This window comes from Desulfobulbus elongatus DSM 2908, assembly GCF_000621145.1.
In the GTDB taxonomy this organism is placed as follows: domain Bacteria; phylum Desulfobacterota; class Desulfobulbia; order Desulfobulbales; family Desulfobulbaceae; genus Desulfobulbus; species Desulfobulbus elongatus.
The window spans coordinates 1-57396 of record NZ_JHZB01000005.1; the positions used below are offsets into that span (position 1 = coordinate 1).

The 57396-nt window shown below is 62.2% G+C and carries 52 protein-coding genes, 1 tRNA gene and 1 pseudogene (1 of these 54 only partly in view); 36 read left to right on the forward strand and 18 right to left on the reverse strand.

What is annotated here, in order from left to right:
- Positions 1-232 (reverse strand): annotated as a pseudogene (locus tag Q362_RS24185) (ISL3 family transposase); the annotation flags it as partial.
- A 1076-nt stretch (positions 233-1308) separates the two neighbouring features.
- Between Q362_RS24185 and typA the strand changes: the two are divergent.
- Complete coding sequence (typA, locus tag Q362_RS0103785) at positions 1309-3108, forward strand: translational GTPase TypA (protein WP_028317599.1); 1800 nt, start codon at positions 1309-1311, stop codon at positions 3106-3108.
- 199 nt (positions 3109-3307) lie between these two features.
- Positions 3308-4375, forward strand: a complete 1068-nt coding sequence (locus Q362_RS0103795) for an AfsR/SARP family transcriptional regulator (protein WP_028317600.1) — start codon at positions 3308-3310, stop codon at positions 4373-4375.
- 26 nt (positions 4376-4401) lie between these two features.
- On the opposite strand, the gene Q362_RS0103800 is transcribed toward Q362_RS0103795, so the two are convergent.
- From Q362_RS0103800 to Q362_RS0103820, 5 genes are all read right to left on the reverse strand, one after another.
- On the reverse strand, positions 4402-4845 hold the full coding sequence (locus Q362_RS0103800; protein WP_028317601.1) for an NUDIX domain-containing protein: 444 nt from the start codon (positions 4843-4845) through the stop codon (positions 4402-4404).
- Between the two features lie 19 nt (positions 4846-4864).
- Positions 4865-5443: a 5' nucleotidase, NT5C type gene (locus tag Q362_RS0103805; protein WP_028317602.1), complete on the reverse strand. Its 579-nt coding sequence runs from the start codon at positions 5441-5443 to the stop codon at positions 4865-4867.
- Positions 5444-5456: 13 nt separating this feature from the next.
- Positions 5457-6314 (reverse strand): hypothetical protein, encoded by an 858-nt coding sequence (locus tag Q362_RS0103810; protein WP_028317603.1) that lies wholly within the window; start codon positions 6312-6314, stop codon positions 5457-5459.
- A gap of 118 nt (positions 6315-6432) precedes the next feature.
- Positions 6433-6972, reverse strand: coding sequence for a GDSL-type esterase/lipase family protein (locus Q362_RS0103815; RefSeq protein ID WP_028317604.1), 540 nt, complete (start codon positions 6970-6972; stop codon positions 6433-6435).
- Between the two features lie 4 nt (positions 6973-6976).
- A complete protein-coding gene (locus Q362_RS0103820; protein WP_028317605.1) occupies positions 6977-9070 on the reverse strand; it encodes a glycogen debranching protein in 2094 nt (697 codons plus the stop codon).
- A gap of 103 nt (positions 9071-9173) precedes the next feature.
- Between Q362_RS0103820 and Q362_RS0103825 the strand changes: the two genes are divergently transcribed.
- Together Q362_RS0103825 and Q362_RS0103830 are read left to right on the forward strand one after the other, a co-directional pair.
- On the forward strand, positions 9174-10112 hold the full coding sequence (locus tag Q362_RS0103825) for an Lcl C-terminal domain-containing protein (RefSeq protein ID WP_028317606.1): 939 nt from the start codon (positions 9174-9176) through the stop codon (positions 10110-10112).
- Between the two features lie 114 nt (positions 10113-10226).
- Complete coding sequence (locus Q362_RS0103830; RefSeq protein ID WP_028317607.1) at positions 10227-10601, forward strand: response regulator; 375 nt, start codon at positions 10227-10229, stop codon at positions 10599-10601.
- 89 nt (positions 10602-10690) lie between these two features.
- Here Q362_RS0103830 and Q362_RS18985 read toward each other — a convergent pair whose 3' ends face one another.
- Positions 10691-11986, reverse strand: a complete 1296-nt coding sequence (locus Q362_RS18985; RefSeq protein ID WP_051553608.1) for a D-alanyl-D-alanine carboxypeptidase family protein — start codon at positions 11984-11986, stop codon at positions 10691-10693.
- Positions 11987-12155: 169 nt separating this feature from the next.
- On the opposite strand from Q362_RS18985, the gene Q362_RS0103840 reads away from it, so the two are divergent.
- Together Q362_RS0103840 and Q362_RS0103845 are read left to right on the forward strand one after the other, a co-directional pair.
- Positions 12156-13937, forward strand: a complete 1782-nt coding sequence (locus tag Q362_RS0103840) for an AMP-binding protein (RefSeq protein WP_028317608.1) — start codon at positions 12156-12158, stop codon at positions 13935-13937.
- 42 nt (positions 13938-13979) lie between these two features.
- Positions 13980-15194, forward strand: a complete 1215-nt coding sequence (locus Q362_RS0103845) for an OmpP1/FadL family transporter (protein ID WP_028317609.1) — start codon at positions 13980-13982, stop codon at positions 15192-15194.
- A gap of 61 nt (positions 15195-15255) precedes the next feature.
- Here the strand turns inward: Q362_RS0103845 and Q362_RS0103850 are convergent, their stop codons facing one another.
- A complete protein-coding gene (locus tag Q362_RS0103850; protein WP_028317610.1) occupies positions 15256-15882 on the reverse strand; it encodes a site-2 protease family protein in 627 nt (208 codons plus the stop codon).
- Between the two features lie 116 nt (positions 15883-15998).
- Complete coding sequence (locus Q362_RS0103855) at positions 15999-18686, reverse strand: CBS domain-containing protein (RefSeq protein ID WP_028317611.1); 2688 nt, start codon at positions 18684-18686, stop codon at positions 15999-16001.
- A 260-nt stretch (positions 18687-18946) separates the two neighbouring features.
- On the opposite strand from Q362_RS0103855, the gene Q362_RS0103860 reads away from it, so the two are divergent.
- The 13 genes from Q362_RS0103860 to Q362_RS21985 all read left to right on the forward strand — a co-directional run bounded on the left by Q362_RS0103860 (position 18947) and on the right by Q362_RS21985 (position 32678).
- Positions 18947-19022: transfer RNA gene (locus Q362_RS0103860), tRNA-Gly, on the forward strand.
- 342 nt (positions 19023-19364) lie between these two features.
- Positions 19365-19805: a ribosome maturation factor RimP gene (locus tag Q362_RS0103865; protein WP_245590150.1), complete on the forward strand. Its 441-nt coding sequence runs from the start codon at positions 19365-19367 to the stop codon at positions 19803-19805.
- 43 nt (positions 19806-19848) lie between these two features.
- Positions 19849-21192, forward strand: a complete 1344-nt coding sequence (nusA, locus tag Q362_RS18990) for a transcription termination factor NusA (RefSeq protein WP_035215515.1) — start codon at positions 19849-19851, stop codon at positions 21190-21192.
- Positions 21192-21398 (forward strand): YlxR family protein, encoded by a 207-nt coding sequence (locus tag Q362_RS24960; protein WP_051553610.1) that lies wholly within the window; start codon positions 21192-21194, stop codon positions 21396-21398. The genes nusA and Q362_RS24960 overlap by 1 nt, the downstream gene beginning before the upstream one ends.
- 36 nt (positions 21399-21434) lie before the next feature.
- Positions 21435-24155 (forward strand): translation initiation factor IF-2, encoded by a 2721-nt coding sequence (infB, locus tag Q362_RS0103880; protein WP_028317613.1) that lies wholly within the window; start codon positions 21435-21437, stop codon positions 24153-24155.
- Between the two features lie 17 nt (positions 24156-24172).
- Complete coding sequence (rbfA, locus tag Q362_RS0103885; RefSeq protein ID WP_169737357.1) at positions 24173-24568, forward strand: 30S ribosome-binding factor RbfA; 396 nt, start codon at positions 24173-24175, stop codon at positions 24566-24568.
- Complete coding sequence (locus Q362_RS0103890) at positions 24555-25547, forward strand: DHH family phosphoesterase (RefSeq protein ID WP_028317615.1); 993 nt, start codon at positions 24555-24557, stop codon at positions 25545-25547. Before rbfA ends, Q362_RS0103890 begins: the two co-directional genes overlap by 14 nt.
- Positions 25548-25549: 2 nt before the next feature.
- A complete protein-coding gene (gene truB / locus Q362_RS19000; protein WP_245590151.1) occupies positions 25550-26341 on the forward strand; it encodes a tRNA pseudouridine(55) synthase TruB in 792 nt (263 codons plus the stop codon).
- Positions 26342-26479: 138 nt separating this feature from the next.
- Positions 26480-26749 (forward strand): 30S ribosomal protein S15, encoded by a 270-nt coding sequence (rpsO, locus tag Q362_RS0103900; RefSeq protein WP_028317616.1) that lies wholly within the window; start codon positions 26480-26482, stop codon positions 26747-26749.
- Between the two features lie 225 nt (positions 26750-26974).
- Positions 26975-29062 (forward strand): polyribonucleotide nucleotidyltransferase, encoded by a 2088-nt coding sequence (gene pnp / locus Q362_RS0103905; protein WP_028317617.1) that lies wholly within the window; start codon positions 26975-26977, stop codon positions 29060-29062.
- A 104-nt stretch (positions 29063-29166) separates the two neighbouring features.
- On the forward strand, positions 29167-29661 hold the full coding sequence (gene dut / locus Q362_RS0103910) for a dUTP diphosphatase (protein ID WP_028317618.1): 495 nt from the start codon (positions 29167-29169) through the stop codon (positions 29659-29661).
- Complete coding sequence (locus Q362_RS0103915) at positions 29658-30431, forward strand: MBL fold metallo-hydrolase (RefSeq protein WP_028317619.1); 774 nt, start codon at positions 29658-29660, stop codon at positions 30429-30431. The genes dut and Q362_RS0103915 overlap by 4 nt, the downstream gene beginning before the upstream one ends.
- Before the next feature lie 96 nt (positions 30432-30527).
- Entirely contained in the window at positions 30528-32678 is a 2151-nt protein-coding gene (locus Q362_RS21985) for an ATP-binding protein (protein ID WP_028317620.1), read from the forward strand.
- Here the strand turns inward: Q362_RS21985 and xerD are convergent.
- Entirely contained in the window at positions 32675-33511 is an 837-nt protein-coding gene (gene xerD, locus Q362_RS0103925; protein WP_281172867.1) for a site-specific tyrosine recombinase XerD, read from the reverse strand. The genes Q362_RS21985 and xerD overlap by 4 nt on opposite strands.
- 18 nt (positions 33512-33529) lie before the next feature.
- On the opposite strand from xerD, the gene Q362_RS23425 reads away from it, so the two are divergent.
- Positions 33530-33667: a hypothetical protein gene (locus tag Q362_RS23425; RefSeq protein WP_157469862.1), complete on the forward strand. Its 138-nt coding sequence runs from the start codon at positions 33530-33532 to the stop codon at positions 33665-33667.
- Here Q362_RS23425 and rpsU read toward each other — a convergent pair.
- Together rpsU and Q362_RS23430 are read right to left on the reverse strand one after the other, a co-directional pair.
- The gene (gene rpsU / locus Q362_RS0103930) at positions 33642-33833 is read right to left on the reverse strand and encodes a 30S ribosomal protein S21 (RefSeq protein WP_342670225.1); all 192 of its coding nucleotides are present in this window, start codon (positions 33831-33833) and stop codon (positions 33642-33644) included. The two genes, Q362_RS23425 and rpsU, sit on opposite strands and share 26 nt — an antisense overlap.
- A 90-nt stretch (positions 33834-33923) precedes the next feature.
- A complete protein-coding gene (locus Q362_RS23430) occupies positions 33924-34085 on the reverse strand; it encodes a hypothetical protein (RefSeq protein ID WP_157469864.1) in 162 nt (53 codons plus the stop codon).
- 39 nt (positions 34086-34124) lie between these two features.
- On the opposite strand from Q362_RS23430, the gene Q362_RS0103940 reads away from it, so the two are divergent.
- The gene (locus Q362_RS0103940) at positions 34125-35072 is read left to right on the forward strand and encodes a D-alanine--D-alanine ligase family protein (RefSeq protein ID WP_028317623.1); all 948 of its coding nucleotides are present in this window, start codon (positions 34125-34127) and stop codon (positions 35070-35072) included.
- 59 nt (positions 35073-35131) lie between these two features.
- Here the strand turns inward: Q362_RS0103940 and serS are convergent, their stop codons facing one another.
- Positions 35132-36403: a serine--tRNA ligase gene (gene serS / locus Q362_RS0103945; protein ID WP_028317624.1), complete on the reverse strand. Its 1272-nt coding sequence runs from the start codon at positions 36401-36403 to the stop codon at positions 35132-35134.
- Positions 36404-36595: 192 nt separating this feature from the next.
- On the opposite strand from serS, the gene tatC reads away from it, so the two are divergent.
- The gene (tatC, locus tag Q362_RS0103950) at positions 36596-37327 is read left to right on the forward strand and encodes a twin-arginine translocase subunit TatC (protein ID WP_028317625.1); all 732 of its coding nucleotides are present in this window, start codon (positions 36596-36598) and stop codon (positions 37325-37327) included.
- Between the two features lie 23 nt (positions 37328-37350).
- Here tatC and Q362_RS0103955 read toward each other — a convergent pair whose 3' ends face one another.
- A complete protein-coding gene (locus tag Q362_RS0103955; protein WP_028317626.1) occupies positions 37351-37761 on the reverse strand; it encodes a 2-thiouracil desulfurase family protein in 411 nt (136 codons plus the stop codon).
- 32 nt (positions 37762-37793) lie between these two features.
- Between Q362_RS0103955 and Q362_RS19010 the strand changes: the two genes are divergently transcribed.
- Both Q362_RS19010 and Q362_RS21990 read left to right on the forward strand, forming a co-directional pair.
- On the forward strand, positions 37794-38123 hold the full coding sequence (locus tag Q362_RS19010; RefSeq protein WP_169737358.1) for an FtsB family cell division protein: 330 nt from the start codon (positions 37794-37796) through the stop codon (positions 38121-38123).
- Between the two features lie 23 nt (positions 38124-38146).
- Positions 38147-39022: a uracil-DNA glycosylase gene (locus tag Q362_RS21990; RefSeq protein ID WP_169737359.1), complete on the forward strand. Its 876-nt coding sequence runs from the start codon at positions 38147-38149 to the stop codon at positions 39020-39022.
- 81 nt (positions 39023-39103) lie between these two features.
- Here the strand turns inward: Q362_RS21990 and Q362_RS0103970 are convergent, their stop codons facing one another.
- A complete protein-coding gene (locus Q362_RS0103970; RefSeq protein WP_028317627.1) occupies positions 39104-39298 on the reverse strand; it encodes a hypothetical protein in 195 nt (64 codons plus the stop codon).
- Between the two features lie 259 nt (positions 39299-39557).
- Positions 39558-39782 carry a hypothetical protein gene (locus Q362_RS0103980; RefSeq protein ID WP_028317628.1) on the reverse strand — a complete coding sequence of 75 codons (225 nt, stop codon included), beginning with the start codon at positions 39780-39782 and terminating at the stop codon, positions 39558-39560.
- Between the two features lie 216 nt (positions 39783-39998).
- Here Q362_RS0103980 and Q362_RS0103985 point away from each other — a divergent pair, with 216 nt between their 5' ends.
- On the forward strand, positions 39999-41471 hold the full coding sequence (locus Q362_RS0103985) for a DNA integrity scanning protein DisA nucleotide-binding domain protein (protein ID WP_245590152.1): 1473 nt from the start codon (positions 39999-40001) through the stop codon (positions 41469-41471).
- 53 nt (positions 41472-41524) lie between these two features.
- Here the strand turns inward: Q362_RS0103985 and Q362_RS19020 are convergent, their stop codons facing one another.
- Positions 41525-42250, reverse strand: a complete 726-nt coding sequence (locus Q362_RS19020) for a hypothetical protein (RefSeq protein ID WP_051553615.1) — start codon at positions 42248-42250, stop codon at positions 41525-41527.
- A 238-nt stretch (positions 42251-42488) separates the two neighbouring features.
- Between Q362_RS19020 and dnaG the strand changes: the two genes are divergently transcribed.
- The 11 genes from dnaG to Q362_RS0104045 all read left to right on the forward strand — a co-directional run bounded on the left by dnaG (position 42489) and on the right by Q362_RS0104045 (position 55526).
- Positions 42489-44285: a DNA primase gene (gene dnaG / locus Q362_RS19025; RefSeq protein WP_028317630.1), complete on the forward strand. Its 1797-nt coding sequence runs from the start codon at positions 42489-42491 to the stop codon at positions 44283-44285.
- Between the two features lie 208 nt (positions 44286-44493).
- Positions 44494-46092, forward strand: a complete 1599-nt coding sequence (locus tag Q362_RS0104000; protein WP_028317631.1) for a sigma-70 family RNA polymerase sigma factor — start codon at positions 44494-44496, stop codon at positions 46090-46092.
- A 36-nt stretch (positions 46093-46128) separates the two neighbouring features.
- Positions 46129-47214: a DNA-processing protein DprA gene (gene dprA / locus Q362_RS0104005; RefSeq protein ID WP_035215569.1), complete on the forward strand. Its 1086-nt coding sequence runs from the start codon at positions 46129-46131 to the stop codon at positions 47212-47214.
- A gap of 115 nt (positions 47215-47329) precedes the next feature.
- The gene (rpe, locus tag Q362_RS0104010; RefSeq protein ID WP_028317633.1) at positions 47330-47992 is read left to right on the forward strand and encodes a ribulose-phosphate 3-epimerase; all 663 of its coding nucleotides are present in this window, start codon (positions 47330-47332) and stop codon (positions 47990-47992) included.
- Between the two features lie 25 nt (positions 47993-48017).
- A complete protein-coding gene (locus Q362_RS0104015; RefSeq protein WP_028317634.1) occupies positions 48018-49616 on the forward strand; it encodes a glucose-6-phosphate isomerase in 1599 nt (532 codons plus the stop codon).
- 211 nt (positions 49617-49827) lie between these two features.
- On the forward strand, positions 49828-51114 hold the full coding sequence (gene dsrA / locus Q362_RS0104020) for a dissimilatory-type sulfite reductase subunit alpha (protein ID WP_028317635.1): 1287 nt from the start codon (positions 49828-49830) through the stop codon (positions 51112-51114).
- A 50-nt stretch (positions 51115-51164) separates the two neighbouring features.
- A complete protein-coding gene (dsrB, locus tag Q362_RS0104025) occupies positions 51165-52307 on the forward strand; it encodes a dissimilatory-type sulfite reductase subunit beta (RefSeq protein ID WP_028317636.1) in 1143 nt (380 codons plus the stop codon).
- 78 nt (positions 52308-52385) lie between these two features.
- Positions 52386-52616, forward strand: coding sequence for a dissimilatory sulfite reductase D family protein (locus Q362_RS0104030; RefSeq protein ID WP_028317637.1), 231 nt, complete (start codon positions 52386-52388; stop codon positions 52614-52616).
- Between the two features lie 101 nt (positions 52617-52717).
- Positions 52718-53455 (forward strand): biotin--[acetyl-CoA-carboxylase] ligase, encoded by a 738-nt coding sequence (locus Q362_RS21995; RefSeq protein ID WP_051553617.1) that lies wholly within the window; start codon positions 52718-52720, stop codon positions 53453-53455.
- 98 nt (positions 53456-53553) lie between these two features.
- On the forward strand, positions 53554-54558 hold the full coding sequence (locus Q362_RS0104040) for a YhdH/YhfP family quinone oxidoreductase (protein WP_028317638.1): 1005 nt from the start codon (positions 53554-53556) through the stop codon (positions 54556-54558).
- The gene (locus Q362_RS0104045; protein WP_028317639.1) at positions 54555-55526 is read left to right on the forward strand and encodes a KpsF/GutQ family sugar-phosphate isomerase; all 972 of its coding nucleotides are present in this window, start codon (positions 54555-54557) and stop codon (positions 55524-55526) included. The genes Q362_RS0104040 and Q362_RS0104045 overlap by 4 nt, the downstream gene beginning before the upstream one ends.
- A gap of 13 nt (positions 55527-55539) precedes the next feature.
- Here the strand turns inward: Q362_RS0104045 and Q362_RS0104050 are convergent, their stop codons facing one another.
- Positions 55540-57396, reverse strand: partial view of a hypothetical protein gene (locus Q362_RS0104050; protein ID WP_028317640.1) — the 3' portion only. It continues 513 nt past the right edge of the window; 1857 of the gene's 2370 nt are visible here — the last part of the coding sequence; its start codon lies off the right edge, out of view; it ends in the stop codon at positions 55540-55542.

Sequence of the window (57396 nt, forward strand, 5' to 3'; positions counted from 1 at the left end):
GCAACCGGTGGACCCTTACCCGTAACACAGCCTGCTTCCGACCGATCGGCGGCATCCGGAGCCATCGGGTGTTCCTCCCTTTGAAATGGCAATACCGATACCCGCAGGTTGGACAGACAACATGGCGGCTGGTCGTTTCAACAGAGAAGATGAGCGCATTGCCAAGAAGTTGGGTGTTGCGATAGGTGACGCCCTTGATGCCAAAAGCATGGTATAAAAGTGTTTGTGACATGGCTGAGACTCCTTTTGTTGTCGGGTTTGGTCACCAGACAACATCTCTCATGCCATGTCACTTCGCCACTCATTCCGCAGTCGGGTACGCATTTGCCGGATGAACCTTATTTTTTGGTGGCAAAAAATATTGTTGGTACTTTTGTTGGTATATTGGAAAGCGGCAAGTAATTTTATTTTTTGAAATAAAATAGTTATCCATGAAATATGGATGACGGCGCCGAAGATGGGCTTTTCTGTTTCCCCAAGAGACACAGACTCACCAAGGGGCAATGCCTCACCCAACAGACAAGGTCTGCTCAACGCTAGATACTCTAGCAACATGTACCAATCTCCTTCCGGGTACATCTTCCGCTTGAAAATTCCCAAAGACATCAAGCCAATTGTTAGCGGCAAAATAAAAATGACCCACCGCGGCAACTAAAAATTGACCCACTTTTCCGTTAAAGATGCCGACCGAGGAGGTCGGCATGAAGACACAGGAAGAGTGTATGGAAATCAGGATACTGAGCAGGCAAGGGAGGGGGATTCGCAAAACCAGAAACCAAAACCAGGAGGCTGTCCGATGGCGGCGGCTTGTATCTGGAGATCACCCAGGGGGTTGAGAGAAATCCTCAACCCCCTGTATTTCGTCTTGGTGTAAATTTGGTGTAAAATTCACCAATGTCAATTTACTGACGACACTTCTTCTGCCGATCCGCGCGGCACAAAGACATTCTCCATAAAAGCCCCACCGTCATCTCTCTGATAATTTCGGATCCCGCGTTATCACCGCTTTCCTCTCCCGGCCTGGCGGGAAGCGGGAAGTGCTGTCCAGTGAACAGCTCAATCCAGCCTGACCCGTTCCCGCGAAGGGGAGATTTGTTATAAATCTGTTTTTTTCACTCCCGCCGACCGGCCCCTGCATCAATCTCCTTGTCTTCTTGTTCTTCTTCCGTTATATAAACTCTCTTTTTCGTTTCGGGACCGGTCCGTTTTCTTTGCCGGCGTTCTGCCGGCCCCAGCCGCGACGGGTTGCCTCCGGCCGTCCGGGACAGTCATCGCGCACACAAGACGCCCCTTGAGGGCAGGAGCAGTATGGATCAGCAGTTTATTCGCAATGTCGCCATCATCGCCCATGTTGACCATGGCAAGACCACCTTGGTCGATCAGTTGTTCCGCCAGAGCGGCATGTTCCGCGACAACCAGCAGGTGGCGGAGCGGTTGATGGATTCCATGGACCTGGAGCGCGAACGCGGCATCACCATCGCCTCGAAAAACGGGTCGTATATGTATGGCGACTATCAGATCAACATCATCGACACCCCCGGCCACGCCGATTTCGGCGGCCAGGTGGAGCGGGTGCTGCGCATGGCCGATGGCGCGGTGCTGCTGGTCGACGCCCAGGAAGGGCCGATGCCCCAGACCTTTTTCGTGGTGAAGAAGGCTCTGGCCGCGGGCCTGCCCATCCTGGTGGTGGTCAACAAGATCGACAAGCCGGCGGCCCGGTGCGACTGGGTGGTGGATCAGGTCTTCGGCCTGCTGGACCGCCTCGACGCCCCGGATCATGTCCTCGACTTTCCGGTGGTCTACGCCTCGGCCAAGGCGGGTTACGCCCTGACCGAACCGGATGCGCCGGTGACCTCGGCAACCGGTATGCAGGCAGTGTCCGAGATGATCGTTACGCACGTGCCGCCGCCGTCGGGCAGCGCCGAGGCGCCGCTGCAACTCCAGATCAACACCATCGACTATTCGCCCTACCTCGGCCGGCTGGGCATCGGCAAGCTGACCAACGGCCGGCTCGACCTGCGCACCCCGCTGGCCGTGGCCCGGCGCGACGGTTCGATCAGTCCGGTGCGGATCAACAAGATTTTCGGCTTCAGCGGCAGCCAGAAGGTGCCGGTGGACAGCGCCTCGGTAGGCGACATCGTCGCCGTGGCCGGCATGGAAGACGTGACCGTGGGCGTCACCTTCACCGATCCGGCCGATCCCCGGCCCCTGCCGCTGATCGAGATCGACCCGCCGACCATTTCCATGAACTTCATCCCCAACGATTCGCCGTTCGCGGGCCAGGATGGCAAGTACGTCACCTCGCGCCATCTCGAGGAACGGCTCGCCCGCGAAACCCTCTCCGACGTCGCCCTCCAGGTCGAGCCGCTCACCGAGGGCATCGGCTACCGGGTCTCGGGCCGGGGCGAGCTGCATCTGTCTATTCTCATCGAGAAAATGCGGCGGGAGGATTACGAGTTCCAGGTGACCCGGCCGCAGGTGATCATGCGGGAAGTCGACGGGCAGCTCCTCGAACCGTATGAAGAACTGTCGGTGGACGTGGACGAGCAGTTCCAGGGCGTGGTCATCGAGAAGCTGGGCAAACTGAAGGGTGTGCTCACCGACATGCAGGTGGAGAAGGAAATGACCCGGATGAAGTTCAAGGTGCCCACGCGCGGGCTTCTGGGCTACCGGTCGGTGTTCATGACCGACACCCGCGGCATGGGGGTGATGAACTACATCTTCGCCGAATGGGGGCCGCATGCCGGCGAGATCCAGAACCGGGCCAACGGGGTGATGATCGTCAAGGAGCCCTGCACCACCGTGGCCTATGCCCTGTTCAACCTGCAGGAGCGCGGCAAGCTGTTCCTCGGGGCGGGGATCGACGTCTATCCCGGCATGATCATCGGCGAGCACTGCCGGCCGGCCGACCTGGTCGTCAACCCGGCCAAGGGCAAGAAGCTGACCAACATGCGGGCCTCGGGCTCGGACGAGGCGGTCATCCTCACCCCGCCGGTTGACATGAGTCTGGAGGACTGCATATCCTATATCAACGACGACGAGCTGGTGGAAATCACCCCCAAGGCCATCCGGCTGCGCAAGAAAAAGGACGCCAAGATTAGGGGGTAGCGCTTTTTCCGGCAAGGAGGTACCATGCGTGAGTTGTTGTTGGTCGGGGCGGCCGTTCTGGCCGGAATCGCCACCTTTGTCGTGCTGCGCAGACGTTTGGGCAGTGACTGTCTGCCCTGACTGCTGCTCTACGGCTCCGCAGGCGCGGGGCTGGTCACCTATGCGATCTTGAAGACACTCCTCTGACTGGAGCGCACCCATGCCCGATGACGCCGAGTTCGCCGCAGAACAGCCCGCAGCCCGCATTCGCGCCCGCATCGGGGAGCGGCGGGTGCTCGAGGCCCGGTTTCTGCTGCGCCAGTTCAGCGAGGCGCTTGATGCCGGGGAACGACAGGCGCTTATCCGGGAGGTGAGCCGGCTGCTGGCCGAAGCGGAGCGCCTGCGCCATCTGGCCAGGACGGCCGCCGCCGAAGGACGGCGCGGGGAGGCGGCGCGGCTGTACGACGACATTGAGCAGGTGGCGGTGGATTTGCCGGGTCTGGCCGAGGAACGGGCGGCCCAGGCGGGCGCGGCGGCCATTTTCTCGCGGATGGCGGCGCAGGAGCCGGTCGGGGAATTGCCCGAACCGGCGGCAGAGCCGGTGCCTGTTCAAGAGACGAAAAAAAACGAGCCTTTGCCGGTTCCCGAGAGGAGCGTTCCTGAGCCGACCGTGTCCGCGGCCGCTGACCGGCGCCAGTCCGGGCGCGAGCTGTGGGTGCGGGGATGGGACCGGACGCGGCAACTGCTGGTCCGGCTGACCGGGCTGGCAAAGGCCGGCCTGCTTCGGGGCCGGGATGGGCTGGGCCGCTGGTCTCGGGCCGCAGGGAAGCACGCGGCCGGTTCGTTGTGGTGGCTCGGGGGGCGGTTGGCCGCTTGCTTCCGCGCCGTGCGGACGCGCATGGCGGCCTTGCTGCAGGAGCCCCGTCTCCGGCGATCCCGCGGTTTGTGGCTCGCAGCCGGCTGCGTTGGCCTGCTCCTGCTGCTCGCCCTGATCTGGCAGAGCCGGACAAACGAATCCCCGTCTGTAGCGCCCGCAGCGGCACCGGCGCGCGACCTCGCGACCGGACCGGCGGCGACCGACGTCCCGGTCGCATCGCCTCACTTCGGGCCGGAAATATCTGCCCCCGTCATCCCCTCTCCACAACAGGCGCCGGCAGCGGCACTGCCGCCGGCCGAATCATCACCACCGCCCGCGCCGCAAGCCGCACCGCCGGCGGAACAGGCGGATGCCCCCCCGCCCACGTTCAAGTTGGGCACCCTGCAGGTCGAGGAATCGAGCCGGAAGTGAAACCGGCTTCGTGATTGTCGCGATCGTCAGAGCAGCGGCCGTCTGCCGCTCTGTTTAAAGGCAAAATAATCCCGCAGGATGCGGGCGTGGTCGAAGACCAGGGGCGGCAGGGTGTCCTCGCGGAACACCTCTGCCCGCTGGGCGTCGTCCGCCGCCACCGGGTGGCCGTTGGCAGTGGCGACGTAGACGGTGGAGGCGGTGTGCTGTCGGGCATCGCGGTCCGGGGCCGAATAGGTGTGGAACTGAAGGATGAGGGTCACCGCCAGGCCGGTTTCCTCGGCCGCTTCCCGCCGGGCCGCGTCCTCGAAGGATTCGCCGTAGTCGACGAAGCCGCCGGGCAGGGCCCAGCCGAAGGGGGGATTCCTGCGCTCGATGAGGACGATGCCGCCCTCGGTTTCGATGATGATGTCCACGGTGGGCACCGGGTTTTTGAAGGGCACGACCTGGGTGCCGCAGGAAGGACAGCGCATGGCAGGGGCTCTGGAGGGGTTAGAGACAAAGATCGCGGATCTCCGCCCAGGTGCGCACCGTGGGCAGGTTGTGGCGGTCCCGGTTCCAAGGCTGGCTGAAGACGATGGCCTCGATGCCGGCATGATGGAGCTGCATGCAGGTTTCGGCGCGGTCGTCGACAAAGGCGGTCAGGCCCAGTTCCTTGATGTGCCTGGCCTTGTCGTCGTGGTCGCCCATGGCCACCACCTGGATGCGCGGCCAGACGGGAGCCGGAAAAACCGTCTGCAGCCAGGCATGGACCGGGTCGGCCTCCGGCCGGGCGGTGACCACCGTCACCTGGTCATGGCGCGACAGTTCGCCCAGCACCTCGACCGCGCCGGGCATGGGCAACAGGCCCGTGCCCACCGAATCGCGCAGGATCTGCAAGAAGATCGTCTCGGCCAGGCCCGCATCCATGGGCAGGCATTCCTCCACGGAAAAATGGGTGATGTCCTCCGGGTTGATGCCGCAGTGGCCGTACTGTTCGCAGGCGATGCGGATGAAGGCCTCCACCGTGTCGGCGATGACGCCGTCGAAATCGAAGCCGATCTCGCCGGGGTGAATCCTGGGGGCGTGCATGGGGAAACGGGGGCTATTTTTCGATTTTGGCGTCCTCGACGAGAACGTCATAGCGGTAGCCAGCGCCGAAATCGCGGTCGGCGGCCAGGGTGCCCTCGACGGTGACCACGTTGCCCTCACCCGGGTCCTCGGTGGTGGTGACCACGAGGTCGTGGTGATTCTGCAGCGGGTTGCCGGTGCCGTCCTGGATGTGCAGCCAGTTCTTGCCCATGATCATCCGCGAGATCTTCATCACCTTGCCGCGGACGCGGACGGTCTTGCCGCTCAGCTCCTTGCCCTGCTCGAAGCATTCGCCCACCGAATAGCTGTTCGGCCCGGTGGCCTTGTGCACGTTGAGTTCGGCCGACGGCACTACGGCGCCGGCGCTGCCGGCAGACGGTCCCAGGCCGGCGGCATCGGCGTCCCCGCCGGGCAAAGCGCTCTTGGCGCTGTCCGCCTCGGCCCGCAGGGCGGCATCGAAGCCGCCTGCCTGGGCGGGCTTGGCCTCGCCCGCGGCTTGGGGGGCCGCCGGCGCTCCCTTGTCCAGGCCGGGCGCGAACACGATGCTGTCAAAGGTGCGGTTCAACGTTTTGGAGGTGAAATTGAACATGGTCATGCCAGGGGCCACGGCCAGGTTCTGGCCGGTCTTGACCTGGGTCTCGGGGATGGCGACCCAGATCTTGCCCTGGGCCGCATCGAGAAGCAGGTAGGTGTAGCCGTTGCTGTTCATGGTTTCAAGGACGTTCCCCTTGAGGGCAACGCCGTCGAGCGAAGCCTCGGCAGCCTTCTGTTTCGGCGGGGTTGTCGGTTGTTCCCCGGCCAAGGCCAACGCCGGGGCGAACAGGGTCAGACAAAGGGCTGCGCGGAGCAGAATGTTGGGCAGTGCGGACATATGATTCTCCAATGTGCGGGGATGAGGGACATAAATAACGATGACGGATAACGGACCGGAGCGGCCACGGACAGCGGGCCGTGGCACAAGATTCGTATAAGGACTCGGCCGCTGCCTGTCAACTTTGGCCGGTTCCGGGAAACAGGCGTTCGAGGCAGCGGGCGATTTCCCCGGCCCAGACCTGATAGCCCCTGGCGCTGAGATGAACATTGTCGCCGAGAAATCCCGGATTGGTCATGGGCGGGCACTGCTCGGTAAAGGGGTCGACCAGATTGAGAAAGGTGCAGTTTTCGACGGTGGCGGCCACCTGCGCCAGTTCCCGGTTGACCTGTTCGATCTCGTGGAGAGGGGCGGCCGGCATGGGCATCAGCGAGCAGAGGATGAGCGGTACCTTCGGATAACACGCCCGCAGCCGCTGCATCATGGTGGTGAAGATCGCCGGGAAAAACATGTAGCCCATCAGCAGGTTGTTGGTGCCGGATTGCAGCAGGACCGCATCCGGGGTGGGGCAGTCCTCGATCTCGTCCATCAGGCGGGCGGACAGCTCCTCGGTCATCTCGCCGGCAATGCCCCGGTTGATCACCGCGACATGGGGCAGATGTTTGCTCCAGTTGCCCCATTCCACCAGGGAATCGCCCAGCATCAGCAGTGTGATCATGTGGTTACCTCGTCGGTCGCGACTGCAGGACAATGCAGCCCATGTTGGCAACGGAAAGGGTTTGGTCGCACTCTACCGTATCGGCCTGCTCCGGGTCAACGAAGTCCTGGGGCGGGCGGCGGCCGGTGTCGATGAGCCGCACCCAGCTCCTGCCCCGGCGGGTGGCCGGAACCGTGAACAGGGCGGCATCGGTGGGACTGCCGTTGAGCATGACGAAAAAATCGTCGTCCGGCTGTTGCAGGGCGGCGCCGTTGAGGAGAAAGGCCAGGGTCCGGCACTCGCCGGACCAGTCCTGCTCGCCCGGCCGCAGGCTCTGCCAGATGATTTCGAGGGAGCAGCCGCTCGACTCCGGGCAGTGGGCGTCGTGGAGGAAAAAATCCTCGCGCCGGAAGATCGGGTGCGCTTTGCGCAAGTGGATCAGTTTGCGGAAAAAACGCAGCAGCGGCCGTTTTTTTTCGGCCAGGGTCCAATCGATCCAGCCGATGGCGTTGTCCTGGCACCAGGCGTTGTTGTTGCCCTGCTGGCTGCGGCCGAATTCGTCGCCGGCAACCAGCATCGGCACCCCCTGGGAGAGAAAAAGAATCGTCGCCATGGTGCGGACGCGCCGGGAGCGGAGGGCATGGATGCGCCTGTCGGCGGTCGGTCCTTCGACCCCGCTGTTCCAGCTGAGGTTGTTGTTGTCGCCGTCGCGGTTGTCCTCGCCGTTCATCAGGTTGTGCTTCTCGTCATAGCTGACCAGGTCGGCGAGGGTGAAGCCGTCGTGGCTGGTGATGAAGTTGATCGAGTTGCAGGGGCGGCGGTTGGAATGCTGGTAGAGGTCGGAACTGCCGGCGATGCGGGTGGCCAGGGCCGACACCGTGCCGGCATGGCCGCACATGAAGGCGCGGACGTCGTCGCGGAAGCGGCCGTTCCATTCGGCCCAGCGATGGTGCCGGGAAAAGTGACCCACCTGGTAGAGCCCGGCCGCATCCCAGGCCTCGGCGATGATCTTGGTGTCGGCCAGGACCGGCTCCTCGGCGATCCGTTCCACCACCGGCGGGTTGGACAGCACCTGGCCGCCGGCATCCCGGCCGAGGACCGAGGCCAGGTCGAAGCGGAAGCCGTCGACGTGCATGTCGATCACCCACCAGCGCAGGGCGTCCATGATCAGACTGCGGACAATGGGATGGTTGCAGTTGCAGGTGTTGCCGCAGCCGGAAAAATTGAGGTAGGCGCGGGTCCAGGGATCGAGCAGGTAATAGATGGTGTTGTCGATGCCTCGAAAGCTGGTGGTCGGGCCGTCGGCGCCACCCTCGGCGGTGTGGTTGTAGACGATGTCGAGGATCACTTCGATGCCGGCTCGGTGCAGGGCCTTGACCATGTCGCGGAACTCGGTGAGCGGCGCTTCGAGATCGCTGCTGTAGCTGCACTTGGGGGCAAAGAAGGAGAGCGGGCTGTAGCCCCAGAAATTCTTCAGCCGCTCCCCGGTTTGCGGATTGACGAAAACGGGCTCGTTCTCGTCGAATTCGGTCACCGGCATCAGTTCCACCGCAGTGATCCCCAGCCTTTTGAGATGGGGGATTTTCTCGACGATCCCCCGGAAGGTGCCGGGATGGCTGACCCCGGACGAGGGATGGCGGGTGAAGCCGCGCACGTGCAATTCGTAGATGATCGAGTCTCGCAGGGGGATGTTGAGCGGCCGGTCGCCTTCCCAGTCGTAGGTCTGTCTGTCCAGAAGGCAGCAGGGTTCGGTGCCGAGACAGGTGCGCGGGTGGCCCCAATCCGGGGAATGGATCTCCTTGGCATAGGGGTCGAGCAGGAGGCGGCCGGCATCGAAAAAATGGCCGCTTTTTTCCGGGTCGTGCGGGCCGTCGATCCGGTAGCCGTAGCGGAGGGACAGGGGGACGTCGCCCAGCAGGATATGCCAGATATCGCCGGTTTTGTTGGCGCGCGGGTCCAGCGGGATCTCCACCCAGTCGGGCCGCGCGTCATCGGGGGCGATAACTAGGGTGACCGCGTGGGCGTGCCGGGAAAACAGGGCGAAATTGACTCCCTGCGGGGTAATGGTGCTGCCCAGCGGCAGCGGTGAACCGGTTCGGGTCGGGAAGGATTTTCTCATGTCGGAATGGGAATTGTTCTCGTGGTCCTTGTTGGCCGGAGAAGGCAGACATATTGTATCTAACGGGCTTGCAGATCATTTTCAACCCTGAGAGGAGGTCACGATGGGGCTTTTGCACAAACTGATGCCGATGGGAATACCGGCGATCGACTGGGAGATGACACCTGAATACACCTTCGGCACCTTCGAGAGCTGGGGCGGGAAGGAACGGGTGCGGAGCAAGAATGAGCGGGTATACTATTTCTTCATCGATGCCTGGGACGAGGAGCCGAAGGTCTGCCTGATGGAACGCGGCATCAAGCATGCCCGGGTGATTGCCGAAATACTGGCGCCGGCGGAAATGGTCCGCCGCTGTGTCAGGGAACAGGGCAAGGTGGCCCGGTTCGAGCGGACCCATCCGATCAACGAGGAACTGAAAGAGTGGCTGCTCGCCCATGTGGTGGAGGGCGAAGACGACTCCATGGTGATGCCGCTGGTCGAGCCGGCCGACGCGCCTCCGCCCGCCAGCGGGTTGCCGGGACGGGAAGCGGCGCCGGCGGTACCGAACCGGATCGTTCTGCCGCACGAACCCGCCGAAATGGGTGAGGAGGATGTGGTTACCCTGGTGCAGCGGTTCAATTTCGCCGACCAGGAGCGCAATCCCAAGGGGCAATTCGCCAAGGCGCTGGTCGACAACCATGACGGCTTGACCGTGAGCGACCGGGTGACCGGCCTGATGTGGCAACGGGGCGGCATCGATATCATGAGCCACCGGTCGATGCGGCGGGCGATCGACCGCATCAACGCAACCCGGTTCGCAGGATATGCCGACTGGCGTCTGCCCTCGCTGGCAGAGGCGCTTTCCCTGCTCGAACCGGAGAAATCGGCGGCAGATCAGTATCTGCACGGCTGCTTTTCCGGAGAGCAGCCGTTTGTCTTTGTCGACGCGACCCGGAAGCCCGGAGGACAGTGGTTCGTCGACTTCAAACAGGGGCGGGCGTTCTGGTCCTCTGGGACTATCCCCGGTGGTTTCGGGAGGTTATGCCGAAGGGAAGAAGAGTAGGGGCAGTGAAAAAGCTGCCGGCGCAGAGAAAAAGCTGTTGAATCGCGCCAAGGCAGCCTGTAGAATAACCAGGATGTAATACATGCAGTTCATGAAACAAGGAGTGAGTGGTTCTTGAAACGGATACTGGTGGTCGACGACGAAGCGCAGATTCGCACCATGCTGACCCAGATGCTGGAACAGGAGGGCTATGCCGTTCATACGGCCGAAAACGGCGAAGAGGGCTTGGCGCTGGTTGGCCGGTATTCCTTTGACCTGGTCATCACCGATATGATCATGCCGGTCAAGGATGGCCTGAAGTTCATCATGGAACTGGTGCGCGACTACCCTGACCTGAAGATCCTGGCCATTTCGGGAGGTGGCGCCATCAAGGCGGAACGGTATCTGACCATGGCCGGGTATCTCGGTGACATCGCCACCCTGGAAAAGCCGTTCAAGCGGTCCGCCTTTCTTGATCTGGTGCGTAAGCAGTTGACCCCGGAACCATAGACTCGCTTCCCCGAAAAGATCCCATAAAAAAAGGCCTGCATTCCTGCAGGCCTTTTTTTATGGGTGCCGTCCAGGGACGGACCGAAAGATCAGTTCACCCGCGACGTCCCGCCGGTGGTGGCGGAGCCGAGCCGGGCCAGTTGCTCCTCCTTTTGCTTCCTGAAACCGTAGTCGACCAGTTTCGCCAGGTCGGCCCACATCGTTTCGCTGCCCATGAGAGCTACCACAATGGTCCGGTTGTCCCGGCTGAACTGACCGACATAGGTCTGGCGGGCGGCGACGGTGTAGCCGGTTTTGCCGCCGAGCGCGCCGTCCAGCCGCCACAGCGCCTTGTTATGGTTGCGCAACACCTTGCCGTATGAGGTGGTGATGGATTTTTCGTGCATCCGCCGGGCGAATTCGTCGTGCTGCATGGCATATCGGAAGATATTGGCCAGGTCGCGGGCGGTCGATTGCTGGCCGAGGGCGGTGAGGCCGGAGGCGGTGCGGCAGACGGTGTTGCGGGCTCCCCACATGCGGGCGGAAATCGTCATCAGGTTGGCGAAATTCTCTTCGCTGCCGGCGACCTTTTCCGCCAGGGCGACGCTGGCGTCGTTGGCCGAGGCGAGGAGTACCGCGTTGATCAGGTCGTTGGCCCGGTAACGCTTGCTGGTTTCAAGAAAGATTTTGGAGCTGGGCATGCCGGCGGCATGGTTGCTGACTTCGATCACGTCGTCGTGTTTCAACGATTTGAGCGCGATCATGGCGGTGACGATCTTGATGGTGGAGGCGGGCTGGCGCGGGTTGTCGGGGTACTTGGCAAAGAGTTCCTCGCCGGTTTTCGCGTCCAGGATGATGGCGCTCCTCGAACTGATCTGCTTTTCGATGCCCTGACCGGAGGAAGCGCCAACGACGGGCGCATGACCTGCCGCGGTCACGGCGGGACGGGGCTTGTTCTGAGTCGTGCTCTTTGCTTTTTTCTTTGTTTTCCTCGTCTGCTGCGCCGAAGCCGACTTTTTGGTCGAGGCGATCTGGGTTGCTGCTTGCTGCTGCCCTTTGCCAGCGGCTTTGCCGGGCCCGCGCACCTGGGAACCTTGCTTTGCGGGGGCTTGCGGTTGGGCCGTCTGACGCGATGCTGTTTTTGCTTTGGTCGCGGTGGCCGCAGTTTTCTTGGCAGGCGACTGCGGGGGACGGGCGACCTGAGGGGCGGCCTTGCCCGTGGCTGCCGCCGTTGCGGCCAGGGTCGGTTTGGTGGCGGCGGGCGCTGAGCCCTGTTTCTTCGCTTTTGTCGTCTTTGCCGTGGTCGGCGGTGCCGCTTGCGCTCCCTGGGCCTCGGGCAGGGGATGGAGCAGCAGAACGATACTCACCACCATCAACAACAGGGGAACGGACAGGAATCGTGGCATACGGATCGTACCGGCGGTTGAGGGCAACTATGTAAATTCAAAAAATTTACTCGCTCTCTTTCCGCCCTGTCAAGGGAATTGCCCGTTTTCTTTGAAAATCGCCACCTGTTATGGTAAACAGGCCAGCTATAAAAAATGCCGGGTACAGGACAAGGATCGGGAGAAAGATATGCAGACATCGCCAGATAGAGTTGAACAGCGCAGGGATGAACGGGGGGAGAACGCCGGTGATCAGGCCGTGGCCGAACATCTGCCGGCCATTCAGGAAAACGCGGCGACGTTGAACGATCTGGTGGACATCAGTTGCCGCAAATACCGCCACCTGCCCGCCATCGGCATGGCCCTGGAGGAACCCCTCGCCTATAAGGCGGTGCACGAACGTATTCTCGCCATCGCCGCCCTGCTGCGGCGTCTCGGGGTCAAACAGGGCGACAGGGTCGCCCTGCTCGGCGAGAATTCACACCACTGGGGCATCGTCTACCTGGCGGTGGTCCGGTTAGGTGCGGTCACCGTCCCCATTTTTCCCGATCTGCCCGAAGCCGATGTCCATCACATCCTGGGCGAGATGCGCTGCGACGTGATCTTCCTCACCCAGCGGCAGATCGAGAAGATTTACGATCTGAAGCAGCAGCTCGCCCATGTCATCACCTTTGACGATTACCGCGACAACACCGGCCTGATCAGCCTGCGGACCTTCAGCGACTTCGTCGCCGAAGCCCTCGCGGATTTCGGCGAGCAGGCCCGCGACGAAACCCTGACCTTTCCCAAGGTCGCGCCGGACGATCTCGCCGCCATTCTCTACACGTCCGGCACCTCCGGCTTTTCCAAGGCGGTGATGCTCACCCATGGCAACCTGTGCGCCAACGCCCACTCGGCCGGCGGCGTCATGCAGATCGCCCCGGGCTGGGTTTTTCTGTCGGTGCTGCCCATCTCCCACACCTACGAGTTCACGGTCGGGTTCCTCCTGCCGCTCCTGAAAGGGTGCCGGGTCGTCTATGCCGGCAAGACGCCCACGCCCGCCATCCTGCAGAAGATCTGCGAGCGGGAGCAGCCCCACGTGATGCTGGTCGTGCCGTTGATCATCGAGAAAATATTCAAGAAACGGGTGACTCCGGCCGTGGAGAAAAGCAGGATGCTCAGCTTCTTCTGCCGCTTCGGCCCGAGCAGGAAGATGATCTACCGCAAGATCGGCGCCAAGCTGTATGCCTTTTTCGGCAACCGGCTCCAGGTGATGGGGATCGGCGGTGCGGCCCTCAACCCGGATGTGGAGGCTTTCCTGCGCGACGCCAACTTTCCCTTCATCGTCGGCTATGGCCTGACCGAGGCTGCGCCGCTGCTCGCCGGCGGGCCACACGGCGATGCGACCATCCGACCCGGTTCCGCCGGCAAACCGGTGCCCAACGTGGAGATCCGCATCGCCGATCCCCATCCCGAAACCGGTGTCGGCGAGATTCTGGCCCAGGGCAAAAACGTCATGCAGGGGTATCTCAACGACCCGGAGGCCACCAAGGACACGCTGACCGAGGACGGCTGGCTCAAGACCGGCGATCTCGGCATGCTCGATCCGGCGGGCAATCTGCATATCAAGGGGCGCTCCAAGTCGGTCATCGTCCTGTCCAACGGCGAGAATGTCTATCCCGAGGCGATCGAGCACAAACTGAACGCCTATCCCTTTGTGGTCGAGTCGCTGGTGGTGGAGAACCGCGGGTTGCTCGAGGCCTGGGTTTACCCGGATTATGAGTTCATCGACGGGAAAACCGCCGGTCAGAGCCGGACCCAGCGGCATCGCTATATCGCCGATCTGTTCGAGGAAATGCGGGCCGCCGTCAACGAGCAGCTCTCGAATTCTTCCCGCATCTCCCGGATTCTGGAGCGGCGCGAACCCTTTGTCAAAACCGCCACCCACAAGATCAAGCGGTATCTTTACTCCGCCGACACCATGCAAGCCTGATCAGCCGTCCCAATAAACCAGCAACAAAAAAAGGGGGAATGAATGAAAAAAATATGTGGAATCAGTGGATTGATTCTGCTGACGGCGACCGTCCCGGCGCTCGCCTCGGGATATCGTATCCCGGAGCAGTCGGTGAACTCGGTGGCCCGTGCCGGCGGTTATGTGGCCTCCACCCCGGGGGCCGACGCCTCCTATTACAATCCCGCCAACATGTCCTGGCTGGAGAATCGCGCCCTGTTCGAGGCGGATGCCACCTGGATTCACTTGAGTTCGATCGACTATACCGATCAGATCGCGGCGCGAAGCGGCGATGCCGACAGCGAGAATTTCTTCATGCCCACCTTGTTCGCGGTCTCGCCAGAATACAACAGGTTCCGGTTCGGGTTCTCGGTGACCGCGCCGGGCGGGCTGTCGAAACAGTGGCAGGAGCCGCATCCGCGCAGCTATGCCGAGGAATTCAGTCTCAAGATCTTTGAGTTCAACCCAGCGGTTTCCTATAAGATCTGCGACCGGTTCTCCGTGGGTGCCGGCATCCGGGGCGTGTATACGGACGGCAAGGTGAAAAGCAACGCCTACGACACGCTGACGAGGGACCTGGAGGGTGATTCCTGGGACGCGGGGTACAATCTGGCGGCCACGCTGAAACCAATGGACAACATGAACCTCAGTGTCACCTATCGCTCCAGGGTGGATTTGGGTGTCGAGGGCGACGCAACCCTGCGGTATGTGCCGATGGCGTTGGCCTACAGCGGCTCCGCCGGCGTTGAGATTCCCCTGCCCGCCGTGCTGGCGGTGGCCGCCTCGTACACCTTTTTCGATCAGTTGACGGTGGAACTCACCTACGACCGAACCTACTGGTCCGACTATGAATATCTTGATTTTAACTACAGTTCCGTGTTCAGGGCGCCGAACCCGTTCTCCCGGTTCGACGATCCGGTGCCCAAACAGTGGCAGGATACCGACGCCTGGCGGGTGAGCGTTACCTATGACATGAAAAACGACTGGATTCTCATGGCCGGATTCGCCATCGACGAGAATCCCGCTCCGGACAGCACCCTGGGCTTCGAACTGCCCGATTCGGACGCCCTGCTTTATTCCGTGGGCGTGCGGTATGTGCTCAACAAGGACATGGAACTGGGCGTCGCCTATCTCTACGACGACAAGGAAAGCCGTTACGTCAACAATGGCATGATCAACGGCGAGTTCAAGGATGCCGCCGCCCACCTGCTGACCTTCGGGTTCACCTACAAGCTGTAATCTCTTGTGCCGCTCTTCAAACAGAAGGTGGTTGGGGCCCGGAAACCTCCGGGCCCTTTTTTTATCCCAGCAGGAGGGTGTTGGAGAAGCGGATGATGGGCATGATCACCCAGCCGATCACGCCGGTGTAGAACAGGGCGAGCAGGAGGATGAAGCCGAACGGCTCCAGCTTGGCGTAGCTGCGGGCCGCCGCCGGGGGCAGCAGGCCCATCAGCACCTTGGAGCCGTCGAGCGGCGGGATGGGAATACAGTTGAACACCGCCAGCATGATGTTGATCCAGACGCTGGCCGCCAGCATGGCCACCAGCGGTTGGAGAAAGAAAAAGGGCAGAAAGGGCAGGGCCACGAACAGGTGGGCGAGCGCCGCGCTGGCCACCGCCAGAACGACGTTCGCTGCCGGGCCGGCCAGGGCCACCAGCAGCATGTCGCGCTGCGGATTCCTGAAGTAGCGGGGGTCCACCGGCACCGGCTTGGCCCAGCCGATTTTCATGATGATGAAGGCCAGCACACCCAGGGGATCGAGATGCCTGAGCGGATTCAAGGTCAGGCGGCCCTGGTTTTTCGCGGTCGGGTCGCCCAGGCGCCAGGCCACGTAGCCGTGGGCCAGCTCGTGCACGGTCAGGGCGAACAGGAGGGGCGGCGCCTGGATGATCAATTGCCGCATGAGGGTGTTGAAATCAAAATCCATGGAAAATCAATGCTCCTGATGCCGGGTTGGTGCCCGGATGTGGTGCTTTGGCCCGGACGTGTGGGGAAAAAATAAGGCCAAACCGGGGAAAAGCGAGGAAAAAAGGAGGGCGCCGGTCAGCGCCGCGGCTGGCTGTCGACCGGATAGGCGCCGCGGATGAAGGCCAGGGCCTGATCGTGGCTGGTGACCTCGCCGTCCAGTTGCATTTCGATGAGGTGGTTGCGGATGGCGCGGAACTGGGGGCCCGGGATGTAGCCCATGGCCTTGAGTTCGTCGCCGCCCACCAGGGGGGTCGCCTTGCGCAGGGTGGTGACGTACAGGGACACCGCCTGCTGGATGAAACGCTTGCGGGCGATGGTCATCAGGTAGAGCAGCCCCTCGATGTCGAGTTCGTGCAGGAGCCAGTAGATTTCGCTGGGCCGGAGAAAGGGGCGTTTCTGCATCTCCTGGGCGATCCGTTCGGCCTCGGTCTTCTGTGCGATCAGCTTGCGCCGCTGCCGGGGCGGCAGGTCGAAGCGGTGGCAGAAGGCGATCAGTTCCTTGGTGCGCGACCGGCTCATGATCGCCAGCAGATACACCATCCAGGTCTCCAGCTTGTCGGGCAGATAGAGCAGCTTGAACCAGGAAATCGCCTGGCCGGCCTGGGTGAGAAAATGGCGGAAGCGACGGTCGATCTTGAGATTGGGGCGCAGGTCGGGCCAGAGAAAGGGAAAGAGCTTGAACGAGGCCATCCGCCGCAGGGCCGGGGTTGGGTCGTCCTCGGAGAGGATCAGCTTGAGTTCGTGGAAAAAGCGCGGCTCCTCGAACCGGTCGAACAAATTCATCTGCACCGTGTTCTTGATCAGCTTCTCGGTGTGGCGGGTGATGGTGCAGTCGAGCCGGCCCTCGAAGCGGATCGCCCGGAAGATGCGGGTCGGGTCCTCGACAAAACTCAGGTTGTGCAGCACCTGGATGCGCCGTTCCTTGAGGTCGTTCTGGCAGTTGAAGTAGTCGACTAGGGTGCCGAACCGCTGCGGGTTGAGGTGGATGGCCATGGCGTTGATGGTGAAGTCGCGGCGGTAGAGGTCGAGCTTGATTGAGCTGTGCTCCACCGTGGGCATTGCCGCCGGGTGCTCGTAGTATTCCAGCCGGGCGGTGGCCACGTCGATGCGGGTCAGGTCCGGGAAGACCACGGTGGCGGTGCCGAATTTCTCGTGGGGATGGACCATGCCGTGCCGCTGTTCGGCCAGGGCCCTGGCGAAGAGGATGCCGTCGCCCTCGATGACGATGTCGATGTCGGTGTTCCTGACGTGGAGGAGCAGGTCGCGGACAAAGCCGCCGGCCACATAGGCGTTGCAGCCGAGCGTGGCGGCGGTTTCGCCGATTTCGCGCAGCAGCACGATGATGTCCCGGGGCAGCACCTGGGTCATGACGCCGGCCAGGTTGCGGGTCCGCTCCACCGAGGGCCGCTCGTCGCCCCGGAGCAGGTCCGGGGAGAGATGGGCCGGGTCGTGCACCAGCAGGCTGAGCAGGTCGGTGCGGGTGATCACCCCCACGATGGCCTCGCCCCGGACCACCGGGATGAGCCGCTGGCGGTTCTCGACGATCAGCCGCTGGATGTCGGCCAGGGTTCCGCTTTCCGGGATGGTGGCGATCTCGGTGGTCATGTAGTCGGCCACCGGCAGGCTGCCCAGCTTGTGGAAAATGGCCTTTTCCGCCACCATCCGGGAGATCATGCCCAACAGGCCGGCGGGGTGCGCGCCGTTTTCCTGGCCGCCGTTGTCACGGACCACCGGCAGGACGGTGATGTTGTAGCGGGTCATCAACTGATTGGCCTGGCCGATGCTGACGTCCGGGGTGACGGTGATCACCGGCGAGCTCATCAGTTCGCCGGCCACAGCCTTGGGGCGGATGTGGCGATGGATGAGCCCGACCAGCTGCTCCTCGGCCTCGGCGATGGTCAGGTCGCGAATGGTGGCCGAGGCGGCCGCCGCGTGCCCGCCGCCGCCGAACTCGCGGGCGATGGCGCCGACGTTGACCTCCGGGATGCGGCTGCGGGCAATGAGATAGGTCCGTTCGCCCAGGCTGAGCAGGGCAAAGAGCACGTCGATGTTCTCCATCACCATCAGCCGCTGGACGATCACCGCGAAATCGTCGACATAGTCGGCCATGGTCAGCTTGCTGATCACCACGGTTACGCCGCGGATGACGTAGGACTGCGCCTCCTGCTGCAACTGGCTGATGAGGCTGATCTGCTCCGAGGAGAGTTCGCGGGAAACGAACTGGGTGACGATGTCGAGGTTGGCCCCGTGGGCGAGCAGCCACGAGGCGGCGGCCAGGTCCTCCGGCCGGGTGGAGGAGTGGAGGAAGCTGCCGGTGTCCTCGTAGATGCCGAGCGCCATCAGGGTGGTCTCGTCCGGGCTGGGCACGATCCCCTGTTCTTGGAAAAGGCGGGCGAAGATGGTGGTGGTCGAACCGAAGGGCGCCACTGTTTCCTGGGCGCCGCGCATGTCGCCGGGCGCGTCGGGGTGGTGGTCGTAGAGATGGACGACGATGCCGGGGGTGTCCAGGCATTCGGCCAGCTTGCCGATCCGGCCCGCCTGGCGGGTGTCGACCACGATCAGCCGCTGCACCCTGGTCAGATCGATGTGCTTGACCTTCTTGAATTCGTAGATGTTGCGGAACTCCTGGGCCAGATAGTCGCGGACCGATTTTTCCTGCGAGCCCGGAAAGACCAGCTCGGCGTCGGGATAGAGCTTTTTGGCGGCGACCATGGCGGCCAGGCTGTCGAAGTCGGCGCCGATATGGGTGGTGATAATGTCCATGGCGCCGATTATACACGAAAGCCAATGTCTGTAAAGAAAACCCCTGCGCCGGTCCTCGGGCGGCACGGCGGTTGCCGGAAGCACGACTGCCGTTGCGGCGCTCCCGTGTCAATTCATTGATTTTATTTCGACTTGCCCAGGGGCACCGATGTCGCCGGCAGCGGCGGTGGCGGCGGGAAAATCGTTGGGCGGCGGTGCGTTGCTGCTTGACAATTGTTCGTTGATACTCTATTTTAGTGTCCTTCCTGTAGAACGGCAGAGCGGGTGTAGCTCAGTTGGCAGAGCACAAGCTTCCCAAGCTTGGGGTCGCGGGTTCGAACCCCGTTGCCCGCTCCAGATGGAAGTTGACCCGACACCACCGGTCGCCTCGGTCCCGCCGGGATCGGCCGCCGGAAAGGTCGGGGGTATGTGAAAGTGGGCTCTGCCCGCTTTTTTTATTGCCTTTTCCCGAACAATAAACCGATGTCGACACGGGAAAAAGGAGGCGGGCTGCGAGGCATGATCGCCCCGTCGGCGCTGGCGGAGCGCCGCTTGGTCGGGTTGTTCGCCCGGAATCCCGCGTAGCGGCGAGATGGGGTGAGCCGTGGGCCGGTCATCAGGACGGAGATGCCTGCGGCGGCAGCCGCAGGGACGGTTGAAACAAAACGGTTGCATGCAGTGGAAGACGCGACGGATCGATTGCTCACGACAATCCGGGGGTTTGCCGAACCCCTGTTGACCGACATGGCCATGGAGCTGGTGGAGATCCAGTTCCGCCGGGAAGGGCACGGCTGGGTACTCCGGTTGTTCATCGACAGGGAAGGTGGCGTCACCATCGACGATTGCGCCGCGGTGAGCAGGGAAATCAGCGCCTATCTCGAGGTGGAGGATCTCATCGACCACGCCTACCACCTTGAAATCTCCTCGCCCGGACTGGAGCGGCCGCTCAGGAAACGGGAGGATTTCGCCCGCTTCGCCGGCAGGCTGGCCCGGATCAAGCTGCGGGAACCCCTCGCCGGGCAGCGGGTGCTCGTCGGCACCCTGCATGGCATGGAAGGAGAAGCCGTGCTGCTGGCGCTGGACGGGGAAACCGTTCGCATCGACATGGAGAATATATCAAAGGCACGCCTGACGCTGTAAGGCCGCGGGAATATGCAAACGATTGCCTGAGCTGGAGTCAAACATGGTTGCAACAGAAAATCTCAAACGAATCGTCGATCAGATCTGCCGGGACAAGGGGATCGATCGCGCCCTGCTGATCGATGCCATCGAGGAGGCCGTCCGCTCAGCGGTCCGGAAAAAATTTGGCAATCGCCGGGAGATCGAGGTGCAGTTCAGCGAGGATCTGGGTGAAGTCGAGGTGTTCCAGTACCGTACGGTGGTGGAGGAAGTGTTCGACGAGGAAACCGAGATCTCGCTGGAAGAGGCACGCCGGCTCGACCCCGAGGCCGAGATCGACGACGATCTCGGCGAAAAGCTGGACAACATCGCCGACCTCGGCCGCATCGCCGCCCAGTCGGCCAAACAGGTCATCATCCATCGCATGCGCGACGCCGAGCGCGACGTCATCTACGAAATGTACCGCGACCGCGAGGGGACCATTGTCAACGGCATTGTCCAGCGGTTCGAGCGCGGCGACATGATCATCAATCTGGGCCGCACCGACGCCGTCCTCCCCCGCGAGGGCCAGATTCCGAAACGGTCGTACAAGCAGGGCGACCGCATCCGCGCCTATGTGCTGGAGGTGCGCCGCGACGTCAGGGAAAGCGGCAAGTTCCGCGACGCCCAGCTGATCCTCAGCCGGACCTGCAACGAATTTCTGATCAAGCTGTTCGAGATGGAGGTGCCCGAAATCGCCGAGGGCATCGTCAAGATCATGGGCGCCAGCCGGGAGCCCGGATTCCGGGCCAAGATCGCGGTTTCCTCCATCGAGTCGGATGTCGATCCGGTGGGCGCCTGCGTCGGCCTCAAGGGCTCGCGGGTCCAGAACGTGGTGCAGGAACTGCAGGGCGAGCGGATCGACATCGTGCCCTGGAGTCCCGATCCGGCCAAGTATGTGTACAACGCCCTGGCGCCGGCGGAAGTGTCGATGGTCATCATCGAGGACGAGAGGAAAGCCATGCTGGTGGTGGTCCCCGACGACCAGCTGTCGCTGGCCATCGGCCGCCAGGGGCAGAACGTCCGCCTGGCCTCCCGGCTGCTGGGATGGAAGATCGATGTCAAGAGCGAGAGCCGCTATGCCAATTTGGAAAACAGCGATTATCGCAGCCTGCTTGAGGTCGAGGGGATGGACGAAGGGCTGGCCGACCGCCTGTTTGCCGCCGGGATCGTCTCGGCCGGGCACTTGGCCGGGGCCGAGACCGGACAGTTGATGACCCTGGCGCGGTTGGATGAGGAGAAGGCCACGGCGCTGCGGGAGAAGGCCGCCCTGGTGCAGCCGCCGGAGCCGCCTGCGGCACCGCCGGCAGCCGCCGCCGAGGAGGAGGCGTCCGATGATTCCGGGGCGCCGGAGGTCGAGCCGACCTGATGCGGCGGGGCCATGTTCCGCAGCGGACCTGCCGGGGCTGTGGCCGCAAGGCCCCCAAATCCGAGCTGCTGCGGTTCGTCGTCACCGAAGGCGCGCTGGCCCTTGACCAGTGCGGCGGTCTGGCTGGCCGGGGAATATATTGCTGCAACCACACTACCTGCCGTGAACGGTTGGCAAAAAGCAAAAAAATCCGGAAAACGGATTGATTGTGCCGGGCGGGGGACAGAGGAAGGGAGCGTTTGATGAGCAAGGTTCGTATTTACGATCTCGCCAAGGAGTTTGGACTCAAGAGCAAGGATCTGGCCGACAGGCTGATCGCGATGGGCTATGCCATTGCCAGCCCCAGCTCGAGCGTTGACGACGATGTGGCCGCGGATATTCGCAGGAAGCTGGGAGGTGGCGTGTCTTCTGACCTAGGAAAAGGACGGATCGAGCTGAAAAACCGGCCCGAACCCGCCGCCAAGACCAGGACCGTTGTCCGACGCCGTTCCAAGGCGGATAAGGAGGAAGCGGCCAAGAAGCAGGAAGAGGCCGAGGCGCTCGCCCTGGAAGCCGAGATTCAAGCCCTGGAGGCGCGGTTGCAGGAAAAATCGCCGTCCGCCGAGGTGCAACCGACGGCTGACGACGCCTCCCTCCCGGCGACCCAGGCGGAAGAACCGCAGGCGGAGCCGGAGGCGGAAGAGCCGCCGCCCGCCGCCGAGAGCGCGCCGTCCGCCGAATCTGAGGCCACGGCGACCGAGAGTGCCGAAGAGGCCGCCGTCCCGTCGGAGACAGAGCCTGAACGTCCGCCCGTGATCGGAGAAGTTGCCGGGGAAGAGGCAAGAAAACCGAAACAACTGGCCAAGGTGGTGGGACGAGTGGTGATTCCCGTCCCTGAAAAGCGCGTGAAACCGGTGCAGAAGAAACCGGTGCGGTCGTCGGCGCGGCCGATGCCCGGCGAAGCGACCGTGGCGGTTCCGGTCGCCAAGGACGAGGCGGGACGGGGCGACAAGGGCAAGAAAAAGACCAAACGAGTGGTCGCCATCCAGTCGGACGAGGAGGAGCTCGGCAGAAAGACAGCCAAGGGGAAGAAGGGGAAGAGCCGGATCGATTTCACCCCGGACGGCGACCTCGAGTTCATGCGGCCCCGCAAGGGCAAGAAAAAGAGGGAGGGCGGCAAGAAGGAGATGCTGATGCCGCTGGTCGCCGAAACCAAGGCGATCAAGCGGCGGATCAAGGTGGTGGCCACCATCAGCGTCGGCGATCTGGCCAGACGGATGGGCATCAAGGCCAGCGAGGTGATCGCCGCCCTGATGCGACTTGGCGTGCTGGCCACCCTCAACCAGGCCCTGGATGTCGACACCGCCGCCCTGGTGGCGGCCGACTTCGGCTACGAGGTCGAGCAGGCCATGACCGAGGAATTGGAACTGGAGGCATTGCAGGAGCAGGAAAACGAAATGGGCGGCGAAGCCCTGCCCCGGCCGCCGGTGGTCACGGTCATGGGCCATGTCGACCACGGCAAGACCTCGATCCTCGACGCCATCCGCAAGACCGACGTCGTGGCGGGCGAGGCCGGTGGCATCACCCAGCACATCGGCGCCTACCACGTGCAGGCCCCCTCGGGTGACCTGACCTTCGTCGACACCCCCGGCCATGCCGCCTTCACCGAAATGCGGTCGCGGGGCGCCAAGGTCACGGACATCGTCGTCCTGGTCGTGGCCGCCGACGACGGCGTCATGGATCAGACCAAGGAGGCCATCGCCCATTCCAAGGCCGCCGAGGTTCCCATCGTGGTGGCGGTCAACAAGATCGACAAGGACAATGCCGATCCCGAGCGGGTCCGACGGGAGTTGAGCGATTTCGGCCTCATCCCCGAAGCCTGGGGCGGCACCACCATTTATTGCGAGACATCGGCCAAGAAGGGCATCGGCATCGAGGAACTGCTGGAAGCGATCCAGTTGCAGGCCGAAATCCTCGAATTGCGGGCAGATCCCGGCCGCCGGGCCAAAGGCACGGTCATCGAGGCCCAGCTCCACAAGGGCCGGGGGCCGGTGGCCACGGTCCTGGTGCAGGAGGGAACCCTGCGTCCCGGCGACCATTTCGTGGCCGGCATCTACAGCGGCAAGGTGCGGATGCTGACCAACGAGCGCGGCGAGCAGGTCCAGGAGGCCGGCCCGTCCATCCCGGTGGAGGTGCAGGGCATCTCCGGCGTGCCCCAGGCCGGCGACGAGTTCATCGTCCTCACCGACGAGAAGATGGCCAAGTCGGTCGCCTCGGCCCGGCAGCTCAAGGCGCGGGAAACCGAACTGGCCTCGGCCTCCAAGGTGTCGCTCGACAACCTCTTCGAGAAGATGGCCGAACAGGACGTCAAGGAGTTGCGGGTCATCCTCCGCGCCGACGTGCAGGGGACGCTCCAGGCCTTCGGCCAGGCGGCGGAAAGCCTGTCGACCAAGGCGATCCGGGTCCGCTCCCTGCACGAGGGTACCGGCTCGATCACCGAAAACGACATCCACCTGGCGGCCGCCTCGGATGCGATCATCATCGGCTTCAATGTCCGCCCCACGGTCAAGGTGAAGGAGCTGGCCGAGCGGGAAGGGGTCGATGTCCGTTCCTACGACGTCATCTACCATGCCCTGGAAGACATCGAAAAGGCGATGAAGGGCATGCTGGAGCCGACCTTCGAGGAGCGGGTGATCGGTACCGCCGACGTGCGCGAAACCTTCCAGGTGCCCAAGGTGGGCACCATCGCCGGCTGCTCGGTCATCGCCGGCAAGATCGAGCGCAATGCCCGGGTCCGCGTGCTTCGCGACGGCGTGGTGGTCTATACCGGCAGGATCGCGTCGCTACGCCGGTTCAAGGACGACGTCAAGGAAGTGCTCACCGGCTTCGAGTGCGGTATCGGGGTCGAGAACTTCAATGACATCAAGGTCGGCGACAACCTGGAGGCCTTTGTCCTCGACGAGGTGGAAGCCACCCTGGAGTAGGCGGTCGGGCGATGTCCATGGATTTCGATTTCAAACTGCCCGGACTGGGGCGGCCGGAAAGTTCACGGCCCAAGCGGGTGGCCGAGGCGGTCAAGAACGAGTTGACCATGCTCCTCCTGCAGCAGGTCGCGGACCCGCGCCTGGCGGGCGTGCTCGTCACGCGGGTGGTGGTGACGCCCGATCTCAAGCAGGCCAAGATTTACTTCACCGTTCCGGCCGGCCAGGAGAGCGGTCCGGCGCTCAAAGGGATGAGGAGCGCCAAGGGATTTTTCCGCAGCCACCTGGCCAGGACGGTCAACCTGCGCTATACGCCCGATCTGCTTTTTTATTTTGACAGCGTCAACGAAGAAGCGGCGCGCATCGACAGCCTGTTCCGCCAAATCGAGGAGGAGCGAAAGCATGACCGGTCCTGAACAAGCCGTGACGGCAGCCGTCCGCGACAAGGGGCACATCCTCCTGGCCACCCATTTCAATCCCGACGGCGATGCGCTGGGTTCCCTGCTCGGCCTGGCGGACATCCTCGAAGGCATGGGCAAGCAGGTGTTCCGCTATCTGGAGGAGCCGGTTTCGCCGCTCTACCGCTTCCTGCCCGGCTGCGGCCAGATCCAGACCGAGATGACTCGGGTGCGGGAATTCGTCGCCCGGGCCGGGGATGATTTTCTCGCCCTCTGCCTCGACTGCGGCGACGCCTACCGGCTGGGCCGGCACAACGCCGAACTGACCGGATTCCGTCCCCTGATGGTGATCGATCACCACCGGGGCAACCAGGGGTTCGGCGACGGCGACTGGATCGAACCGCACCGCTCGTCCACCGGCGAAATGATCTACGACCTGGCCATGGCCCTGGGCGCGGACATCTCGACCAGGGCGGCCGAGTGCCTGTATGCGGCGATCAGCACTGACACCGGTTCGTTCCGCTACGAATCCACCAGCAACCACACCTTTGCCGTGGCGGGCGATCTGATCCGCCGTGGCGTGCGGCCGGATCAGGTGTCCAGCAATCTGTACGACAACTACACCCTGGGACGGCTGCGGCTGATGCAGGAGGTGCTGGCGACCCTGGAGATGCACGAGCGGGACCGGATCGCCATCATCCGGGTGACCCAGAAGATGCTGGAACGCACCTACACCACCATGGAGGATACCGAATATTTCGTCAACCTGCCCCGGGCGGTCAGTTCGGTGCGGGTGGCGGTGTTCCTCAAGGAGGTGGAGCCGCTGCACGTCTCCGTCAGCCTTCGTGCCAAGGGGAAATGCGATGTGTCCCTGATCGCGGCCCGGTTCGGCGGCGGTGGCCATCGCAACGCCAGCGGCTTCCGGATCAAGGGCCAGGGCATGGAGGCTGTGCGCGACGCCCTACTGCAACTGCTCCGGCAAGAGGTGCAGGGATAGCAATGGCCATGATCGTGGCGGCCGCGGTTACCGGGGAGGACAAGCCGGAATGGAGCGAGGGCTTCTTTCTGGTCGACAAACCGGCGGGACCGACCTCCTTCGCTGTTGTCCGCCGGATCCGGCGGCTGCTCGGTATCAAGAAGGTGGGCCACGCCGGCACCCTCGATCCCTTTGCCTCCGGCCTGCTGATCGTTTGCGCCGGCCGGGCGGCCACCCGGCACATCGAGCAGTTCATGGCCGGACGCAAAACCTATGTGGCCCGGCTCCAGCTGGGCGTGGAGACCACGACGCTCGACCCCGAGGGGAGTGTCGTGGCCACCAGTCCGGTGCCGGAGTTGGACGAGGCGGTCCTGACCGCCTGCCTCCGGCGCCACGTCGGGCCACAGATGCAGGCGCCGCCGCCCTTTTCGGCGGCAAAGCACAAGGGCAAGCCGCTGTATGTCTACGCCCGCCGGGGCGAGCGGATCGAAAAGGCGCCCAAGCCGGTGGAGATATTTCGTCTCGAACTGCTGGCCTACGATGCCGTCTCCGCCCAGGTGAGCGTCGAGATCGAGTGCAGCAGGGGAACCTACATCCGGGTGGTGGCGGCCGACATCGGCCGGGCGCTCGGCTGCGGTGCCCATCTCGTCGCCCTGCGGCGGACCCGGTCGGGCCGGTTCGCCGTCGAGGACTGCCTGCCGGGCGAGGAACTGTTCGCCGACCACGGCCTGCACCTGTTGCGCGCCCGGCGGCGCGGCATTGCCGAGGTGCTGCAAATTGCCGGGCAACCGTGCTTTTGCACTTGCCACGGTTGATCGGCGTGGAGTATAGAAGCTCATACCGTCCCCCGGGGTCGTCCCTCTGACCCGGGATCAGGGACAATCTGTCCAGACTCCAGAGAGGCTGAGGGAAGTTGCTTTTCTGGCAGCAGAAGGAAAGTGGAGGTGCCCCCCATGGCACAAACAACGGAAAAGAAAAAGGAACTCATCGAAAAATTCAAGACCCACGAGACCGACACCGGCTCCTGCGAGGTGCAGATCGCCCTCCTGACCGATCGGATTCTCTATCTCACCGAGCATTTCAAGACGCACGCCAAGGACCATCATTCCCGCCGCGGCCTGCTGCGGCTGGTCGGTCAGCGCCGCAATCTGCTCAAATATCTGCAAAAGAAGGATATCGCCAAGTACCGGACCCTCATCCAGCAGCTTGGCATCCGCAAGTAGGACGTCGTTTCCGGACGGCGGGCCATAGGGGGCCGCCGTCCGTTTTTTCACCATGCGACCGCGCCACGGCAGCGGCAGCGCCATAAAGACACAAAGGACACAGGGAGAACGGGCAAGGGTGCGGGTTTGTCGCTGCATCCTTTGTGCCTTTGTGGCGGCATTGAGCCGGGCCGGTTGCATTGTTTTTCCAACGTATATTCCGGAAGAACCGGAACAGGAGAAGGTATGATACACACAGTTGCAACCGAGATCGGCGGCCGGACCATCGGCCTGGAAACCGGCAAGATGGCCAAACAGACCAACGGCTCCGTGGTGGTTTCCAGCGGCGACACCAAGGTCCTGGTCACGGTGGTGGCCGAAAACGAACCGAAGAACATGGGCTTCCTGCCCCTGACCATCGAATATCAGGAACGGATGTACGCCGCCGGCCGCATCCCCGGCAGTTATTTCCGCCGGGAGATCGGCCGTCCCAGCGAGAAGGAGGTGCTGACCTGCCGGTTGATCGACCGGCCGCTACGGCCGCTGTTTCCCGACGGCTATGACTGCGAGACCCAGTTGATCGCCACCGTCTTTTCGGCGGACCAGGATTTCGACCCGGATGTTCTGGCCATGAACGGGGCCTCGGCGGCCCTGCTCATCTCCGACATCCCCTTCGGCGGCCCGGTGGGCGCGGCCCGGGTGGGCTATGTCGACGGTCAGTACGTGCTCAATCCCACCAAGACCCAACTGGAGCATTCCCGGATCAACCTGGTGGTCGCCGGGACCCGGAACGCGGTGGTCATGGTCGAAGGCAAGGCGGGGGAATTGCCGGAGGATGTGGTCCTCGAGGCGATCTTTTTCGCCCATGCCGGCATTCAGCCGTTGATCGACGCGCAGTTGCAGTTGCAGCAACAGGCCGGCAAAGGCAAGCGCGACGTGGCGGTACCGGTGGTCAATGCCGATTTGAAGGAAAAAGTCGAGGCACTGGCGGCCGCCGGCATGGATGAGGTGGTGACCACGGCCGAGAAACTCGCCCGCGCCGAACGATACAGCCGTCTCAAGGAAGAGGTGCTGGCCCGGCTCGATCCCGATCTCTACGAATCGCCCGCCGAGGTGAGCGGCCTGCTGAGCGACTATAAGAAACGGGTGATGCGGGATAGGATCGTCAGCAAGGGGCAGCGGCTCGACGGCCGCTCCTTCGAGGAGGTCCGGCCGATCAGTTGCGAGGTCGGCATTCTGCCCCGGGCCCACGGCTCGGCCCTGTTCACCCGGGGCGAAACCCAGGCCCTGGTGATCTGCACCCTGGGGAGCGAGCGCGACGAGCAGCATCTGGAGGGGTTGGGCGGCGACGTCTACCGGCGGTTCATGCTCCATTACAACTTCCCGCCCTTCTGCGTCGGCGAGGTCCGGCCGCTGCGCGGTCCGAGCCGCCGCGACATCGGCCACGGTACCCTGGCCCGCCGCGGCATCGAGGCGGTCCTGCCCGCCGGCGACACCTTCCCCTACACCCTGCGGGTGGTTTCCGAGGTCCTGGAATCGAACGGTTCCTCCTCCATGGCCACGGTCTGCGGCGGCAGCCTGGCGCTGATGGATGCCGGCGTGCCGGTCAAGGCCCCGGTTTCCGGGGTGGCCATGGGACTGATCAAGGAGGAAAACCAGGTGGTGGTGCTCACCGATATCCTCGGCGACGAGGATCATCTCGGCGACATGGATTTCAAGGTGGTCGGCACCCGCGAAGGCATCACCGGTCTGCAGATGGACATCAAGATCGAGGGCGTCGACCGGGAGATCATGGCCCAGGCCCTGGCCCAGGCCAAGAAGGGCCGGATTCATATCCTTTCGAAAATGGAGGAGGCTCTCGGTTCGCCCCGGGCGGCGGTGTCCGAGCATGCGCCCAAGTATGTGACCATCAAGATCCATCCGGACAAGATCCGCGACATCATCGGCCCCGGCGGCAAGATCATCCGCGAGATGACCATGGAGTTCGACTCCAAGATCGATGTCGAGGACGACGGCACCATCAAGATCTTCAGCAACAGCAGCGAGATGGCCAATGCCCTGGTCCAGCGGATCCAACAGATCACCGCGGTGCCGGAAGTCGGCCGGATCTACGAGGGCGAGGTCCGTACCATCAAGGAGTTCGGCGCCTTTGTCCAGATCCTTCCCGGCACCGATGGCATGGTCCATATCTCCGAGCTGGCCAACGAACGGGTGAAGAACGTCACCGACGTGGTCAAGGAAGGCGATGTGATCAAGGTCAAGGTGATCGACATCGACAACCGGGGGCGGATCCGGTTGAGCCGCAAGGCGGCTCTGGCCGACGGCGAGGCATAATTGTCCGCTGCGATGCAGCACCGCCCCATGAAGCCGGTAGCCGCCTGTGCGGTCGCCGGCTTTTTTTGTTGTATCAGCTTCAACACGATGGACGATGGACACCAATGGAGACGAAAACCGTTGCCCTGACCTGGCTGCATCCGGAGCAGGCCGCGGGGCTGGCAGTACCGGCCTACGCCACCGCGCTGGCGGCGGGCATGGATGTGGAGGCGGCCCTGACCGAGCCCCTTGTACTGGAGCCGGGCGAAATCGGCCTGATTTCCTGCGGCTTTGCCGTGGCCATTCCTCCAGGCTATGAGATCCAGGTCCGGCCCCGGTCCGGGCTGGCAGTCAAACACGGCATCACCGTGATCAACGCGCCGGGGACCATCGATGCCGATTACCGGGGCGAGGTCAAAATCGCCCTGGTCAATCTGGGCCGGGTGCCGTACACCATCAGGCGGGGCGACCGCATCGCCCAACTGGTGCTGGCGCCGGTGGTCCGGGCGGAGCTGCGGGTGGTGGCGGAACTGGCGCCCACCGAACGCGGCAGCGGCGGTTTCGGCCATACCGGCCTGCGCGGGAACGGGCAGCCTGCCGGATCGGACAGCGCATCGTGAGATTCTCGGTTCTCGGCAGCGGCAGCAGGGGCAACTGCACCCTGGTGGAGACCGGATCGACCCGGGTGCTCATCGACAACGGCTTCTCGGGCAAGGAAATCATCACCCGCCTGCGGGCACTGGGCATCGCTCCGGAGAGCCTGACCGCGCTCATCCTGACCCATGAGCACGACGACCATGTCAAGGGGGTGGGGGTGCTGGCTCGCCGGCTCAAGCTGCCGGTCTATGCCAACGAGGCGACCCACCGGGCGGCGGAGGCCAGGGCGGGCCATCTGCCGCTGCGGCAGGAGTTCGGCGTCGGCGAAGCCTTTGTGATCGAAGGGCTGCACATCCATCCCTTTGCCGTGTCCCACGACGCCGCCGACCCGGTGGGATTCGTGCTCGACGACGGCAATCTCAGCCTGGGGTACTGCACCGATACCGGCACCATCACCCGGTTGATCCGCCACCGGCTGCGCACCTGCCAGGCCCTGGTCCTGGAGGCCAACCACGATGTCGAAATGCTGAAGGAAGGGCCCTACCCCCTGCCGCTGCAACAGCGGGTGCTCTCCAGCCGGGGCCACCTGGCCAATCCCGATTCCCTCGACCTCGCCGCCGACCTGGCCGGTGGCTGCCTGCGGCTCTTGGTGCTGGCCCACCTGAGCGAAATCAACAACTACCCCGATCTGGTGTTGCGGGAAGCGAGCCAGCGGCTGCCGGGCGAGGAAGCGGTGCGGTTGCTGCTGGCCGGGCAGGGGCAGGCGAGCCCGCTGCTGGAGATAGAGCCATGAGCCTGCTTCCGCCGAACGAGCCGGTTTCCGGATGCGGGTATCGGTGGAGACGGCGCCCCGGACGAACGGAGCCTCTTTGACGAGGGCGCGGTGTTGATGCACTGGAAGAAGCGCAGCATAGCCTATCGCTTGACCTTTCAGGTGATCCTGTTCAGCAGCATGGTGGCCTGCCTGGCCACCGCTCTTCAGCTGTATCTCGATTATCGACGCGATGTTGGTGGAATTTATGCTTTTTTCAATGTCATCGAGGAAAGCAGCCTGCGCCCACTCGAGGAGAGCGTGTGGATCCTCGACGAGTTGCAGGTCAACTTGCAACTCGAGGGCTTGATCAGACGCGAGGATATTGTCCACGCAGCGGTGGAAATGGATGGTCAGATCGCCTGGTCCAGGGGCAAGCCCAGCCTCACCAACAGCGTCACCCATGTTTTTCCGCTGCGCCACCAGGTCCGGGGTCGCTTCGAGGAGATCGGGCAGCTCCGGGTCACCGCCTCCTTCGAGGGGATCAATCAGCGCCTGACCCAGCGGATCATCGTGCTCCTGGCCAGCAACGCGGTCAAGACCTTTCTCGTCTCCGGCTTCATCCTCCTCCTGTTTCGGGATAAACTGACCCGGCACCTGACTCATTTGGCCAGCTATGCCGAGAACATCGACCTCAAACACGGTCAGCCTGCGCCGCTCAAGCTGGACCGGCCCGCTGCCGGCAGTCCCGACGAACTCGATCAGGTGGCGGCAGCGTTCAATTTTCTCTGTGCGAGCGGGCGCAGGGCCCTGGTCGACCTGGAAACCCAGGGGGAGAGTCTGCGCCTGTTTTTGGATGCCACCGAGGAGGTCGTCCTGGGCGTGGACACGGAGGGCCGGTGCACCTTCATCAACCGGGCGGGACTGGAGCATTTTTCCGAAACGGATCCGTGCCGGATCATCGGCCAGGATATTCTGACGCTGCTTGCCGCCGGTGAGTCGGCGGCGATTCATTCGCAGGTGCTGAGCGGGTTGATCTGGGCCACCATTGCCGAGGGCAAGGCCCTGCTCGCCGATGAAATGCCCCTCTGTCTGCCCGACGGCTCGTCGCTCCTGGTCAATCTGCGCTCCTATCCGGTTTTCGAGCACGGCCGGTGCACGGGTGCCGTGGTCTTTTATGCCGACATCAGTCGCCAGCAGCAACTGGAACAGGAAAAGCTGCTGTTCACCAAGGTGATCCGCCAGGCGCCGGCGCTGATTCTGATCGCCAATGCGGAAGGCGGGATCGAGTACGTCAATGCCAGCTTGGAACAGGCGCTGGGATGTGACGGGGCCGAGGTCAAGGGAAAACAGGCGCTCGACTGTCTGGCCGGGCTCAACTTCGGCGAACAGACCGAGCAGATGCGGGCGCGTATCGAGAAGGGCGAGCCGTGGACAGGCACCCTGACTCGCCCAACCCCGCAGGGGCGAACCATCACCCTGGATGTGGCCGTTTTTCCCATCCTGAACCGGCATGGGCGCCGGACCCATGTGGTGGCCATGGGCCGAGACATCACCCGCGAGCAACAGCTGGTCGAGCAACTGCACCACGCCCAGAAGATGGAGGCGGTGGGCAAACTGGCGGCCTCCATCGCGCATGAATTCGGCAACCCGCTGCTGGGCATCAGTTTTGCCCTGCGCGACGTCCAGCGGCGACTGGATCGCGATGCGGAGGCACAGGAATTGCTCCGGCTGGCGGGAAACGAATGCAACCGCATGCGCAAGCTGATCCGGGACCTGCAACAGTTCAACCGGCCCTCCACCGGCAGGAAGACGGTGTTCGACGTCCACCGGCTGCTGGAGGAGATCCTGACCCTGCACCGCAATTTCCTGGACAAGAAGAAAATCACCCTGGTGCGGGCCTATGACCGCCATCCCCTGTGCATCGACGCGATCGAGGACCAGATCCGCCAGGTGTTCATCAATCTGATCATCAATGCCGCCGATGCCATGGCCGCCCACGGCGGCGTCCTGATCCTCAGGACGGCCAAGGACAACGGACGGGTCGTGGTCTGCGTGGAAGACAGCGGCCCGGGGATAGCGCCCGAACATTTCGGCAGGATCTTCGAGCCGTTTTTCACCACCAAGGCGGCGATCGAAGGCTCCGGGCTCGGCCTGCCGGTCTCGTACGGCATCGTCCGCGCCCACGGCGGCGGCATCGAAGTCCGATCCGAACCCGGCCGTACCGTCTTTCTGGTTGACTTGCCGGCGGTGACGACCACGGCCGGCATGGAGGCGGAACGGGCCTAGCCGCGGGGATGGAAGCGGCGATGGACCGCCTTGAGGCGGTCGCCGTCCACATGGGTATAGATCTGGGTGGTGGCGATGTCGGTATGGCCGAGCATCATCTGGACGGAGCGCAGGTCGGCGCCGCCGGCGAGCAGATGGGTGGCGAAGGAGTGGCGGAGCATGTGCGGACTGATCTCCTTGGTGATCCCGGCCGCCAGGGCTGCCTGCCGGATGATCTGCCAGAAGCGGGTGCGGGTCATGGCCGTGCCCCGGTTGGAGCAGAACAGCATCGGGCTCGGCCTGCCCTTGAGCAGGAGCGGCCGGCCCCGTTCGAGATACTCGCGCACCCGCTCGCCGGCTGTCGCCGAGAAGGGCACGACCCGTTCCTTGTTGCCCTTGCCCAGGATGCGGAGATGGCCGCTGTTCAGATTGCAGCCGCTCACAGGCAGGCTGACCAGTTCCGACACCCGCAGCCCCGAGGCGTAGAGAAGATGGAGCATGGCGGAGTTGCGCAGCGCCAGGGGAGAGGGCTGTGCCGGCGGCCGCAGCAGGGTGTCGACTTCGGCGACGGTCAACACCTTGGGCAGGCTGCGACCGATTTTGGGGCCGTCGATTTCGGCCAGGGGATTGCCGGTCAGCACGCCCCGTTTTTCGAGGAAGAGAAAAAAGGCGCGCAGTGCGGCCAGCCGACGGGCATTGGAACGGGCGCTGATCCGGCGCTGATGGCAATGGAGGAAAAACAGTTGCACCTCTTCCCTGCCGACCTCTTCGGACAGCAGCGGGGCGGAGCGAGCGAGAAAGCGGAAGAAGGCGCGCAGATCGGCCCCGTAGGCGGCAACGGTATTCTTGGCCAAGCGCCTCTGGATGGTCAGATGACGCAGGAAATCCGGCAGGTGGTCGACAAGGGCGGTGGCGTGCAGGGGCGTGTGAAAAAGAAAGGAGGAAAAACAAACGCCCCAACGGCTGACCGTTGGGGCGCGTTGCTCAAACCCGGTTTCTCAACCGGTTGAACTTGCGAAGTTTGCGCAGGGCTTCCGCTGCTTTGCGGCGTTTTTTGACACTGGGCTTTTCGTAGTATTCCCGCCGTTTCAGCTCACGTTTGATACCGTCGATCTGCAGTTTTTTCTTCAACTGTCTGATCGCGTATTCAAGGTCACCTCTGACATCTACTTCGATCATGTCGCATCACTTCCTTTGGTGGTTGGCTTTCGCCGTTGGTAAGGGTGGGGTTTGAAACAAACAGCCTAGCTGTTTTTCGCGGTTGTGTCAAATCAAATAATGGAATTGCAGGTAGTTTTCCGGCACGACGGCGGCACGGAGGCCACCGGCCCCCGCATGTTTTTCGGGCATTTCCCGGACCGTTTTCTGGCCGTCCCCCTTTTGATTGTTTTTCTCGGGAGTGATGGTAACATGGCGGCGGCAGCGCATCGGGGCTGCGCATCATGTTCATGCAACGGGAGGCCGACCATGGCGAAGATTCGATTGGCATTGATTGCCGGGGGCACATCTGACGAACGCGAGGTCTCGCTGCGGGGCGCGGCGGGGGTGGCGCAGGCGCTCGATCCGGACAGGTACGAGGTGGTCCGCTACGATCCCGCCACCGATCTGGCCCGGATCGCGAACGATGCCGCCACCATCGATGTCGCCTTTCTCCTGCTGCACGGGGTGAACGGCGAGGACGGCACCATTCAGGGGTTTCTCGATCTGCTCGGCATCCCCTACCAGGGAGCCGGGGTGCTGGGCAGCGCCTTGGCCATGGACAAGAACCTGGCCAAGACCATGTACCGCCTGAACGGCCTGCCGGTGGCCCCCTGGATCATGGTCGAGCCACACGACCTGCGGGACACCGGCCGGATCCTCGCCGAGGTCGGCCTGCCCTGTGTGGTCAAGCCGGTGCGGCAGGGATCGTCCATCGGCATGTCGATCGTGCGGGAGCCCGGCAAACTCCCCGAGGCCCTGCGGCTGGCCCTGCGGCACGACAGCGAGGTCATGGTCGAGCAGTACATCAAGGGGCGCGAGCTGACGGCCGGCGTGCTCGGCAACGACCATCCCGAGGCCCTGCCCCTGATCGAGATCATCCCCGATACCCGCTACGAGTTCTTCGATTACGAGGCCAAGTATCAGCCGGGGGCCAGCCGGGAGATTTGCCCGGCCGAGGTGAGCGACGCGGTGCGGCACAAGGCGCAGGACTATGCGGTGCGGGCCCATCGCTGCCTGCAACTGCGCGGCTACAGCCGCACGGACATGATCCTGGCCGGAGATGAATTGTATCTGCTGGAGACTAACACCATTCCGGGTATGACCCCCACCAGTCTCCTGCCCCAGGCCGCGGCGGCGGTGGGCTATCCCTTTAGCGCCCTGCTGGATCGTCTGATCGGGCTTGCTTTGGAAAAACCGGCCAGTCTGCTGGAATAAAAAGAACGAAGAAAGAGGAAATGTCGGCTGCGCGCCGGGAATCGTCCCGGCGCCACCGGTCAGAAGCGGGTCTGGAAATAGGGTTCCAGCGCCCCAGGCAGCCGCACCGTGCCGTCGGCCTGCTGGTAATTCTCGAGAATGGCCAGCAGGGTCCGGCCCACGGCCAGTCCGGAGCCGTTGAGGGTATGGACCAGACGGCTCTTTTTCTCGCCCTTGGGCCGATAACGGATGCCGGCCCGGCGGGCCTGGAAGTCGAGGAAATTGGAACAGGAAGAGATTTCGCGGTAGCAGTTCTGTCCCGGCAGCCAGACCTCGATGTCGTAGGTTTTGGCTGCGGAGAAGCCCAGGTCACCGGTGCACAGAGTAATCACCCGGTAGGGCAGCTCCAACAGTTGCAGGGCGGCCTCGGCGTCGGCCAGCAGCGTCTCCAGTTCATCCCAGGAGGCTTCCGGCGTGGTGAACTTGACCAGTTCCACCTTCTCGAATTGATGCTGCCGGATCAGCCCCCGGGTGTCCTTGCCGTAGGAGCCGGCCTCCGAACGGAAGCAGGGGGTGTAGGCGGTGTGTTTGAGCGGCAGGTCGGCCTCGTCGATGGTCGTCTCGGCGTACATGTTGGTGACCGGCACCTCGGCGGTGGGAATCAGCCACAAATCCCAGCCTTCCACCTTGAACAGGTCTTCCTTGAACTTCGGCAGTTGGCCGGTGCCGGTCATGGTTTTGGCGTTGACCATGAACGGGGGCAGCACCTCGGTGTAGCCGTGCCGCTGGGTGTGCAGATCGAGGAAGAAATTGACCAGGGCCCGCGACAGCCGGGAACCGAACCCTTTGAGCAGGGCGAAACGGGCGCCGGCCAGCCGGGAGGCGGTTTCGAAATCGAGGATGCCGAGTTGCTCGCCGATCTCCCAGTGGGGGCGGGGCTGAAAGGAAAAGGCCGGAATTGCGCCCCATCGCTTGATCTCGACGTTGTCCTGCTCGCCCCCCCCCGCGGGCACGGAATCGTCGCAGAGATTGGGGATGGCCATGATCACGTCCTGCAGCTCGTGCTCGATGTCCGCCAGCTCCGTGTCCAGTTCCTTGATTCGGTCGGAGACTTGGCGCATTTCCTTGATCAGCGGTTCGGCCAGCCCGTTGTCGCCCGACTGCTTGAGCGAGGCGATGGTCTTCGAGACCGTGTTGCGGCGGTTTTTCAGGGCCTCGACCTCGGCGATCGTCGCGAGTCTCTTTTGGTCGGTGGCGGCGAACCGGTCGATGAGCTGCGGATCGACGCCGCGGAGCAAACTTTTCTGGCGGACCAGTTCCAGGTTTTCCCGGACAAAGCGTAATTCAAGCATGACGGTGTGAGCGGGTAATGGCCAGGGAGGCACAGACGGGCGCCGTGATCTGCGGCCGTCTGCCGGTGTGAACGGCTTTTATCACGGCGTCCGGCGAAACGCAACGGGTAATCAATTGCTATTCTCCTTCCGTTTTGCTACCCTTTTGCCGTTTCCGTCTCGTGTCCTCAACCTGTTCGTTGCCTGCGCGCCATGACCCTTTCCCTGAAATCCCTGGCCATTTTTCTGCATGAGCTGCGCGGATTTCTGAAAGTGCTCGCTCTGACGGTGGCGGGCACCACCCTTGCCCTTTTTTTCGCCTCCAGCCGGCTGCTGACCGGATTGCAGGATCATCTCGGTGAGAAGCTCTACTTCTTTTCCGTGGCCGCACCCTTTCTCGCCCATGTCAATCTGGCCTTTTTCGGCGCGCTCTACCTGCTCATGCCGCTGTGCATGTTCGTGCTGTGGAAGGCGATGGGCAAGCCCTTCGGGGTGACCGGCAGAAAATTGACCTGGTTTGTGGTGGCCACCTGCGTGCTCTTCTATATCGGCACGGTTTTCTGCGCCCTGGTCACCCTGCCGTTCGGCATCAATTTCCTGCTGAGCTTTCAGTCCGAAGAGCTGCGGGCTGTGATCTCGGTGGATCGCTTCGTCACCTTCGTAACCCTGTTTCTGTTCGGTTTCGGGGTGATTTTCGAACTGCCGGTCTTCATGGTCTTCAGTGCGCAGGTCGGGGTCATCTCCCGGAAAGCCTACGAGAGGAACAGGCGGTACGCGGTGCTGGCGATCGCCATTCTGGCCGCTGTCCTGACCCCGACCCCGGATGTTCTCAATATGGCGCTGATGGGCGTGCCGCTCTATCTGCTCTACGAGTCGGGTATTCTGCTGATCAGGCTGATGGGGCTCGACAAGCGCAGGGAAGAGAGCGTCCCTCCGGACGCCTGAGCCGCCGCCGGGCGGAGCGGCGGCTAGAAGGAGATGATCTGGATGCCGTGGCGTTGCAGGAGGGCGGCGGTTACCCCCAGAGGATCGAAGCCGCAGGAGGGGCTGCCGGACTTGAGCAGACAGAGGGTGATGTTCTGCGCCTGGGCAATGGCGAGCACCATCTGGGCGCCGCGGACGAAAGCTGCGGTCACGTCGGTGCCGAACCGGTCGACGACCCGGGCCGTGCCGGCCAGCACCCCGTGGCCGTCGCCGCCGGTCAGGGTGGCCGCGGGCCGTGGTGTGGCCAAGCCGCCCAATTGTTCGGGGCAGACGGGGATCCAGTGGCAGGTCGCCAACCGGCGCAGACAGGCGGGATCCGGCTTGCTCTGGCCGTCGTAGCGGGTGCAGAGTCCGGTGAGGCAGGCACTCACCAGGCATGTGTTCTGATGTTCCATAACGGGCTTACCACACGACATTGAAAATGCACATGGCGATACGCAAACAGCATGAGGATAACCGCCCGGACAGGAAGATGCTCTGGTTTCTTGGCGCGGCGATCGTGGTTTTTTTCCTGCTGTGGGTGCTGTTCGCCCCCGGACGCGGGTTTTTTCAATACCTGCAACTGAAAAAGGATATCGCCACCCTAACCGAGGAAAACAGCCGTCTTGAGGCGCGAAATACCGAGCTGACCGAAGATATCAACCGGCTGCGCTCCGATGACAAGTATTTGGAAGAGGTGGCGCGGAAAAAGCACGGCCTGCTGAAAAAAAACGAAACAGTGTTCGAGTTTGAAACACCCAAAAAGAAAAAGGAATAATCGTGATGGCAGATGAGGCTGTCATGGACAGGGAAAGAGGCGACGGCATGACGGGCGGGGCCAGTGACAAGGGTGCGGGGCCTGAACGGGGGACGCCGCCGGCCGACCGGGCAGCCGTTCTCAATTCGGCTGCTGCCCTGAGGACCGTGTTGCGCTACCATCAGCAGATGGGCATTGAGCGGTATCCCCTGTCCCCGGTGCTCGCACAATTTCTGCGTTCCGGCGGCGCGCAAGCCCGCCCGGCCGCAAGCGGGGGAGAGCCGGGCAGGGCGGCTCCGCCCGAGCGTATCAAGGCGCCGCAGCCTGAAGCGTCGGGAACAGCCGCGTCCGCGTTGCAGGCTCTCCGGAGTGAAATCGATGCCTGCCGCCAATGTCCCCTGGCGACGGCCAGGCAGGGTGTGGTCCACGCCATGGGCAGCGCGGATGCATTGCTGGTGGTGGTCGGCGACTATTCCGACCAGAGCACCGGCTTTGCCGCCACGACCCTGTTCGGTGCCACCGAGGACACCATGCTCTGGAATATGATGCGCGCCATCGGCCTTTCGCCTGAACAGGTGTATGTGACCAATGCGGTCAAATGCTGTCCGCTGCCTTCGGACATTCCCGGAGACGACAGCATCCGGTGCTGTCATGGATACCTGTTGCGGGAAATCGAACTGGTGCGGCCCAGGGTGGTGTGCGCCATGGGAGAGATCGCGGCCTGTTCGCTCACAGGGGCGCAGGGGTCGCTTTTCCGAACGCGCGGCCGGTTCCATCCCTGCCGGCTGGCACGGCCGGCCGGCGAGCCGCTCCAGATCATGGCGACCTTTCATCCCCGTTTTCTCCTTAAAAATGTGGAGTTGAAGAAGGCGGCCTGGCAGGATCTGCAGATGATTCAGCGCCATCTGCAGGCACGGTAACGCAGGCGTCCCTGGCGTCACTTTCCGTAACCGATAGCAGCCGGAAAAAAGACCGGGCCGAAGGGAAGACGGAGACGGCGGTCAGGATCTGGCCTTGCCGGTGACAAACAGTTCGAACAGCCGCTCGAAGACGAAGGGGATGGTCGAAGCCTGGGCATTGGCCGAACCGGCGTAGGCCTTGGTCAGTTCAAAAGCCCGTTCAAAGGCCTCCTCGTACTCGGATTGTTTTTGCTTCTTGATGATGGTGACGAGTTCTTCGGCAATAGAGTCTTCCATGGGCATACCGCTCGCTGGGACCGTTCTGGAATTCCGATCCGTCGGGGGCGGGCAAGGACGGACGGTGTTTGTTGTCCGGCCATGATAGGCGGAAAAGACCGCTTGGCCAAGTTCTTTTTGGCCGGGAATGCAGCGGCGAGCGGGGAAGGCGTTCTCTTCGAACTTCGGATGCGCACGGAAAATGGCATGCCGCACCGCGCCGTCATCCAGACGACGGGGTGCGGTCGATGACGTGCGTCGGTCGGCCCCGGCAACGGCATCAGTTGTCGATGGGCTCGGGATTGCAGAGATACCGCTTTTCTTCCGCCACCTGACCGCAGGTAGTGCAATAGAACTGCACAGTGGCGGTCTTGTCCCGGCACGCGTGCCGGGTGCCGTTGCCCGCGATGTCGCAAAAGGTGCCGCTGGCGGCCGTATCGCACGGGCTGCACAGGTGGCCGGGTGTCTCCGCCGCTGCCCCGCAGGTGGTGCACACAAACGCCATGATGTACCCTCCAGTTATTTGATAATGGTTCTCGATGCCAGTATCGGCATGATTGTATTCCTGTCAAGGGGCAACGTCCGCCCAACCCGCCGCGCCGGCAGGAACAGGTGCGGCGGGTTGGGCGGAAATCGCCTTGACGCTCCGGTATCCTGTCTGTACTGTGACCCTGAATGGCTTGCCGACAAACAGACGTGACCGGAAAGGAATGAGTGCCAGATGACATCAGGGAACCCGTTGATGCTGCCCATGAACGACCGGGTCCGGCAGTCGTTTGTCCGCCGTTGCGTCAGCGACATCCTCAACGGCCTCAGTGACGGGCTGACCCATTTTTCCGGCGCGAGCCGGGCGGCGGTCATTTTCGCCCTCCGGCCGGACAGCCCGATGCTGCTGTGCGATCCCCAGAATCTGCTCAAGGGGCACGAGCCGATCTGCAAAAGTCTGTATCTCGACAATCAGAGCTGGCGGACCAACGAGAAGGTCCGATTCGACCGGAAGCACTACGCCGAAATCATCCCGATCAAGGATCCGGGACTGGCGGGTCTTTTGTCCCATGGCGGCTATTCGGGATCGGTCTTTTTTCAACAGTGGTTCACCGAACAGCATCCCGACCTCTGTGCCACCGGGCCGACCGAGTGCTGGCTGGAGCATGCGGTCTGGCGATTTTCCCACGATCTCGCCAACGATGCGGAGTTGTACACCGGTATCTCGGGATATTTTCTCAAGGAATACGCCACGCATGCGGTCCGGGACCACATCATCGACCTGATGAACGTGCAGCTCGGCTGGGACACCTCCATGCGGATTTATCCCATCCTGGACGCCGTGCTGATGATTTCCGAAACCCAGGAGGAGGGGTCCTGGGCGGAGGGGCGCCTGCTTTTCGTCGATCCCGGCATGCTCGACCAGTTGCATTTTCTGGTCAAGTTTCAGGAAGAATTGCGGCCGCAGTTGATCAACTACAAGCATGTGCGCAAACTGCTGCTCACCGTCGAGCGTTCGGGCCGCTCCCTGGTCAGCGACGGGCGGGCCATCTTGGGCATCTGCGACGATACCCTGCCGTCCTTCTCCATTTGCGCGGATTTCCGCGGCCGGTACGGGTTTCTGAAGGTGAACCGCGGCAAGGTGTGCAGTTTTGCCGACGGCAGATTCTCCTCGACCACCTATCAAGCCAAGCTGGTTCAGTTGGAGGAACTGCTGCTGGAGTCGGAACTCAAACGATTCGACTGTTATTTCATTTTCAAGATCGTGGTCAGCCTGGTGCAGCATGCCCAGCGCCGCAAACACGGCTGCGCGGTCGTCATCGATCTCAATGAACGCCCGGTCCGGATTTCGGGACAGACCCTCTCGCCGCCCCTGGATCTGCGCAAACCCTACACCCTGAAGCTGACCAAGTCGCTGGCCAAGGTGGATGGCGCGATCCACATCGGCGCGGACATGCATCTGCACGGCTTTGCCTGCCTGCTCGACGGACGGGCCTTCGAGGGGGAGGACCTTGCCAGGGGGGCGCGCTACAACTCGGCCCTGCGGTTCACCGCCGAGCATCCCAAGATCATCGTGGTGGTCGTTTCCTCGGACCGGCCGGTTTCCGTCATCCACCAGGGGATGGATATCCAGGGGGCCTGCGCGTGGACCCAGCAGGGCGGCTGCATGTATCATCTCGACCGCCTGGACTACTGGGTCGGCTTGTAGCCGGTCGCTCGCCCGGTGCCGCCGTCGCAGTGTTTCGGGCGTGCCGTCGGCCGCTAGCGGGTATAGTCCCGCACTTCGGGCTTGCCCTGGACGGTGAAGGCGGTATCGACGAGTTCCTGCAATCTGCCCCGGCAGGTGTGCACGGCCGGCAGGTCCGGAATGGCTGGCAGGAGCGTTTCGGCCCCGATCGGGGTGGCGAGCCGCATTTTTCCCGCCAGGGCGCTGTCCCGCTGCGGCGAGAGACCGCCCACCATCGGCCCTTCCTCCTGCATGGCCCCGCCGTCCAGACGGCGAAGAAATCCCATCATGGTGCCCAGGTCGTTGTTTCGGTGGAATTCGTCGATTTCAGCGGCAATGGTCTTGCCTTCCTCGACGAGTCGCCTGAGGGTGGCGGTGTAGGTTGCCACCCCTGCCCGCAGCCGGTCGTAGAGGTCGAAAAAGAGGTGGCGGAAGCGGGAGCGGCGGGTGAGGCCGTGGATGAGCTGCCCCTTGAACAGCCGCTGCCGGATGGTCGGCGAGCTGAGGAGGTAGGGATCGAGAAACACCTGGTCGCGCATGCCGGTCAGGCGGAAGAAGTCATGGATCAGGGATTCCCGCCCCAGGAGGATGTAGAGCCTGATCAGATCGAATCCCACCTCGTTTTCCAGTTGGCGGTAGGCCTCCCGAAGATGCCGGCTGTACTGCTGGCTGTCCTCCTCGATCATCTTGCGGAAGCCGAAATAGCGATCCGCCATCTCCTTCTTGATTTCCAGGGCGAGCGTGCCTTCCAGGTCGTGCATGCGTCAATCCGTCGTGCGCCTCCGCGAAAAGGGGAGTGGGAAAGGAACGGACCGGAGCGGAAGGGCGTCGCACCTTCCTTTTCCTGCTTGTCCATTGCCACCATAAATGACAATGCTAAAAAAAGCATGCGGGATCGTCGCCGTCGACCGGCCGATACACCGCTCTTCCCGTCGGGGCGAAGGCCACCCGGCCCGCGCCGGGGAAAAGATACAAAGCGAAGTACGCGAATGAACAGGTATGACCATTTCAGCGAGTCGTGAGCAGATCAAGAATACCGTCAAGGAGGCCGCCGATATCGTCCAGGTGATCGGCGAGGTGGTCGAACTGAAACGGGCCGGCAACCGCCTGACCGGGCTCTGTCCGTTCCACAACGAAAAGACGCCCTCCTTCACGGTCAATCCCCAGGGGCAATTCTTCCATTGCTTCGGCTGCGGCGAACACGGCGATGTCTTCGCCTTTGTGATGAAGTATCATCGCATGGAGTTTCCCGAGGCGCTCAAGACCCTGGCGCAGAGATACGGCATCGAGCTGGCGGAGCGGCAGCTGACCGAGGCGGAAAAACTCCAGTTACGCCGGCGCGAGGCACTGTACGAGGCCAACGAGGCGGCGGCGGTCGTCTATCAGCAGTGCCTGCGCCACCCAAAACTGGGCAAGGTGGCGCGGACCTATCTTGAGCAGCGGGGCGTGCCGGCCGCGATCGTCGAGCGCTACCGTCTGGGGTGTGCGCCGGACCCGGAACAGGCCGGCTGGAGCTATCTCGCCGAGCAACTGCTGGCCAAGGGCCTGTCCATTGACACCCTGATGCAGTCGGGGCTGGCGGTCGGCAAGGAACGCGGCGGCCACTATGACCGTTTCCGTTCGCGGGTCATGTTTCCCATAGCCGACATGACCGGGCGGATCGTGGCCTTCGGCGGCCGCATCCTGGGTGATGGCAAGCCCAAGTACATGAATTCGCCCGAGAGCCCGATTTTCGAAAAGAGCCGGCTCCTGTTCGGACTCCATCAGCATCGGGATGCCATCCGCAAAAAGCGCCGCGCCCTGGTGGTCGAGGGGAATTTCGATCTGCTCCTGCTCGCCGTGCACGGTATCGACAATGTGGTCGCCCCTCTGGGCACCGCCTTGACCCGTGATCACATCCGCACCCTGCGCGGCTACGGCGACGAGGCGGTTTTGCTGTTCGACGCCGACGCGGCCGGCCTGAAGGCGGCCATGCGCAGCATCCCCTATTTCCTCGCCGAGCAGGTCGAGGGGAGGGTGGCCCTGCTACCGGCCGGCCACGATCCCGATTCCTATGTCCGTGCCGAGGGACCGGCGGCGATCGCCGCCCTGGTGGAAACGGCCCGCCCTCTGGCCGAATTCGCCTTTGATGCCCTGGTGCGGACGCACGGATTGACCCTGACGGGCAAAAACAGGATCATCGCGGAACTGAAGGAACTCATCAGGGAGTCGACCCTTCCCGAGCAGCGGGCCCTGATGGTGGCCCATTTCAGCGAAAAATTGGGAGTGGCGCCCACGTATTTCCAGTCCGGCCGACCAACGGTGCGCCCGAGCGCCGCTGCCGAAGCGGCGTCCCCCTCCGAGGGGCTTGCCCGTCTGCCCATGCAGGAGCGGCAAGTAATCGATTTTCTCGTCCTCTATCCCGAATACTTCGACGAGCTCCTCCAGGCCGGCCTCGCGGATGTGGTCCGGGAACCCACCGCGCTCCGGCTGATCGAGCTGATGGCGCAGATGGACGGGACCGTCTCCCGGCAACCCGAGCAGGTGCTCGCGTATGTCGCCGATACGCAGGACCGCGCCTACCTCGTGCAGGTGCTCACCAAGGGATTGCCGCATGAGACCGGTCAGCAGGAACAGGCCCGAACCATGTGCGATGAACTGGTGCGCTGGCTGCGCGCGGCTGTGCACAAGCGGACCGTGGCTGAGTTGCAGGAGGAGATCCATCGGGCTGAAAGCCTTGGGAATACAGGGTTGTTGATGGAATTGATCCGTCGGAAACAGGAAATGGAACAAAAAAAGAAGGGCTTTTTAATTTAACATGTTGAAAAAAGATACAAATCGGATAAGTTTAAAAAATTGTATTTTAGGGTGGTTTTGATGTATCTCCTGTAATTTTGGCAAGTTGAAACGAATGAGCCGTATTTTTCTCGTATCCTTTTGATATGCTGTAATTCTTCGTTCTTCGTGGAAGGCGGGTGTGTCGAGGCATATGCCGTTGAGCGGACGGCGGTGTGAAGGAGGGGTGATGGAAGCGGATAGTTTTCTTTTGGAAGATGATCAAGAACCCGAAGCATGTGCCGAAAGACCGCATCAGGGGTGGGCACGCGATACGCACGAGGAAGACGATTGGGCCATTCGCAACGGCATCGAGCGCCGTTCATCCCTGGACCGGCGCATGGGGGAGGACAGGCGGTCGGGCGACCGGCGAGGAACGGGGAGCAGCATCGATCCGATGAACATCTACCTCCGGGAAATGGGCAGCCAGCGGTTGCTCAGTCACGAGGAGGAGATCGAACTGGCCCGCATGGTCGAAGATGGGGAAACCCGCATTCAGCAGGCGGTGCTGCGGCTGACATTGGGGGTCACCGCGCTCAACGACCTGGCCGAGAATCTGCTGCGGGGCAATGTCCGCATCAATTCGGTGATCCGCGGCTTGTCCGACAACGACGAAGAGGAGTTGACCACGGTGCGGGACGCCTTCCTCGACCAGGTGGAAAAGGCGAACGAACTCGATGCCCGGCGCCGGGAGCTGTTTCTCGAATTGAAGAAACATGCGGGCGACGGGGCCAGGGAGACCGCTTTGGTAGCCGACATCCTGGCCGTAGGCAGCAACATAGCCAACCTCTTTCAGGCGTATCGACTGTGTTCCAAGGGGTTGCTGTCGGTGGCCGACGCGGTCAAGGAATTGGCCCAGAAATTCAACAAGGTCCGGGTGGTTGCCCGCCAGCAGGAATTGTTGCTTGCCGCCCGGCGGCATTTATTGCACCCTGAATCCGCCGAAATCAATCCCGCCGAAGTCGAGCAGCGCGTCACCCTCGAACTGGCCGAAACCATTGGCATTTCATGGCCCGCCTTCATCCAGGTGCAGCAGGAAATCGAAATGGGGCGGGAGACCGCCAAACAGGCCAAGGATATGTTGGTCCGTGCCAATCTCCGCCTGGTGATCTCGGTTTCCAAGAAATTCATGAACCGCGGCATGCAGTTACCCGACCTTATTCAGGAAGGGAACATCGGCCTGATGAAGGCCGTTGAGAAATATGACTACAAGCGGGGCTACAAATTTTCGACCTATGCCACATGGTGGATACGCCAGGCCGTGACCCGCGGCATCGCCGACCAGGGACGGACCATCCGTCTGCCGGTGCACATGATCGAAACCATCAACCGTCTGCTCCGGTTCTCCAAGGATTTTCAGCGGGTCGAAAGCCGGGAACCGACCCCGGAGGAGATGGCGGCGCAGTTGGGTACCGACGTGGAGAAAGTGCATATCGCCCTGAAAACGGCCAAGGACGCCATTTCCCTCGATGCACCGGTCAACGATGAAGAGGATACCCTGCTCAGCGACTTCATCGAGAATCATGCCCATCCCGATCCCCAGGACTATTCGACCACCGAAAGCCTCAAGCGATGCCTGTGCAAGGTGATGGGGTCGCTGACCCCCAGGGAGGAAAAGGTGCTGCGTATGCGCTATGGTATCGAAATCGGTTGTGACCACACCCTGGAAGAGGTCGGGCAGTGCTTTGCCGTCACCCGGGAGCGCATCCGCCAGATCGAGGCGCAGGCATTGAAAAAACTGCGGCACCCGGCGAGAAGCCAGGAACTGCTCGCCTTCATGACCGATTAGCCTCCCTTGTCCCGCCCTCCGGCCGCCGAAGACTGGTTGACCCTCTCGTTGCTTCCCGGCCTGGGATGCACCCTGATCAACCGCCTCGTTCGCTGGCTTGGATCGCCGGCGGCAGTCCTTGATGATCCGTCCGGTCTCCGGTCGCGTCCCGGTATCGGTCCTCGACTGGTCGACATCCTGAGCGACACCCGGCAGAGAGCTGCGGCCCGGCAGCGCGCCCGTGACGAATTGCGTCGGCTCGGCGAGTTCGATCTCACCCTGCTGACCCCCGATTGTCCCGCCTTCCCCTCTGCCCTGCGCGTTCTTCCCGACAGCCCCGTTCTCCTGTACTGCCGTGGTGCCCTCGATTGGCTGGAGCGGCCGGCCGTGGCCGTCATCGGCTCACGGGCCGCCACCGACTACGGCCGTCGCGTCGCCACAACCTTTGCCACCGAGCTGGTGGCCGCGGGAGTGACGGTTGTTTCCGGCGCCGCCTACGGGATCGACGCCGCTGCCCACCGCGGCGCCCTGGCGGGCGGTGGCGGCACCATAGCGGTCCTCGGTTGCGGCATCGACGTGATCTATCCCCGGACCCATGCCGAGTTGTTCGGCAGCATCGCGGCCAACGGCCTCGTGCTCAGCGAATATCCGCTGGGGACACGGCCGGAAGGCTTCCGCTTTCCGGCGCGCAACCGGATCATCAGTGGTCTGGCCATGGCCGTGGTGGTGGTGGAGGCCACCGAGAAATCGGGTTCTCTCATCACCGCCCGACTGGCGCTCGACCAGGGCCGCGAAGTTTTTGCCGTGCCGGGCCGGATCGATTCCCGCAAAAGCGCTGGTACCCATCGTTTGATCCAGCAGGGCGCCCATCTGGTGCAGAGCACGGCCGACATCCTGGAGGAGTTGTCCTGGACCAGGGCGTGCATATCCGACCCGGTCGACACCGCTTTGCCGTCGCCGCTGACGGAGCCGGAACGGCGGCTGCTCGACGCCCTGGACGTCTACCCCCGTGACATCGACGCCCTCGTCCGGACTACCGGCCTGACCGTAGCCGAAATCCACGGGCTCCTGCTCCAGTTGGAATTGCAGGGACTGGTCCGCCAGGTCCCCGGCCAACAGTACGAGCGTGTCCGCACCGATTGAAATTCCCGGCAGTCCGTCATCGCGAATAACCGGTTTTTTTCCGGACAATCTGGTATATTTCGGGTTCACGGCAGCCAGCGCTGCTCAAAGAGCCATCTTTTCTTTCGGGAGTGCCATGCGATCCCTCATGATTGCGCCCTCGATCCTTTCCGCCGATTTTTCCCGACTCGGCGAAGAGGTCAGGGCTGTCGAAGCGGCGGGAGCCGATGTCATCCATGTGGATGTCATGGACGGCCATTTCGTGCCCAACATCACCATCGGCCCCCTGGTGGTCCGTGCGGTCCGGGCGGTGACCCGGCTGCCGGTCGACGTCCATCTGATGATCACCGACCCTGATCGCTATATCCACGATTTCATTGACGCCGGCGCCGATTGGGTGACGGTGCATGTCGAGGCCTGCACCCACCTCCACCGCACCCTGACCGCGATCAGGGAGCGGGGCAGAAAGGCCGGCGCGGTGCTCAACCCGGCCACCTCGCTCTCCACCCTCGAATATGTCCTGACCGAGGTCGACCTGGTGATGCTGATGAGCGTGAATCCCGGCTTCGGTGGCCAGTCGTTCATCGAATCCTCGCTGGAGAAAACGAGACGGCTGCGGCAGATGCTCGACCAGGTGAATCCGGGGGCCGGCATCGAGGTGGATGGCGGCATCGGCCCCGCGACCATCGGCCGGGCGGCGGCGGCCGGAGCCAACATATTTGTGGCCGGTTCCGCGATTTATGGGCAGGAAGATTATCGGGCCATTATTTCCCGGATGAAGGAACTGGCGCGGCAGTGACTGCCCAAGGCAAGGGGAGACGTCTATGGAATTTCGTGATTTTTCGGCATATGCAGCGGTGGGCAGACTTGCCGCCCTGGCCAAAGCCCCCCATGATCTGACTGCGGCGGCCGGATTGACTGCGCAGCGGATCGGCGCGATGAAGGCGTCGTGCTGTGGCTTCGATCTGCTGTACGCAACCCAGCGGGTCACCCCCGAGGTTGTGGATGCCCTGCAGGAGCTTGCCGACGAGGCCGGGCTGGTTGCCGCCTGTGCGGCGATGCAGCAGGGGGCGGTGCTGAACCGCATCGAAGGATATGCCAGTGAGAATCGGCAAGTCCTCCATACTGCCTGCCGCGATGTCTTTGCGGAACCGCCCCTGGTGCCGGCGGCCACGGCCAAGGCCCGGCGGGAACTCGATAAATTGCGAATTTTTCTTGATGAATTGGCCGACGGCACCGTCACCAATGCCCAGGGCCAACCCTTCACCACCATGGTGCAGGTGGGCATCGGCGGTTCCGACCTGGGACCGCGCGCCCTGTATCTGGCGCTGAAGGCATACGCGCTTCCCGGCCGCGCCGCCCAATTCATCGCCAATGTCGATCCCGACGATACGGCCGAGGTGCTGGCCGGGCTCGATCTGTCGCGCACGCTCTTCAACGTCGTGTCCAAGAGCGGCTCCACCCTGGAGACCCTGACCAACGAACAGTTGGTCCGCGCCCGGCTCGCGCAGGAAGGCCTGGATCCGGCCCGGCATCTGATGGCGGTCACTGGCGAGGGCAGCCCCATGGATGACCCCGGCACGTATCTGCGGTCCTTTTATATGGAGGACTACGTCGGCGGCCGCTATTCGGCGACCTCCATGGTGGGGCTGGTCACCCTGGGGTTCGCCCTGGGATTCGAGGCGGTCATGGCAATCCTGCAAGGGGCGCACGAGGTCGACCGGGCCGCCCTGGAGCCCGACATCCGGGCGAACGTTCCCTTGCTGCTGGCGCTGTTGGGGATCTGGAATCATAATTTCCTCGGCCATGCCACGGTGGCGGTGTTGCCGTACAGCCAGGCGCTGTCCCGATTTCCTGCCCATTTGCAGCAGTGCGACATGGAGAGCAACGGCAAGTCGGTTACCCGGCATGGAAAGGCGGTCGGGTGGCAGACCGGGCCGGTGGTCTGGGGCGAGCCGGGGACTAATGGCCAGCACGCCTTTTACCAACTGATCCACCAAGGCACCGAAGTGGTGCCGGTGGAGTTCATCGGTTTCCGCTACAGCCAGTATGGCCTCGATCTCGAGGTGGCCGGGACGAGTTCGCAGCAGAAACTGATCGCCAATATGCTGGCCCAATCCCTGGCCCTGGCCCTGGGTAAGCGGGACGACAACCCTGCCCGGTGTTTTCCGGGGAATCGCCCCAATTCGGTCCTGATTGCCGACCGGCTGACGCCGCGGACCATGGGGGCGCTGCTGGCAATCTATGAACACCGGATCGCGTTTCAGGGATTCTGCTGGAACATCAACTCGTTTGACCAGGAAGGAGTGCAGTTGGGCAAGGTTTTGGCCACCCGACTGCTGGATCTGCTTTCGGGTAGGATGGTTTCTGCGGAGTCGACTACCCCGGAAGAGAGCATGCTGCGGCAGGCCGGAATCGAGTGAAGGTGGATACCCTTGTCATCGCAGTTTTGCATGGCGCGACAGTGTCTTAGATTTTTTGTTGACAAAGGGTTGCCGGGCGTTTATGCTCGCCCTCTGAATGAGCATTCAATATAGTAATGCGCGTTCTTGCCTGTATTGACGTGCATTTTTCGTTCAGGCTAATTGAATTGACAGGTTTTTTTTAACCACATAATCTCTAGGAGGAACACTGATGGCAAAGCATGAAACGCCTCTATTGGACGAACTGGAAAAAGGTCCATGGCCGAGTTTCGTCACCGACCTCAAGCAGCAGGCAGAAACCAAGCCTGAGTGCTGGGATATCCTTGGTCAGCTTGAGCTTTCATACAAGGATCGGATCACCCATTGGAAACACGGCGGTATCGTTGGCGTTTTCGGTTACGGCGGTGGTATCGTCGGTCGCTATTCGGACGTTCCTACCCGGTTCCCCGGCGTCGAGCATTTCCATACCGTCCGTATCGCCCAGCCGTCGGGCCTCTACTACACCACCGAGAACCTCCGCGCGCTGATGAATCTGTGGGAGAAGTACGGTTCCGGCGTCACCAACATGCATGGTTCCACCGGTGACATGATCTTCCTCGGCACCCGGACCGAGAACCTTGAGCCGCTGTTCTGGGATCTGACCCACGATCTGAATCAGGACCTGGGCGGTTCCGGCTCCAACCTGCGGACCCCCTCCTGCTGTCTGGGCGACTCCCGCTGCGAGTGGGCCTGCTACGACGCGCAGGAAGTCTGCAACAGCCTGACCCAGCGCTATCAGGACGAGATCCATCGTCCGGCTTTCCCCTACAAGTTTAAATTCAAATTCTCCGCCTGCCCGAATGACTGCGTTGCCGCCATCGCCCGTTCCGACTTCGCCGTTATCGGCACCTGGAAGGACAGCATACGCATCGACCAGGCCGCTGTGCAGAAGTACATTGCCAACGACTCGGAATATCCATCCAACGCCGGTGCCCACAAGGGACGTGACTGGGGTAAATTCGATATTCAGAAAGAGGTTATCGATCTCTGCCCCACCAACTGCATGTGGATGGAAGGCAATGAACTGAAGATCGACGATGCCGAGTGCACCCGCTGCATGCACTGCATTAACGTCATGCCCCGCGCCCTGCGCCCCGGCGCCGAGAAAGGTGCCTCCATCTGCATCGGCGCCAAGGCCCCGATTCTTGATGGCGCCCAGTTCGCCACCTTGGTTGTTCCGTTCATCGAAGTGAACGCCGAAGATGATTTTCAAGGCATCGTCGACATGATCGAGAAGGTGTGGGATTGGTGGATGGAAGTGGGCAAGAACCGCGAGCGCGTGGGTGAGACCATGCAGCGCATCGGTCTGCCGACCTTCCTGAGTGTCATGGAGATCGAACCCATGCCTCAACATGTGAAAGAACCGCGTTCCAATCCGTACGTCTTCTGGAAGGAAGAAGAAGTGCCTGGTGGCTGGGAGCGTGATGTTGTCGCATTCAGAAAACGTCACGCCGCCTGATAACCGTCATCGATAGAACCTAACGGAACTACTTATAAGGAGATAATATAATGGGTTACGATCCGAATAATCCTATGGAAGGTCGGATTACCGACTTGGGGCCGCGGTACTATGGAGATTTTCTGCCGCCAGTCATCAAAGAGAATAAAGGCAAATGGCTCTATCACGAGATCCTTGAGCCCGGTGTCCTCATGCATGTTTCCGAAACCGGTGCCAAAGTGTACACGGTTCGTTGTGGCTCCGCCCGTCTGCTGACCGTCAACCGGATACGTCTCATCTGCGACGTCGCCGACAAGCATTGCGATGGCTACCTTCGTTTCACCACCCGCAACAACGTCGAGTTCATGGTGGACAGCAAGGAGAAAGTCGAGGCGCTGAAAGCGACCTTGAAGAGTCACGGCACCACCTTCCCGATCGGTGGGACCGGCGCCTGCGTGACCAACATCGTCCATACCCAGGGCTGGGTGCATTGCCATACGCCGGCCACCGACGCATCCGGGCCGGTCAAGGCGGTCATGGACGATCTGTTCGAGTATTTCGGTTCCATGTCGCTGCCTGCTCAGGTCCGTATCGCTCTGGCCTGCTGCCTGAACATGTGCGGCGCCGTTCATGCCTCCGATATCGCCATTCTGGGCATCCATCGCAAGCCGCCGATGATCGACAACGATCGCATCACCGGTGTTTGCGAAATTCCGTTGGCCATCGCTTCCTGTCCGCTCGGCGCGATCAAGCCTGCCAAGGCGACCAACTCCGCCGGCGAGGAAGTAAAATCGGTCAAGGTCAATGCCGAGCGCTGTATGTTCTGCGGTAACTGCTACACCATGTGCCCGGCCATGCCCTTGGCCGATCCGGAAGGCGACGGTATCGCCATTCTGGTTGGCGGCAAGGTTTCCAACTCCAAATCAGCGCCGAAATTCTCCAAGCTGGTTGTACCGTTTCTGCCGAATACCACTCCGCGCTGGCCGGAAACCGTTGCCTGCGTTCGTCAGATTCTTGAAGCCTATGCCAAGGATGCCAAGAAATACGAGCGCGTCGGTGAGTGGGCCGAGCGGATCGGCTGGGAGAAATTCTTTGAGAAAACCGGGCTTCCGTTCACGGAGAAATCCATTGACGATTACCGTCTGGCATACGACACGTGGCGGACTACCACTCAATTCAAGTTCACCAGTCATACTGCCGCATACACCAAGTAACAGCAAGTAACCGATGATCGGCTCTGATTTTCAGAGCCGATCATTTTTGTGTTTTTCACACACCACGAGGAGCGCATTATGGCACTGAGCGTAGAAGAACTGAAAAAGGCCATTATAGAAAAGGCGAAAAAAGCACCAAAACCCCAGCTGTACATCAAAGATTTTTATGAGTGCGATCCGGACGCCAAGCCGAGAGACATCAAAAAAATCGCCAATGCGCTGGTGACCGAAGGTGAACTGATGTTCTGGTCATCCGGGTCGACCACCATGTATGCCCGTCCTGACCGCATTCAGAACGAAGAGAAGTAACAGCTTTTTCTGGTACATCGGATGAGTGAGCAGGGATCCGTTTCAGGGTCTCTGCTTTTCTTTTTTGGGCTGCCTCGCTGCACCACACCGGCTCAGGACACATGATTCTGCGCTTTGACCATATTGATTCCACCAATCGGGTTGCCAAGGATTTGGTGGCGGAAGGTACGCCAGCCGGAACGGTCGTGCTTGCCACCACCCAGTCGGCAGGGCGGGGGCAATATGGGCGCGCCTTTGATTCGCCCCAAGGCGGATTGTATTTCTCCCTGGTGCTCGAACCGGATTTGCCTTTCGATCAACTCCCGTTGATCACTCTGGCAACTGGGCTTGCCTGCCTGACGGCACTCCGGTGCCAATTCGACGTGGCTCCCCGCATCAAATGGCCTAACGACCTGTATCTTGACGGGAAAAAACTCGCCGGTATTCTTTGTGAAAACGTCATCAAGCCTGGTCGGGCCAGTGCGACGGCAACGATCATCATCGGTGTCGGCGTGAATGTCAATAACCGCGTCCAGGATTTCGCGGCGGAGGTGCAACCCGTGATAACCACACTCCTCGAGCATCTGCATGCGCCGATAGAGCTGGACGGGCTCCTGTCCACCCTGACCGATGCCATCACCGAACAGGTGACGAGGCTCCGATACGACCGGATCGCCCTGCTAACGGAATGGCAACAGGTCGACCTGCTTTGCGGGTGTCCCGTCACATACGGCCGCGACGGCCTGGATCTGGTCGGCGTGGGCCTTGGGATTACTGAACAGGGATTGTATAGAATTCGCGGAGAGAACGGTGTGGAGCATCAGGTGATTGGTGGGCAGCTTCGCCCGCGTGTCGCATGATCCTCTCATTGTTGCCACACGGTTTGTCCGGCCATTCATGACGCAAGGATGCGGTTCGTGCGGTTCAACGGCCTGCCACGCGAGGGTGCTCTTTTTCTATGAATGATCGAAATTTTTATGCATTGGTTGCTTACGAGGATGGCAACAGTGGGTTTCGACGCCGGATCGAGCGGAAATCGATCAACGATCTGCCGGCGGGCGATGTTGTCATCCAGGTAAAATATTCGTCCCTTAATTACAAGGATGCTCTTTCCGCCAGCGGCAATCGCGGGGTGACCAAGCACTATCCGCACACCCCCGGTATCGATGCCGCCGGCTGTGTCGTCGAATCGACTGACCCCACCTGGCGCGTGGGTGACGAGGTTATCTGCACCGGATACGACTTGGGCATGAACACCGCCGGTGGATTCGGCCAGTATATCAGGGTGCCCGGTAACTGGATCGTACGCAGGCCTGCAGGGCTGTCGCTGCTGGAAAGCATGCGGCTCGGCACAGCGGGTTTTACCGCCGCCCAATGCCTGCTGCACCTTGAACAAAACGCAGTCACGCCGGACAAGGGACCTATCCTGGTGACCGGTGCAACGGGCGGGGTGGGAACCGTTGCCCTCATGCTGCTGCAGAAACTGGGCTACAAGGCAACCGCTGTGACCGGCAAGGCAACGGAGCATGACGCTTTGCTCGCCCTTGGCGCCACTGCGGTCATGGACCGCAACGAGTTGCTGGCGGACAGCGAGAGACAGCTGCTCCCGGCGCGCTGGGCCGGTGCCGTCGATACGCTGGGCGGCAAGGCGCTTGCAGCGGCGGTCAAGGGAACCGGTTTTGACGGAGTGGTCACCTGTTGCGGCAATGCCTCTTCCGGAGATCTTCCCCTGACGGTCTATCCGTTTATTCTTCGGGGAGTCCATCTGGTCGGGGTCTATTCCGCCAACTGCCCCATGGCCAAACGGGTGCAGATCTGGAACAAGCTGGCCGGAGAATGGAAGCTTGATCTGTCTGCAATATGCCGCACGGTGCGGCTTGGCGCTCTTGAGGACGCCATTCAGGCCATGCTGGCAGGGCAAAGCAAGGGACGGCGGGTTGTTGATTTGGAGGAAGTAACGTGAGCGTCGAGTTGGCAAAAGAGGTGTTGTCGATTGAATCCGAAGGCATCCTCGCGGTGCGTGACAATCTCGGCAGGGAATTCGAGCAGGCCGTTGAACTCATCATGGCCTGTCCGAGCCGCCTCGTGGTGACGGGGATCGGAAAGTCGGGCTTGGTTGGGCAGAAGATTTCGGCAACGCTCAACTCCACCGGTACGCCGTCTGTCTTCCTCCACCCCGTCGAAGCCATGCACGGCGATCTTGGCATGGTCGCGCCCACCGATGTGGTGCTGGCCATCTCCTATTCGGGCGAAACCGCGGAATTGAACGGCTTGCTGAGCAGTCTGAAGGAACGGCGCATCCCGATCATCGCCCTGTGCGGCCGCACGCAATCCAATCTGGCGCAGCATGCCGTGGTTACCCTGAATGTCGCCGTGCCCCGCGAGGCCTGCCCGCTGGGATTAGCGCCGACGACCTCGACGACGGCCACCCTGGCCCTGGGCGATGCCTTGGCCGTCGCCTTGCTGGATCGGAAGCAGTTCCGGGCCGAGGATTTTCGGCGGAATCATCCCGGAGGCAGCCTCGGCGAACGGCTCAAGATCGCGGTCCGTGAGGTGATGCTGACGGGGGCGGACGTGCCGATTATCGAGAGCGCCTCCACCTTGGTGGCCGCCGTTGCCGAGTTGAATCAGAAAAATTTGGGTGCGGTGTTCATCTGTGATGATGAGGGCAAGCTGCTCGGGATCATCACCGACGGTGATATCCGCCGGATGTTGTCCTTGGGCAGGAATATCCGGGAGATGACGCTGCAGGAGGGAATGAAAACCAATCCCGTGGCCATCTCCAGTTCCCTAATGGCAGCCGATGCCTTGAGCATCATGCAGCGACACGAAATAACGGTGCTCGCGGTGGTGGACGAACGGGGATGTATGGAGGGAATGTTGCACCTCCACGACCTGTTGGGCAAAGGGGAATTCAGGTTTCTGATTTAACGGAGTATCCGGATCAATCGTGGTACGCCGACCACTTCCTGCTGGCGGTGTCGAACTGGTAATTCAACTCCAATTTTGACGAGCTGCCTTGGCTCCGTTCGAGACAGGTCAGGTTGAAGACCATTCTCCCGCCGATTTTCTTCAAGAAAACCGCTTTGGGCTGTGACAGCCTGGAGCCCTTGAAGGTCGGGTAATTGGCGCGGAAGATCTCTTCGAAATGCTCCTCCAGCCAGGCAATTTTTTCGTTCTGGAGGAGCAAATCCTGTTGTTTGTCGATTTTTTCGTTAATTTTCTGCGCAACTGTCCTGACTGCGGGATCGTCCTGATGGGCGCTTTCCTTGATGAGCCGTTGGATATCCCTGTAACGGGCGAGGACTGCAGCGGTGTCCCCTTGCCCTTCGGCCACGAGGGCCTGGTCCTGAAGGTGGGCGATTTTGACCATGAGGAGGGTCTTGTCAATTTTGCTGCGGGATTCTCCCAGAGCGTTTTCCGCCGTCTCCGGCTCGCTGGCCAACAAATCGAGGGCCTCCTGATACCCCTTGACGGCCTGGGACCAATTCTTTTGCTGGTATGCCTCCCGGGCGGTGGACAGCGTGAGGTACAGGCGGGAATTGATCAAAAGCCGGCGCAGATCCTGCCGTTCCTTTTCCGTCACCACGTTGGGGTTGGTGTTGATGGCCTCTTGCGCCTGCTCCAGATATTTGATCGTTTCCCGCCACTGCGACTGGGTAAAGGCTTTTTTTGATTGATCGAGTTCATGGCGGATGGTGGCGGCGGTCATCCGGCTGGTGATGTCGCTCGTCGTGCCCAGATTCTTTATATCGCCCGAGAGCGTCAAAGCCTTGCGATAGGCGCCCGCAGCCTCGTCCCAATTTTTGTTCTGCTCGGCTTTTTCGGCAACGGCGAGTGCCTGTCGCAACTCCAGCGATTGGATGATTTCGCTGATCGTGGCCTGTTGCTTGCCCAGGTTATGGTCGGTGGCAAATTTCAAGGCCTGGCGGTAGAGGGTGAGCGCTTCGGCGACCTTATGTTGCCCGGCAAGCGATTGCGCCTGGTCGGTGAGCCTGGCCAGTTCCTCCTGGGCTGCGGCCGCGCTGGCCGGGATGTATTCCCCCTGATAGAGCACTCGTCCCTTCAGGCCCTCCTGCAGTTCGGTGGAGGAAATCAGGGTGCCGATGATTTGTTCCTGGGCATTTTTACGAAAACGGAGGATCGTCAGGTCGGAGAGGATGGCCCGTGCTCCTTCGAGCGTTTCCAGGGCCTGATCGAACTGTTTTTTATCGATGAGCAGCTGTCCCTTCAGCAAATCGGCCTGGGATTGACTGAGGGCGTTCTGATCCTTGAAATAGAAGAAAATGGTCATGATCGCGATGGCCAAAACCAAAATGGCCGCCACGATCGGTTTGAAAGGGATGGCGTCAAACCCGGTCAATGATTTGGCCCGGGACTTGATCGGAGGCGGAAGCGGTGGCAATTCCCGTGCCCCTGGTGTTTGTTTGCCGGATCTGGACGATGCGGCCCCCGATGGTGCCAACTGCACGGCCTGCTGGAGTCGGGTTCTGAGCGCCTCGAGCCCGGGAGCATCCGCGGCGATGGCCAGGAGAGTGTCCGTCACCTCCATCGCCTCGCCAAATTTGGCCTGCTCCTCGAGCTGCTCGGCCAATTTGAACAACTGATCGGTCTTGCGCAGGATCTTGCCGATCTGTTGCTGAAGTTCTTCACGATCCGGGAAGGTGACATGCTCCGGCAGTTCGGCCAACAGTTTGTTGGCGGTAACGATCCGGTTATCTTCGACAAGGTTGCGGATGCGCTGGATGTCCCCTTCGGTGTCCGGTTGGCCGGAGGCGGGAACATCGTCGCTTTCGAGACC

Bases quoted from the DNA above. Each gene is read 5' to 3' on its own strand.
- Q362_RS24960 (WP_051553610.1), top strand. From the start codon at position 21,192: ATGCGGCGGGGCCATGTTCCGCAGCGGACCTGCCGGGGCTGTGGCCGC.
- Q362_RS18985 (WP_051553608.1), bottom strand. From the start codon at position 11,986: ATGCCACGATTCCTGTCCGTTCCCCTGTTGTTGATGGTGGTGAGTATC.
- Q362_RS0104030 (WP_028317637.1), top strand. From the start codon at position 52,386: ATGGCACTGAGCGTAGAAGAACTGAAAAAGGCCATTATAGAAAAGGCG.
- tatC (WP_028317625.1), top strand. From the start codon at position 36,596: ATGACCCTTTCCCTGAAATCCCTGGCCATTTTTCTGCATGAGCTGCGC.
- Q362_RS19010 (WP_169737358.1), top strand. From the start codon at position 37,794: ATGGCGATACGCAAACAGCATGAGGATAACCGCCCGGACAGGAAGATG.
- rbfA (WP_169737357.1), top strand. From the start codon at position 24,173: ATGGATTTCGATTTCAAACTGCCCGGACTGGGGCGGCCGGAAAGTTCA.
- Q362_RS0103855 (WP_028317611.1), bottom strand. From the start codon at position 18,686: ATGGACATTATCACCACCCATATCGGCGCCGACTTCGACAGCCTGGCC.
- Q362_RS21990 (WP_169737359.1), top strand. From the start codon at position 38,147: ATGGACAGGGAAAGAGGCGACGGCATGACGGGCGGGGCCAGTGACAAG.
- pnp (WP_028317617.1), top strand. From the start codon at position 26,975: ATGATACACACAGTTGCAACCGAGATCGGCGGCCGGACCATCGGCCTG.
- Q362_RS0103985 (WP_245590152.1), top strand. From the start codon at position 39,999: ATGACATCAGGGAACCCGTTGATGCTGCCCATGAACGACCGGGTCCGG.
- dnaG (WP_028317630.1), top strand. From the start codon at position 42,489: ATGACCATTTCAGCGAGTCGTGAGCAGATCAAGAATACCGTCAAGGAG.
- infB (WP_028317613.1), top strand. From the start codon at position 21,435: ATGAGCAAGGTTCGTATTTACGATCTCGCCAAGGAGTTTGGACTCAAG.
- Q362_RS21985 (WP_028317620.1), top strand. From the start codon at position 30,528: ATGCACTGGAAGAAGCGCAGCATAGCCTATCGCTTGACCTTTCAGGTG.
- Q362_RS23425 (WP_157469862.1), top strand. From the start codon at position 33,530: ATGACGCAGGAAATCCGGCAGGTGGTCGACAAGGGCGGTGGCGTGCAG.
- Q362_RS0103940 (WP_028317623.1), top strand. From the start codon at position 34,125: ATGGCGAAGATTCGATTGGCATTGATTGCCGGGGGCACATCTGACGAA.
- Q362_RS0103890 (WP_028317615.1), top strand. From the start codon at position 24,555: ATGACCGGTCCTGAACAAGCCGTGACGGCAGCCGTCCGCGACAAGGGG.
- serS (WP_028317624.1), bottom strand. From the start codon at position 36,403: ATGCTTGAATTACGCTTTGTCCGGGAAAACCTGGAACTGGTCCGCCAG.
- rpe (WP_028317633.1), top strand. From the start codon at position 47,330: ATGCGATCCCTCATGATTGCGCCCTCGATCCTTTCCGCCGATTTTTCC.
- Q362_RS0103815 (WP_028317604.1), bottom strand. From the start codon at position 6,972: ATGATCACACTGCTGATGCTGGGCGATTCCCTGGTGGAATGGGGCAAC.
- Q362_RS0103850 (WP_028317610.1), bottom strand. From the start codon at position 15,882: ATGGATTTTGATTTCAACACCCTCATGCGGCAATTGATCATCCAGGCG.
- Q362_RS21995 (WP_051553617.1), top strand. From the start codon at position 52,718: ATGATTCTGCGCTTTGACCATATTGATTCCACCAATCGGGTTGCCAAG.
- Q362_RS0103980 (WP_028317628.1), bottom strand. From the start codon at position 39,782: ATGGCGTTTGTGTGCACCACCTGCGGGGCAGCGGCGGAGACACCCGGC.
- typA (WP_028317599.1), top strand. From the start codon at position 1,309: ATGGATCAGCAGTTTATTCGCAATGTCGCCATCATCGCCCATGTTGAC.
- truB (WP_245590151.1), top strand. From the start codon at position 25,550: ATGGCCATGATCGTGGCGGCCGCGGTTACCGGGGAGGACAAGCCGGAA.
- dsrA (WP_028317635.1), top strand. From the start codon at position 49,828: ATGGCAAAGCATGAAACGCCTCTATTGGACGAACTGGAAAAAGGTCCA.
- Q362_RS0103810 (WP_028317603.1), bottom strand. From the start codon at position 6,314: ATGTCCGCACTGCCCAACATTCTGCTCCGCGCAGCCCTTTGTCTGACC.
- rpsO (WP_028317616.1), top strand. From the start codon at position 26,480: ATGGCACAAACAACGGAAAAGAAAAAGGAACTCATCGAAAAATTCAAG.
- Q362_RS0103955 (WP_028317626.1), bottom strand. From the start codon at position 37,761: ATGGAACATCAGAACACATGCCTGGTGAGTGCCTGCCTCACCGGACTC.
- Q362_RS0103840 (WP_028317608.1), top strand. From the start codon at position 12,156: ATGCAGACATCGCCAGATAGAGTTGAACAGCGCAGGGATGAACGGGGG.
- dut (WP_028317618.1), top strand. From the start codon at position 29,167: ATGGAGACGAAAACCGTTGCCCTGACCTGGCTGCATCCGGAGCAGGCC.
- Q362_RS0103845 (WP_028317609.1), top strand. From the start codon at position 13,980: ATGAAAAAAATATGTGGAATCAGTGGATTGATTCTGCTGACGGCGACC.
- Q362_RS0103825 (WP_028317606.1), top strand. From the start codon at position 9,174: ATGGGGCTTTTGCACAAACTGATGCCGATGGGAATACCGGCGATCGAC.
- Q362_RS0104040 (WP_028317638.1), top strand. From the start codon at position 53,554: ATGAATGATCGAAATTTTTATGCATTGGTTGCTTACGAGGATGGCAAC.
- Q362_RS0103820 (WP_028317605.1), bottom strand. From the start codon at position 9,070: ATGAGAAAATCCTTCCCGACCCGAACCGGTTCACCGCTGCCGCTGGGC.
- dsrB (WP_028317636.1), top strand. From the start codon at position 51,165: ATGGGTTACGATCCGAATAATCCTATGGAAGGTCGGATTACCGACTTG.
- Q362_RS0103795 (WP_028317600.1), top strand. From the start codon at position 3,308: ATGCCCGATGACGCCGAGTTCGCCGCAGAACAGCCCGCAGCCCGCATT.
- Q362_RS19020 (WP_051553615.1), bottom strand. From the start codon at position 42,250: ATGCACGACCTGGAAGGCACGCTCGCCCTGGAAATCAAGAAGGAGATG.
- Q362_RS0104015 (WP_028317634.1), top strand. From the start codon at position 48,018: ATGGAATTTCGTGATTTTTCGGCATATGCAGCGGTGGGCAGACTTGCC.
- Q362_RS0103805 (WP_028317602.1), bottom strand. From the start codon at position 5,443: ATGCACGCCCCCAGGATTCACCCCGGCGAGATCGGCTTCGATTTCGAC.
- Q362_RS0104000 (WP_028317631.1), top strand. From the start codon at position 44,494: ATGGAAGCGGATAGTTTTCTTTTGGAAGATGATCAAGAACCCGAAGCA.
- Q362_RS23430 (WP_157469864.1), bottom strand. From the start codon at position 34,085: ATGCGCTGCCGCCGCCATGTTACCATCACTCCCGAGAAAAACAATCAA.
- nusA (WP_035215515.1), top strand. From the start codon at position 19,849: ATGGTTGCAACAGAAAATCTCAAACGAATCGTCGATCAGATCTGCCGG.
- Q362_RS0103970 (WP_028317627.1), bottom strand. From the start codon at position 39,298: ATGGAAGACTCTATTGCCGAAGAACTCGTCACCATCATCAAGAAGCAA.
- Q362_RS0103800 (WP_028317601.1), bottom strand. From the start codon at position 4,845: ATGCGCTGTCCTTCCTGCGGCACCCAGGTCGTGCCCTTCAAAAACCCG.